We start from the raw sequence: 56,848 nt of genomic DNA, 5'->3' as shown, positions 1-56,848 counted from the left end.
CCTAACCGAGTGCGACAGCATTTGGTTCCCGCAAACCGTTTGGCCCCTCCTGGCGAACATCTTTATCGTGCCAAGCAGAAATACTCGGATTCTGGCCCGACCTGGAGAGACGGGGGCGATCGATGCGAGCACCGGCGAATGAGCGATTTCGACGCTGCTCCCGTACCAAACGCCGCGAATTGTCCGGCTCTCCAGGAACCAAAACCGCAGACAGGCATTTTCCTTCGCGTCACCAAAAAAGTACTCAGGTCCAGAAGGGCGATATTTGATATGCCTGCCACCGCCGGTCACGCGTCGCAGCCCTCACCGCACATTGAAGAGCAGGTCGTGGACCTGATCCCGGCGTTGCGGGCCTTTGCGCGGACTTTTACGTCGGCGTCCTTCGAGGCCGACGATCTCGTCCAGGAAACGCTGCTTCGCGCCCTGCGCAGCATCGATCAGTTCGCACCGGGCACGAGCCTCAAATCTTGGCTGTTCACGATCATGCGCAATGCGTTCCGCACGCAGTACAAGATTCGCACGCGTGAAGGCCCGGGAAGCACGAACTGCGCGGAGTTGCCGATCCCAATGGCTCCTTCCCAGGAGTGGTCGGTGCTCAATGGCGAGCTGCGGACCGCCTTGGGGTGTCTTTCTCCCGAGCATCGCGAAGTGCTGGTGCTCGTTGCGGGTTTTGGCATGAGCTATAAAGAGGCAGCCGATATCTGCGACTGTGCGATCGGAACGATCAAGAGCCGACTAAGCCGCGCGCGCGATGAGTTGACCGTGCAGATGCACGGAAACCCCCTGAACTAGATAATGCACCCCCGGCCCGTCACTTCTTGCGGGCGTTGAGCGCCTCCTGCAACCGCTGTGCCAGTTCAAGCAGACGTTGCGGCACCGGTTCCTTTTCGATCTTGCCCAACAGAAATGCGATCCGCTCCTCGACGGCCATGTCTGCGTCTGCGTCCGTACGGGCCTTTGGTTCGCTCATTCGTCCGTCCTTCTTACCGGGGTGCCGAACCTAAAATATGGTCCCCGGTTCCTGGTGTAAATCACCAAAACGAAGCCGACACGAAAACCTTATCCCCTTGAATTGGAACAACTTTGCCGCAAGCGGCGCAGTCGGATCGTCACCGGCCGAAGGTTGACGGCGCCAGAAGTGTGGCGGCAGATCGGCCTCCAGGGTGCGCTCTCAGGACTTCGACACGTGTTCCTTCTTGCCCTTGCGCTTGGTCGACGCCATCTCCTCTAGCTCCTTTTCGCTCATGGAGTCGGCCATGCCCTTGGACGCCCCCTTGAGCTCGCTCTTTTTCATGTCGCCGCGCTTGGCGGCGAGCGCGGCACCGGCCGCCTTCTGCTGAGCCTTCGATTTTGCTGGCATTTCTCTTCCTCCGCTCACGCGAACCGAGAGGCCGCAGCCTGGCGATCACGCATCATTCGGCTCCGGGCCATCGGCCATGTCGAGGCCCTCGGAACCGGCGAGATCGGATTATGTTCCGCGAACTGCGCCGGATTGGAGAGGCTTTTATTGCGGCTCGGCGAGGCTCGTCGCCAGGATCTTGTCGATCCGTCTGCCGTCCATGTCGACGATCTCGAAGCGCCAGCCATCGAACTCGAAACATTCCCCGGCCTCGGGGAGATGCCCGAGGATGTGCAGCGCAAAGCCTGCGATCGTATGATAACCGCCGTCCTGCGGCCGGTCGCGCAGCTTCAGCCGGTCGAAGGCGTCATGGGCAGGCATCATTCCGTCGATGAGTAGGGACCCGTCCTCGCGTTCAATCACCGAGCGTTCCTCCGCCTCAAGATCCGGCAGTTCGCCGGCGATCGCCTCCAAGAGATCCGTCTGGGTGACGATGCCTTCGAGGCTTCCATATTCATCGACGATCGTCGCGAGACGGACGGGCGCCGACTTGAAGCGCTCGAGAACGCGGAAAACCGGGGTCGCCTCGTGGAGGATCAACGGTTCGCGCATGACGCCGAACGGGTTGACCGGCTTGCCGTCGAGCAATTGATCGAGCAGATCCTTCTTCAGCACCATGCCGATCGGCTCGTCGATATTGCCCCTGCCAATCAGCAATTGCTCATGCCGGCAGTCGCGGATCGTCCTGAGCACATCGGCCGGCGTATCGTCGGCATCGATCCAGTCGACGTCGACCCGTGGCGTCATGAAATCGGAAATCCGCCGATCGCCGATGCTGAAGATGCGCTGCACCAGCTCCTGCTGGGCGACATCCAGAAGCCCGGCCTCGTGGCTCTCCGCAACGATGAGCTTCAGCTCCGCCGGCGAGTGCAGCGAGGCCTCGCCTGCTCCCGTCCTCAAGCCGGCGAGACGCAGGACCATATTGCCGAGCCCGTTCAGCACCAGGATGGCCGGCCTGAGCAGAAACAGGAAAAGACCAAGCGGCCGGACGACTGCAAGCGCCGTACCCTCGCTGCGCTGCAGCGCCAGGCTCTTCGGCGCCAATTCTCCGAGCACGATATGGAGCGCGGTGATAATCACGAAGGAGATCACGGCGGCGACGGCGTGCGAACCGGCGATGGCCCAGAACTGCGGCAGGATCGACAGCAAGGGTTCGATAAGATGGGCGAGAGCCGGCTCGCCGATCCATCCGAGAGCGAGCGACGAGATGGTGATGCCGAGTTGCGTCGCGGCGAGATTGGCGTCCAGATTGTCGACGGCGCGGCGCAGCGCGCTCGCATTCATCCGGTTTTGCGTCACCAGTTCCGCAACGCGGCTACGCCGAACCGAGACCAGGGAGAATTCGGCCGCAACGAAAAAGCCGTTGGCAGCCACAAGCAGGAACACCGCCATGATTCCGAGAAAATCGAACAGGCTACTGTCAGGGGTGGGCATGTTCTCCTTTCAGGCCCTAGCGGGCCCAGCCGTTTCACCGAACGGGGAGTGTAGCACGCCGTTTCCAGCCGGCACGGCAGCTCTACCAGAATCTCGTAAGCCTGGATCGGACCGGGTGCTATCTGCTATTCGTTGTGGATCTCGAGCGTCTTGCTGAAGACCAGCGCGGCGATGGTGCAAAGGGCGCCCGAAAGCAGGTAGTAGCCAGCGAAAGCCAGACCGAAACGGCTGGTCAGACCCAGCGCCACCAGCGGCGCGAACCCCGCGCCGATCAGCCAGGACAGGTCGGAGGTGAGCGCGGCACCCGTGTAGCGATAGGCCCGGCCGAAGCGCGATGCGACGGCACCGGCAGCCTGGCCGAAAGACAGGCCCAGAAGGCTGAAGCCGATGATCACGAAAGCATTCCTGCCGGCGACGCCCGCCTCGAGCAGCATCGGCGCGACAAAGCTGAAGATCGCGATCAGCACGGCGCAGACGCCGAGGTGATAGCGCCGGCCGATGCGGTCGGCGACGAGACCCGAGGTGACGATGGCAAGAATGCCGCAGATGGCTCCTACGAACTGCACGATCAGGAACGAGCTCGCGCCGTGATCCGTGTAAATTTCCACCCAGCCGAGCGGAAAGACGGTGACGAGATGGAAGAGTGCGAAGCTCGCAAGCGGCACGAAGGCGCCGATAAGCACGTTGCGCCCATGTAATCGCAGCACTTCGGTGACCCGCCTTGCCTGCAGCTCGTGCTCCTCAAGCAGGGTGCCGAATTCCTTCGTCATCACCAGGCGCAGCCGCGTGAAGAGCGCCACGACATTGATCGCGAAGGCGACGAAGAACGGATAGCGCCATCCCCAGCTGAGGAAATCGGCCTCGGACAGGGACATCAGGAAATAGGCAAAGAGCGCACTCGCCAGCATGAAGCCGATCGGCGCGCCGAGCTGCGGGATCATTGCATACCAGCCGCGGTGATGCTGCGGCGCATTGAGCGCCAGCAGCGAGGCGAGCCCGTCCCAGGCGCCGCCGAGCGCAAATCCCTGCCCCAGCCTGCAGATCGCCAGCATGATTATCGCCCAGCCCCCGAGCGTTGCATAACCCGGCAGGAAGGCAATCGAAGCGGTCGAGCCGCCGAGAATGAAGAGAGCGATGGTCAGCTTGACGCCGCGGCCATAGGTCCGGTCGACGGCCATGAAGACAAGGGAGCCGACGGGACGGGCGACAAAGGCCAGCGCGAAAATGGCGAAGGAATAGAGCGTTGCGGTCAGCCGGTCGGGCGCGAACGGAAAGAAAAGCTGCGGGAAGACGACAACGGAGGCAATGCCGTAAACGAAGAAGTCGAAGAATTCGGCGGCCCGGCCGATGACGACGCCGATGGCGATATTGCCTGCCGATACGGGCCGGTCGTCGTGCATGCGCCGCGCGTCTCGCTCCATCGAGGAAGACGACGGGCCGAGGGACTGCTGCGTCACACTTCTCATAAACAAAGCCTCCCGCTGCTCGGCGCCGGTCTGACGCGCGCCTCTCAAGGCGATGTTGATCAAAGACCGGATCATATCAAGTCTTGAATTGCGAAATTGCGGCTTGCCGTAGTAAAAATCCGGGTCCTCCGGGACACGATCACCGGCAGCCGACATGCCTCGACTCTACGCCGCAATGCACAAGAATGCTGCGGTGCGACCAAAAACCTCATACCGTTTGACTCACTCCTACTTTAGTCGCAGGGCGGTCGTCATCAGAAAGGGCTCAGAAAATGTCAGCATTTCTGAAGTTTCCCCGCCGCTTCGCCCTCGTGCCGCCGCTGCTGCTGCTTGCGGGCTGTGATCTCGTGGTCATGGCGCCCTCCGGCGACATAGCGACGCAACAGCGCGATTTGATCGTGATTTCCACGGTCCTGATGCTGCTGATCATCGTGCCGGTCATCTTCCTGACGCTTCTCTTCGCCTGGCGATACCGCCGGTCGAACACCAATGCCACCTATGATCCGGAATGGCATCATTCGACCGCGCTCGAAGTGGTGATCTGGTCGGCACCGCTCGCCATCATCATCGCGCTCGGCGCCGTCACCTGGATCAGCACCCACAAGCTCGATCCATACCGGCCGCTCGACCGGCTCGACGCCGCGCGGCCGATCCCGGCAGACGCGAAGCCGCTCACAGTGGAGGTCGTCGCGCTCGATTGGAAATGGCTGTTCTTCTACCCGGACCAGGGCATAGCGACCCTCAACGAGCTCGCCGCACCGGTGGACGTGCCGATCAATTTCAAGATCACCGCATCCTCGGTGATGAACTCATTCTACATCCCCGCCCTGGCCGGCCAGATCTACGCCATGCCGGGCATGCAGACGAAGCTGCATGCAGTCATCAACAAGCCTGGCGAATACGACGGCTTCTCGGCCAATTTCAGCGGCGACGGCTTCTCGCACATGCGCTTCAAGTTCCACGGCGTTGACCGGCAGGGCTTCGACGCCTGGGTCGCCCGCGTAAAATCGCAAGGCACGGCGCTCAACCGCGATGCCTATCTGAAGCTTGAAAAGCCCAGCGAGCGGGAGCCGGTCCGTTATTTCGCCACGGTCGAGGCGGGCCTCTACGACGCGATCCTCAACATGTGCGTGACGGCCGGCAAGATGTGCATGCACGAGATGATGCACATCGACGCCATGGGCGGCGCGGGCAAGGAAAGTGTCGAGAACCGGGGGCGTCTTGAATACGACAACAGGCACGCCCTCGAAGAGGGCGCCGCGGCTGCGACCTTTCCGGCCACCGGAACACCAGCGCGCAGCCAGGCGGAACCGCAGGGTACCGGCGGCGCCAACGAACCGATGCAGCACGACATGCCGGGAATGGGAGGGCACGAGGGGCATTCGATGCCCGACGGGGGCGGCGATCCCGCACCGCCGCAACTCAACCACTAACTCTGGCCGCTTGCGCTAACATTGAACGGGTTTCCCATGTTCTCCGATCCAGATCTCCTGAAGTTCGTCTTTGGCCGGCTGACCCTCGAGGCGATCCCCTATCACGAGCCGATCCTCGTCGCGACATTCGCCGCCGTCGTCATCGGCGGCATCGCGCTCCTCGGCCTGATCACCTATTACCGGTTCTGGGGAACGCTCTGGCGCGATTGGCTGACCAGCGTCGACCACAAGAAGATCGGCATCATGTATGTCATCCTGGCGCTGGTGATGCTGCTGCGGGGCTTCGCCGACGCAATCATGATGCGCCTGCAGCAGGCGATCGCCTTCGGCGGCTCGGAGGGTTACCTGCCGCCGCATCACTACGACCAGATCTTCACCGCCCATGGCGTCATCATGATCTTCTTCATGGCGATGCCTTTCGTCACCGGACTCATGAACTTCGTCGTGCCGCTGCAGATCGGCGCACGCGACGTTTCCTTCCCGTTCCTCAACAATTTCAGCTTCTGGATGACGACCGCCGGCGCGATCATCATCATGCTGTCGCTCTTCGTCGGCGAGTTCGCGCGCACCGGCTGGCTCGCCTATCCACCGCTCTCGGGCGCCGACTACAGTCCCGGTGTCGGCGTCGACTATTACATATGGGGCCTGCAGGTGGCCGGCATCGGTACGACGCTCTCCGGCATCAACCTGATCGCCACCATCGTCAAGATGCGCGCCCCCGGCATGACGATGATGAAGATGCCGGTCTTCACCTGGACGTCGCTCTGCACCAACGTGCTGATCGTCGCGACCTTCCCGGTGCTGACCGCGACGCTCGCGCTGCTTACGCTCGACCGCTACGCCGGCACGAACTTCTTCACCAACGACCTCGGCGGCGATCCGATGATGTATGTGAACCTCATCTGGATCTGGGGCCACCCGGAGGTCTACATCCTCGTGCTGCCAGCCTTCGGCATCTTCTCGGAGGTCGTCGCCACCTTCTGCGGCAAGCGGCTCTTCGGCTACGCCTCGATGGTCTATGCGACGGTGGTCATTACCATCCTCTCCTATATCGTCTGGCTGCATCACTTCTTCACCATGGGCTCGGGCGCCAGCGTCAACGCCTTCTTCGGCATCACGACGATGATCATCTCGATCCCAACCGGCGCGAAGATGTTCAATTGGCTCTTCACCATGTATCGCGGTCGCATCCGCTACGAGGTGCCGATGCTGTGGACCGTCGGCTTCATGGTGACTTTCGTCATCGGCGGCATGACCGGCGTCCTGCTCGCCGTCCCGCCGGCCGATTTCGTGCTGCACAACTCGCTGTTCCTCATCGCCCACTTCCATAACGTCATCATCGGCGGCGTCGTCTTCGGGCTGATGGCCGGCGTCTACTACTGGTTCCCGAAGGCCTTCGGCTTCAGGCTCGATCCGTTCTGGGGCAAGATGTCCTTCTGGTTCTGGCTGAGTGGCTTCTACTTCGCCTTCATGCCGCTCTACGTGCTCGGCCTGATGGGGGTCACCCGCCGCGTCAGCCAGTTCGAGGACCCGTCGCTGCAGATCTGGTTCGTGATCGCTGCCTTCGGCGCCTTCCTGATCGCGCTCGGCATCCTGTCGCTCCTCGTCCAGTTCGTCGTCAGCTTCATCCGGCGCGAAGAACTGCGCGACACGACCGGCGACCCCTGGGATGCCCGCACCCTCGAATGGTCTACCGCCTCGCCGCCGCCGGACTACAACTTCGCCTTCACCCCCATCGTCCACGACCAGGATTCCTGGTGGGATATGAAGAAGCGCGGCCACAGCCGGCCGCTTGCCGGCTTCAAGCCGATCCATATGCCGAAGAACACCGGCACTGGCGTCATTCTTGGCGCGCTCAGCGTCGCCTTCGCCTTCGGCATGATCTGGTACATCTGGTGGCTCGCCGGCCTCTCCTTCGTCGCCATGGTCGCGATCGCGATCGGCCACACCTTCAACTACGACCGCGATTTCTACATCCCGGCCGATGTCGTCACCGAAACCGAGGGCAAGCGCACCGAAATGCTTGCCAGCGAGGTGTAAGACAATGACCGAGTTTACCGACCACTCCGTGCGCGAGGGCCAGGCGCCCACCTTCTATCTGAAGGAGGAGCATCATCCCGAAGGGAGCACGATGCTCGGCTTCTGGCTCTACCTGATGAGCGACTGCCTGATCTTCGCGGTGCTTTTCGCCACCCATGGCGTGCTCGGCCGCAATTATGCGGCCGGCCCCTCGCCTGCCGATCTCTTCGACCTGCCGCTCGTCGCCGTGAACACGTCAATGCTGCTCTTCTCCTCGATCACCTATGGCTTCGCCATGCTGGAGATGGAGAAGGCCAACAGGAATTCGACGCTCGCCTGGATGGCGGTCACCGCCCTCTTCGGCATCGCCTTCGTCGGGCTCGAACTCTACGAGTTCGCGCACATGATTCACGAGGGAGCCGGACCGCAGCGCAGTGCGTTCCTGTCTTCTTTCTTTACGCTCGTCGGCACGCACGGCCTGCACGTGACCTCCGGCATCGTCTGGATGTTCGTGCTGATGGCCCAGGTGGCGAAACACGGCCTGATCGCCGAAAACAAACGTCGCCTAATGTGCCTGTCGATGTTCTGGCACTTCCTCGACGTCGTGTGGATCGGCGTCTTCTCCTTCGTCTATCTGATGGGAGTTCTCGGATGAGCATGCACGCACCGCCGCACGAGGATGCATTTGAAGCCCATCATGGCCACAGCCACGGCCACGACGCCGGCCACGGCACCCTGAAAAGCTACATCACCGGCTTTGTCCTCTCCGTCATCCTGACCGCCATTCCCTTCTGGCTGGTGATGGCCGATGTCCTCGTCAGCCCGGTGTTGACGGCAGTCATCATCATGGCACTCGGCGCCGTCCAGATCGTCGTGCACATGATCTTCTTCCTGCACATGAACACGCGCTCGGAAGGCGGCTGGACTATGATGGCGCTGATCTTCACCATCGTGCTGGTCGCCATCACGCTCTCCGGTTCGCTTTGGGTCATGCATCATCTCGACGTGAACATGATGCCGATGAGCCCTGAGATGATGAGGAACATGCCGTAAGGCAGCGGACGTCCATCTTCTGCCCTTGGTTGTCCTTTTTTCTCCTCGGGTTTAGCCCGAGGACTAGCCCTCTCCCCGCGCGCGGGGAGAGGGCCGAGACGGCGCTGCGAGTCTCCTTCGCCCGCTTGCGGGGAGAAGGAGGTCGGCAGGCCGGATGAGCGATGAACCCCTTAGGTTCGTATCCCGAGCCGACACGGCGGCACTCCATGATCAATCCCAAGGACGACACCGCACCCAGCCGTCGCTCCCGGACATCGCTCATTGCGGTGAGTTTCCTCGGCCTCCTGCTGATCGCCGGCCTGCTGGCGCTCGGCACATGGCAGGTCGGACGGCTCTCCTGGAAGAGCGATCTCATTGCCCGTGTCGAACAACGTATCCACGCGGCGCCCGTACCCCCGCCTTCCCGAAGCGATTGGCCGAACGTCAGCCGGGCCCGCGACGAGTACCGGCGCGTACGGGTCCGTGGGCAGTTCCTCTACGACAAGGAGACGCTGGTCTATGCAGCAACCGAGCTCGGGGCCGGCTATTGGGTGATGACCCCGCTCGCGCTCGACGACGGCACGACGGTGCTCGTCAATCGCGGCTTCGTGCCTACCGACAAGCGCGAGGCTTCGTCACGGATGCAGAGCCAAGTCGAGGTCGATGCGGAGGTGACGGGCCTGATGCGCATGGATGAACCGAAGGGCTCGCTGCTGCGCTCGAACAGGCCTGAGGAGGAGCGCTGGTACTCCCGGGACGTCGGCGCGATCGCCGCGGCCCGCCGCCTTTCCGGTGTTGCGCCCTATTTTATCGACGCCGATGTCTCACCCAACCCCGGCGGCCTCCCCGTCGGCGGTCTGACACGTGTCGCCTTCCCCAACAATCACCTCGTCTACGCCATCACCTGGTTCTGCCTGGCTCTAATGAGCGCCGCGATGCTGATCCTCTTCTGGCGCTCGGCTGCAAGAGCCAACCGTGACGCGTCGTGAGCAAAGGCGCGCTCCTCACAATCGCTGAAGCAGGTAAAGAACATAGCCGTAGCTGTCGCCGGCCGCTTTGAAGACCTCGATCTCCTTCAATGTCTCCTGCGCGAAGGCCCTCACCGCGGCATCTTCATGACCGGCGAGCGCCGTTGCACGCGGCTCGAGCACTTCGTAGTAGTCGTCGATCCAGGCCGCTTGCGACAGGGTGCGGGTCCTCAACACGCGGTAGCCCGCCTCTTCGGCGAGGCCGACGTTCTCGGTGGCCAGTTTCATGTCGGGATAGCCGGTACGGAAGAAGTCGCGCGCCGCGGCCGGCGGCACCTCGCTCAACCAGGCGAGTTCGCTGATGACGACGAAGCCGCCAGGACGCAGCGCCGCAGCCCCACCGCGCAAGCGCCTTGGCAAAGCCGATATTGTAGGCGGCGCCCTCCGACCAGAGCAGGTCGATCGAAGAGAAGACGGCCGGTATGTCACCCATGTCCATGCAATGCGGCTGGATCAGCGGTGCAACGCCGGCGTCTTCGGCGCGTCGCTGCAATTCATCGAGGAACGGTCGATGCGAGTCGACCGCATGGATGGTGACCCCGAGCGCCTTGGCCAGCACCAGGGTCTGCCGACCTGCGCCGCAGCCTGCGTCGACGACGAGGCCGAAATGGCCTTTCGGCAGGCTATGCAGGGCCCGCAGCGTGTCGGCGTCGCTGCCGGGCCCGAGCTTTGCCATCCCGCCGAAAAGGAGTTCAAGCGGATCGAGAGCAGCCATGCTTCACCCCGCGCCATGTTCGATCACCATGGTTTCAGTCGATAAGACCGTAAACCATGATGATCGAATGGTCGCCGCAAGGCGACCGGGACGAAAGCTTGAGGCCGCTCAATTGACGGAGTTGAGGGTCATCGACGTTCCGGCGGCGGCGACGTTCAGCCCGAGCTGCCCGGTGACGCTGACGGTCTGGAGGTGAATCGAGCCGGACGTGCCGCCGACGAGCACATTGGCACCCACGCCGGCACCGACGGTTGCCTCGGCGGTCGCGCCCTTGTAGAGGCCGCTCAGCGAGCCGTGGTGATAGCCGGCCGTCGGCGCGAAGACGGCCCAGAGAAGCCGGCTGCGCATGGTAAAGCCGATATCGACGCCGAGCTTGCGGATTTCGCCGGTATAGCGATCCTCGATCTCATCGCCGCCAAGGGAGCGGAAGACGCACTCTATCTCTTTCGACGATCCGAGAACATAGCCGGCGCCACCGCCGATATCGCATTCCAGATAACCGATCTTGACGCCGTCCTGCTCGTCCAGCGCCGGGGGTGGCGCGGGCTCTCGATAGGGAGCGAGGTCGGCTGCATGGGCGGCGAAGCCGACGAAAGACAGAGAAGCTGCGGAAAGGGCGGCGACAAGATTCCTGTGCATGCATGACTCCCTTCTCGGACCGGCGGAGAGGCTCGCCCTTCCGACACAAATTCAGCATTGGACAGCCCGCATCGCCACGAAAGGTGGACGACGCACGCGTGTAACGCCGCGGCACAGTTCAACTCCATTGAGACAATTCGGGGGCGTGTTTGTGGCCGTCACCAGCTTTTTGCGTGCATCTATTGCGGCTTACGGCGCGCTGCCCCCGTGGCGGACGAGCCTCTATCCGCCGTTCACCAGATTGAGGATCAGCTGGTGAACCTTGCCGCCGTCGCTGAGTTCCGCGCGGTCGAAATCTCGGCTCTGCTGGCGCTGGGCGTTGGAGAGCGCCCCGAGCCGCTTGGTCATTTCCGACTTGATCTTGCGGCATTGCGGGTCGGCGGGAACGGTGAGCCCGACAGTTGCGGCCTCGATCTTCTTCACCATGTCCTTGATGAAATCGCCATGCACCAATTCGTGCTCATGGACGCCGTCGATGAAGGTTTCCCAGTGCTCCCGCGTGCCTGCCGGCAGGGGCTTGGAGGGTTTCGGCAGGGTATAGGTGATCGCAAGCTTCGGCAGCGCCGACACGAGAACGCAGGCATCGCCGTGAGCCTCGTATTTTCGCGACCAGGTCAGCTTGAAGCTCGTATGCGCGATGGCGCGCGTTGGCCCGAGCTTCGGACCGTGCTCGCCGATCGATGCATAGAGCTCCGGGCCGGATTGCCCGGTTATCGCGTAGTTCTTCACCGTCTCGACCGCCTGCCAGTCCGCGTTGGCTGGCGAGGACAATGATCCCAGACAGGCCAGCAGGAGAAAGGGCCGATTGCCTGTATTCACGCGATTATTCCCCACCCCGGACTTCCGTTGATTGCGGCCGGAACCTAATTGGCGGGCGCTCGGCTTTCAACTGCCGATATCGTAGGACCCGCTCAAACACTGCTCAGGAGAAGACTGGTTTCGCTGTTGGCGACGCCGTCGATCATCCGCACCTCGCGCAAGATGCGGTCGAATTCGGAAAGGTTCGCAGCGCGAATATTGGCGACCAGGTCCCAATTGCCGTTCGTCGTGTGCAGCTTATGGATTTCGGGAATGCCGCGCAGCTTGCGGATGACCTGGGTCGTCGATTTCCCGACGACCTCGATCATCATCACCGCCTGGACGGTGTTCAGGTCGTAGTCCTCGCGGACACGCACAGTAAACCCCATCAGAGTTCCCGTTTCCAGCAGCCGATCCAGTCGGTTCTGCACCGTTCCGCGCGCGACGCCGAGCGCATCGGAGAGCTTGGAGAGCGAAGCCCGGCCATCGACGCGCAGGTGGGCAATGATCCGCCGGTCGAGATCATCCGGCGCGTATTTTGCGGTTGCTCTGTCTGTCGCTGTCATTGGATAAATTGCGCAATCGGGCCGGCAAAATTGCTCAGTGGGATGACGATAATAGCACAGCTTTGCGCTTTCGACCAGCAGCGCCTGCCATTACTCTCTCGGGATAGCCCGCACATGCAGGAGGAACCGCGATGCTTTCACCGCTCCCGTCAGCCAGGGCGATGGTGCCCTTCGTCAGCGTCGAGAACATGATGCATCTCGTCCACCACCTGGGCATCGAGACCGTTCTGGCGGAGCTCACGGAGGCAATCGAGGCCGATTTCCGCCGGTGGGAGAGCTTTGACAAGACGCCGCGCGTCGCCAGCCATTCGCGCGACGGCGTGATCGAGTTGATGCCGACCTCCGACGGCGCCGTCTACAGCTTCAAATATGTCAACGGCCATCCCAAGAACATCGTCGACGGGCTGCAGACCGTGACCGCCTTCGGGCTCCTTGCCGAAGTTTCGACCGGCTATCCGGTGCTGCTCACGGAAATGACGATGCTGACGGCGCTGAGAACCGCCGCGACCTCGGCGATGGCTGCGCGCCACCTGGCACCAAAGGGCGCGCGCACCATGGCGATGATCGGCAACGGCGCCCAGGCCGAGTTCCAGGCACTGGCGATGAAGGCCGTCTGCGGCATCGACACCGTCCGCCTTTACGACGTCGATCCTCGCGCAACCGAGAAGACGGCACGCAACCTGGCTGGCTCGGGCCTCGAGATCGTCTCCTGCACGACCGCCCAGACTGCGATCGAGGGGGCCGGGATCATAACCACCTGTACGGCCGACAAGCAGTTCGCAACGATCCTCACCGACAACATGGTGGGCGCCGGCGTCCATATCAATGCGATCGGCGGCGACTGCCCGGGCAAGACGGAACTGCACCGCGACATCCTGTTCCGCTCGGACGTCTTCGTTGAATATCCGCCGCAGACCCGCATCGAGGGCGAGATCCAGCAGATGGCAGCGGACTTCCCGGTGACCGAGCTCTGGAAGGTCGTGACGGGCGCCGCACCCGGCCGCCGCGATGCAAGGCAGATCACGCTGTTCGACAGCGTCGGCTTCGCCATCGAGGATTTTTCGGCGCTCCGCTACGTGCGCGACCGGCTGTCCGGCACGGGCTTCTATCAAAATCTCGACATGATCGCCGATCCGGACGATCCCCGCGACCTGTTCGGCATGCTGCTACGCGCGAAATGAGCGGACAAACGCAACGACAGCTGGCCTCGCCGCCTACTGCGCTACTGCTTCTTGAGCCGCGCCAGCGCTTCTGCCGCGTCCTTGACCAATGAATGATCCGGATGGCGCCGGATGAAGCGCTCATAGGCTTCCACGGTATCCTCCGCCCTCACCGTCTCGAACTCCGCCCGGACGGCCGCCTCGTGATCCGGAGGCTTCTGCATGTCCACCCCGCTTGCTTTGGCCGTACCTGACGCTATAGGTGCAACACACAGCGCCGCTACAATCACGGCGGCAAGACACGACAGCAACCTGATGATCGGCACGTTTCTCTCCAATCTTATCGAGTTCGTTACAACAATCGTAGGCATTCGGAGCCTAACGTCGCCGGCACGATCTGCATTTTATGAGCGCGAGACAACGGCCCCGCGCTTTTCTGGTGGGAATTCAGCATGAGCGGTACCGGCAAAACCGGCAAGACCTTGAACACGACCGGCAACAGTTTGATCGACGGCGTGCTGTCGGGCTACGCCTGGACCGGGCCGATCACCTATGCCTTCCCGGCATCGAAGAGCAGCTACAGCTATAGCGGCGAGAAGGACAATGGCTTTGCCGCGGTCTCGCAGGCGCAGATAGACGCCGCGCTGTTCGCGATGGAGCAAACCTTCGGCTCAACCGCCAATGACGGCTTCTCCGTCGAGGGCTTCACCAATGCCGACTTCACCTCCGGAAGCGCATCCAGCGCGACAATCCGGTTTGCGCAGTCGACCCTGCCCTCGACCGCCTGGGCGTATCTGCCGGGCGCCTATGCCGAAGCCGGCGACATCTGGTTTGGGAAGACCTATGCCGGCACCATCTACGACTACAGCAAGCCGGTTGCCGGAAATTATGCCTGGCACACGCTCATCCACGAACTCGGCCATGCGCTTGGCCTGAAGCACGGGCATGAACAAGAGGGAGCCTTCCAGCCTCTGCCTGCCCAGTACGATTCGATCGAATATTCGATCATGACCTATAGCGGCTATGTTGGAGCAGGCGAGGCTTACTACTACGAACAATACGGCGCGCCGCAAACGTTCATGATGGCTGACATTGCGGCGCTGCAGGAAATGTACGGCGCGGATTTCAGCACCAACAGCGGCAATACGGTCTACAAGTGGACGCCCAATAGCGGCGCGACGCTCGTGAATGGCGCAGTCGGCATTGCTCCCGGTGCCAATCGGATTTTCGCGACCATATGGGATGGCGGCGGCAACGACACCTACGATCTCTCGGCATATGCAACGGGCCTCAAGATCGACCTGCGTCCAGGCAAGGCCTCGACCTTCAGCATCGACCAGCTCGCCTGGCTCGGTGGCGGTTCCAACAGCGGCTTTGCCGCCGGCAACATCTTCAACGCGCTGCTCTATCACGGCGATACGCGCTCGCTGATCGAGAACGTCAAAGGAGGTTCGGCCGGCGACACCATCACCGGCAATCAGGCGGCCAACCGGCTGTGGGGCAACAGTGGCAATGACACACTGAGTGGCGATTCCGGCAACGATACACTTTACGGCGGCTCGGGCGCCGACAAGCTCTATGGTGGCAACGGCAATGATACTTTGTACGGCGAATCGAACAATGATGTGCTCTATGGCGGTGGCGGCGCCGACAAGCTAACCGGCGTGAGCGGCGCCGACACATTCCAGTTCAAGTCAGTGGCGGACAGCACCGTCGCCACGTCGGGCCGCGATACGATATACGACTTCCTGGCCTCGGCATCCGATCGGATCGATCTTTCCGCAATCGACGCCAACACAACCACCACTGGAAACCAGGCCTTCAGCTTCGTTGGAACCGCCGCTTTCAGCGGCAAGAAGGGCGAGTTGCGCTACGACCGCGCTGCCTCCGACACCTATATCTACGGCGACGTCAACGGCGACAAGAAGGCCGACTTAGCCATCCATCTCGATGATGCCGTGACGCTGCAGAAGGGCTACTTCGTCCTCTAGGGAGAAGGTAAGCCCCGCTCGCCAGCGAAACCCGCTTGCGCGGCCGAGCCCTTGTCTCGCAACGGCGGCGCACTGCCTCGCAAGCGACCTTGCCGGAGGAGCTGACGCTCCTCGGCGGCAATCGGTATTGCCAGTCCTCCGTTAAGAGCGACCATCCGCAGCGCCTCCCGTTTTATCCATCGTACGATTTTGTCTCCGCGCTCGCTCAGGCCAGATCACCGCAATCGTGCTTCTCCCCAGCCGTCCCTGCACAGCAAATCACGCGGCGCGCACGATTGACAAGTGTCGCCTGTCGGATTATGACTGACGAAATTCGAAAATCGTCACTCATCACGAATGCGAGCCATGAGCGCACCGGCAGAAAGCAGCATCGACACGCCCCGGCAGGAAAACGTCGCGCGGATCCTCGATTCCGCCGAGCGTCTTTTCCGGCATTACGGCTATACCAAAACGAATGTGGCCGACATCGCGCGCGACCTCGGCATGTCGCCGGCCAACATCTACCGCTTCTTCAGCTCCAAGACCGAGATCCATCAGGCGCTTTGCGCGCGGATGCTGGAGGCGAGCTATCAGCAGGCCTACGAAATTTCCCGCCTCCCCGTGAGTGCTACCGAGCGCCTGCGACATTACGTGCTGGCACAGCACAAGACGACCGTGGAGACCATGCTCGACGAGCAAAAGGTCCACGAGATGGTGGTCGTGGCGATCGAACAGGAATGGCACGTCATCGAGAAACATCTCGACCGCATTGATAAGCTTCTCGCCGGCATCATCCGCGGTGGCATCGAGGCCGGCGAATTCGCCGAGCAGGACGCTGAGGTCGCCGCCCGATGCTTCGGCGCGAGCATCGTCACCCTCTGTCATCCGCAGATCGTCGCGCAATGTCTTGCGAAGGAGAACCGCCCGACACCCGACGAACTGATCGAGTTCGCCATCAAGGCGCTGAAGAAATAAGGCAGCCGCGCTGCCAGATACCGGATCAGGAGTCCGAACGATGTTTTCACCGAGAGCTTACAATCGGCCGCTCTTCGCCCATGTCCTGGCCCTAGCCGCGCTTGCCGCCATGCTCTCCGGTTGCTCGGAGGAGAAGGCGGAAACGAAGGAGACCATACGGCCGGTCAAGGTGGTCGAGATTGCCGCCACGGGCGAGGCTCGTCGGCTCGATTATTCCGGTACCGTGAAGGCGCGCACCGAGATGAATCTCGGCTTCCGGGTCGGCGGCAAGATCACCGAACGGCGCGTCAATGTCGGCGACCGGGTGAAGCCGGGCGACCTTCTCGCGCGCATCGATTCGACCGACTATGAACTTGCCGTGAGAAGCGCCGAGGCGACGCTCTTCGCCGCCGAAAAGCAGGTGCAGACGACGTCCCTGACGAAGGAGCGGGCCGAGCAGCTCTTCACCAGGTCTTTTTCCTCGAAAGCCGAGCTGGACCAGGCGGCTTTGCTCTATGATCAGGCGGTCTCCACGCGCGACGCGGCCGCCTCGAGCCTGAGCCAGGCGAAAAACCAGGTCACGTATGCGGATCTCAAGTCGGACCAGAACGGCATCGTGACGGCGATCAATGCTGATGTCGGCCAGGTCGTCGGCACCGGCACCCCGGTCGTGACCGTCGCCGTCGACGGCGAGAAGGAGATCGAGGTGGCGGTTCCGGAAATGGACATTGCCGAGTTCAAGCCGGGCAAAACGGTCGAAGCGCGCTTCTGGTCGAACGACAGGCTGACCCTTGACGGCCATGTGCGCGAAGTCTCGGGCAGCGCGGATCGGCAGTCCCGGACATTCTCGGTACGCGTGAGCCTGCCTAGCGATTCCCGTATTCTGCTCGGCATGACCGCGACCGTCGAGGCCGCGGCCGCCGGTTCAGAGAGCCTCGTCGCCATTCCCCTGAGCGCGCTTGCGCAGAAAGACGGAAAGGACATCGTCTGGGTGGTCGATCGCGGCGCCTCGACCGTGCATGCCCGCCCCGTCCGGCTCGTCGACTATGCCGGCGAACAGGTGCGCGTCGCCGAAGGGTTGCGGCCGGGCGATCTCGTCGTCGCCGCCGGCACGCAATTCATGGCCGAAGACCTGAAGGTCAAGCTGCCCCTCGCCGAGCAGCAATCGGCCCGCGCAGAAACGGGCGAAATCGTCCGCTAAGACCAATCAAGCAGAACGGAAACATGCCGATGCACGCCTCCACCGGGGACAAGAAACCGTTCAACCTGTCGCGCTGGGCGATCGGTCATCCGAGCATCGCGCGCTTCCTTTTCGGACTGATCATCATTACCGGCGTGCTCGGCCTCGTTCGCATGGGGCAGCGCGAAGATCCGGAATTCACCTTCCGCACCATGGTCGTGCAGGCCGTCTGGCCCGGCGCCTCGATAGAGGAGATGCAGGACCAGGTCGTCAACAAGATCGAACGCAAGCTGCAGGAGACGCCGCATCTCGATTTCGTCCGGTCCTACACCCGCGCCGGCAGCGCCGTCATCACCCTGCAGATCGAGGGCGACACCAACGCCGACGACGTTGCCGATGCCTTCTACCAGGTGCGCAAGAAGGTGGGCGATATCGCCAACGAGCTGCCGGACGGCGTCCTCGGCCCCTATTTCAACGACGAATTCGGCGATACGTTCATCACGCTCCACGCGATCAGCGGCGACGGCTACAGCTATCCCGAACTGAAGCGCTTCGCGACCGAGGGCCGCGACATGCTCTTGACCACACCGGGCGTCGAGAAGGTCGTCATCCTCGGCGACCAGCCGCAGAAGATCTACATCGATGTCTCCTCCAAGCTGCTCGCCGCGCGCGGGCTGACCCTCAATGACTTGCGCAACGCCGTCGCCGGACAGAACAATGTCGACCCCGCCGGCAGCGTCGAGACGGGCATCCGCTCGGTGCGCATTTCCGTCGACGGGGATGTGAAACGCGCCGAGGATATCCGCGAGCTGAGGCTGCGCGCCGGCAACGAGACGATCCGGCTTGGCGACATCGCCACCGTCACCTCCGGGCTCGAAGACCCCTATTCGCGCAAATTCCGCTTCAATGGCCACGACAGCGTCCAGATCGGCGTGGTGATGGCCAAGGGGCACAAGGTCACCGATGTCGGCAAGGCTGTCGAGGCGACCTATGAACGCTTCGGATCCTCCCTTCCCTATGGTGTAGCGGTCGAGCAGATCTCGAACCAGCCGGAGGTCGTGACCGAGGCGATCAGCGAATTCAGCCATGCGCTTGTCGAGGCGCTGATCATCGTGCTCGTCGTCTCGTTCCTGTCGATCGGCTGGCGTTCGGGCCTGGTAATCGCCGTCGCCATCCCGCTGGTGCTCGCCGCCACCTTCGCGATCATGTACGAGCTCGGCATCGACCTGCAGCGCATTTCGCTCGGGGCGTTGATCATCGCGCTCGGCCTGCTCGTCGACGACGCGATGATCGTCGTCGAACTGATGGAGCGGAAGCTCGAGGAGGGGCTCGTGAAGATCGAGGCGGCGAGCTTTGCCTATTCCTCCACCGCCTTCCCGATGCTGACGGGCACGCTGATCACCACGGCCGGCTTCATTCCCGTCGGCTTCGCGGAATCGACCGCGGGCGAATATGTTCGCTCACTCTTCTACGTCGTCGGCATCGCGCTCGTCGTCTCCTGGTTCGTAGCGGTCTATTTCACGCCCTGGCTCGGCTACATGATTCTGAAGCAGCGCCACCATGCGGGAACCCACCACGACGCCTTCGACACCCGTTTCTATCGGCGTCTCCGTGCAACCGTCGGCTGGGCCGTGCGCCATCGCGTCCTCGTGCTCGTCCTGACGCTCGTTACCTTCATGGGAAGCCTCTGGGCGTTCCAGTTCATTCCGAAGAACTTCTTCCCGCAGTCGTCGCGGCCGGAAATCCTGGTCGACCTCTGGCTGCCGGAGGGCACGAGCATCCAGGAAGTCGAAAGACAGGCCAAGGCGCTCGAGGCGCGCATGATGGACGACGAGGACAAGCGCTTCATCGCCACCTATATCGGCGAAGGCATACCGCGCTTCTTCCTGCCGCTCGACCAACAGCTGCGCAATCCCAACTTCGCGCAGCTCCTGGTTATGGCAAAGGACGAGCCTGCCCGCGAACGGCTGATCGTCAAATTGCGCTCGATCCTCGCCGACGACTTCCCCTCGATACGCGCCAAGGTCGACCGTCTTTTCCTCGGTCCGCCGACCGGCTGGCCGGTGCAGATCCGGGTCATGGGGCCGGATCGCCAGGAGGTGCGGCGCATCGCCGATCAGGTGAAGGCGAAGTTTTACGAAAGCCCGCTGCTCGGTGCGATTCATGACGACTGGCTGGAACCCGTGCCGGCGATGAAGCTGGTGATCGACCAGGATCGCGCCCGCGCGCTGGGCGTCACCTCACAGCGCATCCGCCAGATGCTGCAGGCGGCGATGTCCGGCGTGCCGCTCGACGATTTCCGAGACGGCGAAGAGACCGTCTCGATCGTGGCGCGCGAGCCGGACGGAAACCGCCAGCTGCTTTCGGCCGTCAACTCGGTCTATGTGCCGACGGATTTCGGCAGCTTCGTGCCCGTCTCCCAGTTGGCCAAGGTGGTTCCGGTCATGGAGCAGGGCATCGAATGGCGGCGCGACCGACTGCCGACCATCACGGTGCGGGCAACGCTCCCGGACGGCATCCAGCCGAACGACGTGACCCTCAAGCTCTATGACGAACTTCAGGGCCTGCGCGACGGGCTCGCCCCGAACTACAAGGTCGAGATCCAGGGCGGTGCGGAAGACAGTGCCGAGAGCCAGGCATCGATCGTCGCCAAGGCGCCGATCATGCTGCTCGTCATCGTCGTCCTGCTGATGGCCCAACTCCAGCACTTCGGCAAGTCGATGCTGGTGCTCGCAACCGGGCCGCTCGGCATCATCGGTGCGGCTGCGGCGCTGCTCATCAGCGGCGCACCCTTCGGATTCGTCGCCATCCTCGGCGTCATTGCGCTGCTCGGCATCATCATCCGCAATTCGATCATCCTGATCGACCAGATCGACCAGGACATTGCGGCGGGCATGGAGCGCTTGGAGGCGATCATCGGCGCAGCGGTACGGCGTTTCCGGCCGATCGTGCTGACGGCGCTGACCGCAGTGCTCGCGCTGATCCCGATCTCGCGCGGCGTGTTCTGGGGACCGCTTGCCTATGCGATGATGGGCGGCATCCTGGTGGCGACGGTGCTGACGATCCTGGTGCTGCCGGCCGGCTACGCGTTGTTTTTCGGCAGGGAGCCCAAGGCGGCCGAGCCCGAAGGCGAAACCGTCGAGGCGACCACGGCGGCGATCGAGGACAACTCCGCCTATCCTGCGCCGATCGCCGCCGAATGACCTGCGGGCTCATCCACGCCGCCGCGTTCACTGTCGCGGCGACGCCCTCATCAAGGTGAGCCGAAACGCCTGACTGGCGTCACACATCTTCGGTCGCGCGCCGTGCTCGACAATGTCGTGACCGGCCGCGGTGCCGGTAGCGCTATTCCGCTGCTATCGGTGCCTCTTCCACCGTCGGCGCCAAGGCTTTGACGAGTGCCACGATCTTCCGTCGAACCTGCGGATCGCTGAGCCGGGCAAAGGCGCGGTTAAGAGCCACGCCCTCCTCGGTCGCGAGAAACTGCAGCATTTCATCGCTGGAGGTCACCGCGGCGCCATTGTGCTCCAGCCCGTTCGTGCTCTCCGGGCCGCCTTCGAAGAAATAGGACACCGGCACGCTCAGGACCTCGGCAGCCCGCTGAAGGCGGCTCGCCCCGACGCGGTTCAGGCCCTTTTCGTATTTCTGCACCTGCTGGAAACTGACGTCGAGCGCCTCGCCGAGCTTCGTTTGGCTCCAATCCAAAGCCAATCGGCGCAATCGGATGCGGTTGCCCACATGGATGTCGATTGCGCGGGGTTCTTTCTTGTTCGGTCTGGCCTGCATTCGTTCTCGTTCCCACCTTGTTGAGCGTCCTGCGTTCAATGACCCAAGCGCTATAGATTGCCCCGCAGGACACCACGCTCAGTAGAAGCCAGGGCCGGCGGGAGTACTTTTCAACTTAAAATCACCACTTCCTTGAATATGTCGGACGGCTTACAAAAGACATACGGAAACAACTGCTCCAGTATCCGCATAGCGCAGGGCTTATCCCGATGGCGACGCTTTCCGCCTGCAACGATCCTTCGGGGGTGAACGTGACGCTCATCACGCGGAGCTGAATGTTCCTTAATTGCCGATTTGGAGTGAGGATGAACCGCCCCCGCGGCGGTCAACTGCGATGGGCGTCGCGTGCCGCGATTGGATCAATACCCACGGGCTGCCGGTCGCTTCATTCCGTCGCCCGCGCCCGCGATCAGTGGGCGAGCGCCGTCCGCGCTTCGATTGTGCCCGCCACCTGTGAATCGCGATGCTCATCCGGCGCCAGCGGTCAATTTGTGCGAAATCCGGCTGCGTTTTTCGCTTTTTGGATAGACGTATACACATAATCGTTTACGCCATAGCTAATATACGGTCTATTTGTACGATAAATGCGGACACGGCGAGTACCCATCAAAGGGAGGTGGCGTGAAGCTGAGACCAAAAAATGTCATTCGAGGCGCCAAGCGGCACGGCGCCCCCGCTTTCTCGGAGCCTAGATGAGGTACGTTCCTCATCGACCCGCCTTCCGCATCGTCAAAGCAGATGCCGACGAAATGTCGGAGCATTATGCAAGGACATTGTCGCCCGCGAAGGTTGAACCCTTGCAAGTCGGCGGGCGTATCTCGGTCGAGGATCGCCACTATTCTGCCGGGCCGTTCAGCATCTGGGCGGGCATGTGCCATTCGGGCATGAAAGTCACATTCTCGCGACCGTCCGATGCCTTTGTGCTCTACCTGCCGCATTCGAGCGCCATGGAGATCGATGTCGGCCGCAAACGCCTTCTATCGACACCCGGCACGGCCATGGTCGGCAATATGGCGCAGTTCGAAAAGCTGACGATTCACGAGAACCGCGGCCATATCGGCATCGCGTTCGAAAAATCAGCGATGGTCGGCCAGCTGAGCCAGCTCCTCGATGCCCCGGTTCTCGGAGATATCGACCTTTGCGCGACTCTGGAAACCGACTCGGCGGTCGGCTCCAGGCTCGCAGCTCTCGGAGGCCTGCTCTGGGATTGTTTCGACGGCGAAGACCGGGTGTCAACGACGGCGGCCACACATCTTTTCCAGGCAGCAATGGTCATGATCCTCGAATCGGTTCCTCACAACTACAGCGCGCGATTGCACAAACCAATGTCACCCGCCATGCCGCGAAATCTGAAACGGGCAATCGAATACATGTTTGCCAATATCGCCGAGCCCATGAGCGTCGCCGAAATCGCCCGGGAGGCCGGCACGAGCGTGCGTGCCCTGCAAACGGCCTTCCAGCAATTCAAGAGTACGACGCCCTTGAATTTTCTGCGCCAGATGCGGCTTGAAGGTGTTCGCAAGACCCTTTCCGACAGTACCAATGCGCTCTCGATCGCGCAGGTGGCGCGCGCCTGGGGCTTCACCCATATGGGGCGGTTTTCCGCGGTCTACCATGACGCCTTCGGCCAGACACCGTCCGAAACGGCCAAGCTCCATAGCCGGCGCGGCGCCGGCGTGGCGTCGTCACGATCGACCGACAGCAACCGCTGACCGCCGAGCGGCTCCCGGCGAGCCCGCCCATCTCAGTCATCGGCCGGGGCCGTTCTGACCGCCCGCATTGTTTTCCTGCGCAATCCGGATAGGCGCGCGCCAATTGGCCAGCCGCAGACGGCGCTAATTTACTCACGAATAATATTTCGAAAGCACGATCGGCCCGCGTGGTAACGGAGCTGGTCATTTAACATGCGTTTCGATTTCGGCTTATTCCGTCAGCTGATCACCGGCCGAATGGCAAACATTATCCGCGACAAGGGCGGCAATGTCGCGCTGACGGTCGCAATCTGCATGGTTCCCATGCTTCTCGCCGTCGGCGCCGGGCTCGACTATACGCGCGCCTACAACATTCAGAGCAGAATGCAATCCGACCTCGACGCGGCGCTGGTGGCCGCCATCAAGGAGATCGACGACTACGACGAGGACGCGATCGTCGACAAGATCAAGGAATGGTTCGACGCCCAGTCCGAGAAGCAGAACGCCACCTATGACCTGACGGACATCAAGGTCGACAAAACCGGTCACACGATAACCGCTTCGGCGAGTGGGACGGTGCCGACGACGGTGATGACGCTGGCGGACATCAAGACCGTTCCCGTCGGCGTCGTCAGCGCCATCGAGGGGCCGGCCACATCTCACCTCGAAGTCTACATTGTCATCGACAAGTCGCCGTCGATGCTGCTTGCGGCGACGAGCGAAGACCAGGCAATGCTGCGGGCCGACAAGAATATCAGCTGCGAGTTCGCCTGCCACGACACGAAGGATCCGGTAAAGAAGAACGGCTCCGTCATCGCATCGACCTACTACAACTACATTAAGAGCCTCGGTGTAAAGCTCCGAACAGACGTGGCGCTCGACGCCGTCGAAGAGGTGCTCGACATGGTCGACGCGGCGGACGAGGACCATGCGAGGATCAAGGTCGGGCTCTACAGTCTCGGCGAAACAATTGCCGAGGTTCTCGAGCCGACCTATTCGACCAGCACGGCGCGGAAGAAGCTGTCCGACGATAGCAGCGGGCTGACGAGCGCGACCTCTATGAACGCCACCTATTTCCAGACCGCCCTCAAAGCGTTGAAGAAAAAGGTCGGTACAGCCGGAGATGGCACGTCGGCGGCTTCGCCACTAAAGCTCGTTCTTTTGCTTACCGATGGCGTTCAGTCGAATCGCGATTGGGTTATCAAATGGAGCGGGAAATATTGGGGCCGAGTTACGCCGCTGAACCCGGACTGGTGCGACTACCTCAAAGACAACGACGCAACCATGGCCGTTCTCTACACGGAATATCTCGCGATCCCGGCAGACTGGGGCTACAACGCAACTCTCGCCAAATCGATGGGCAATAGTGATTGGACGTCAACATGGGGCGGCACGCTGCATAGCGGCGTGAGCAGCAGCACCACCAGACACGACTATATCCCGATCGCGCTGCAGGACTGCGCCTCCTCGTCCGACCTCTTCATCTCCGCCGCCTCGGAAGACGAGATCACCGCCGGCCTTTCGACCCTTTTCAACCAATATCTGACCTCGGTACGGCTGACCCAATGACAAGCCGTTCGAAGATGACGCTTCTGCGCCGGCTGCTGCGCGACAGGTCGGGTGTCGCCGCCATCGAATTCGCGCTGCTCGCGCTGCCGCTGTTCACCATCATTTTCGGGATTCTCGAATGTGCGGCGATGTTCTTCATCGACACGGCCCTCGATGCGGCGGTTCACAAGGCCGCTCGCTTGATCAAGACCGGTCAGGCGACTGCAGAGAACATGACGCTCACCGGCTTCAAGACGGAGGTCTGCGGCAACCTGCTCTATGTGCTCGACTGCGAAGGCAAGCTGCTGGTCGCCGTCGACACGCTCACCGACACCTCCTCTTCCGGCGCGATGAAGGCGATCAACAGCAGCGGCGCCGTCGCGATCACCGAAGGCTTCGAAATCGGCAAGGGCAGCGACTACGTGATGGTCCAGGCTTTCCTTCCGTGGAAGCCGCTCGTCAGTCTCTATTCGCTTTCGAGCTCCACGCTCGCGGACGGCAGCTATCTGATGGGCGCCGCCGTCCTGCTCCGCAACGAACCGTTCTGAGGATGCCCGCATGACACCGATTGCCAAGAGAACAGTCGCCCTTCTGCGGCATTGCCTGCGGAACCGCGAGGGAGCTTCCGCGATCGAGTTCGCCTTCCTCTTTCCGATCCTGCTGCTGCTGCTCGCCGGGCTGGTCGATCTCGGCCAAGGCCTGACGGTTCGAAGGAAGATCAATCAGATCACTTCGACGAGCAGCGAGATCATTGCCATGCAAAGCAGTTGGACGGAGGCGAGCGTCGAATCGATCCTCGACGGCGTCAGCACCATCGTGCAACCCTACGAAACCGACGAACTTACGGTCCTCCTTTGCGTTCTCGACATCGACAGCAACGGCAAGGCGACCGTGAACTGGTCTGCCGCCTACGGCACGACAGCCCTCTCTTCAGGGCAGGACTCGCCCGTCGAGGTGCCAGAGGATTTGCGAATCGCGGACGTGCAACTGGTGGTGACTCGGGTCCAATATAAGCTAGATACGATCTTCTCCGGCCTTTTCGAGAGTTTCACGGGCGGCGGCTCTTACGAATACGACCAGCATTTCTTCATCCGACCGCGAAACGGCAACACGATCACCTACAGTTAACGGCCATGCGGGCCTCGTCGTAACGCCTCGACTTCCTGGAATAGTGCAACTGTTCCTGGCGCCGGCGGAAAAAATGCTAGTAATCGCTACAGGTCTTGAGGCCACAATACTGACACAGTCTGGACATGTTCTCGCCCAGCATTTGTCTCGGTGCAGTTATTTGCACGAAATAACATATATAACGAAAGATTACATCCTGTTGTTGATTGCCGACTATGCGCCTCGTGCAGTCGGCAGCCGCGCCGCGCTATTTTGCGTGAAGCGTATACCCTCTTCGCAATGCGGATATGGATATCACCTGGAAACGGTAGCCTAGCGCCGGCCGGTCCGCTTACACTCCTTCTCGTGGGTGCAGGGCAGCCTTGGGCATGATGCCCTGGGTATCGTGCCAGCGGCTTGGCTTGCCGCTGGCACGTGCCGCCTCCGGCGGCCAGTTTGCGAAGCCTCTCTTCCTTTTTTAAGCTTCGAACGTTCGCGCCGACTGTTTCAACGGTAACGATCTTCCCGGCGCGCAGCCCCAACGCGATCAGGCAACGCGGCGCAGCGGCCCGGCATTGGCCTTCACCTGAAACCGTCCGGCAATCCGGTCGAGATCAAGCACCTCCTCGCTGAGGGTGCGGCAGGCGGCATTCGTCTCTTCGACCATGGCTGCGTTTTGCTGCGTGACCTGGTCCATCTGCTGCAGAGCGGCATTGATGCCGTCGAGGGCGGAGGACTGCTCGTCGGCCGCGGTGACGATCGCGCCGATCAGGCCGCTTACCTGCTGCATATGTCCTTCGATGCCCGTCAGTGCCGAACCGGTCTGGTTGACGAGTTCGACACCGTCGGCAACCTCGCGGGCCGAAGTTTCGATCAGCTGCTTGATTTCCCTGGCGGCGGCGGCCGAGCGGCTGGCAAGTTCCCGCACCTCCTGCGCGACGACCGCAAATCCCTTGCCGGCTTCGCCGGCGCGGGCCGCCTCGACGCCAGCATTCAAGGCCAGCAGGTTTGTCTGGAAGGCGATCTCGTCGATGACATTGAGGATCTGCCGGATGCGCGACGAGGAGCCGGCGATCCGTTCCATGGCGGCGACCGCATCGCGGACGACGGCCGCAGAGCGTTCCGCGCCGTCCTTTGCCGTTCGCATCACCTGGCTTGCTTCCCTTGCGCGTTCCAGCGAGGTCCGCACCGTGGCGGTGATCTCGTCACAGGCGGCGGCGGTCTGCTCCAGCGACGCAGCCTGATGCTCGGTGCGCTTTGCCAGATCGTCGGTGGCACTGGCGATCTCCGACGAACCGGAGCGCAGCCGCCCGGTCGCCTGGAGCACGCCGGAAATCGCTTCGGCAAGCTGCGCGACGCTGCCGTTGAATTCGCTGCGGAGCCGGTCGAACTCCGGGGCGAAGCCGGCGTCGATCTGCGCCGTGAGATCGCCGGACGACAGGCGACCCAGTCCCCCGCTGAGCTGATCGATGACGGTGAGCCTGTCCTTTTCCTCCGCCGCCCGTTGCTCGCGGAGCGCCGTCTCTTGCTCGTCCCGGCGGCGGCGTTCCTCTTCGGCACGCTCTCTTATGCTGCGGCGCTCGATCGCCGCCTCGCGGAACACGGCGACCGATTTCGCTACCGCGCCGATCTCGTCCGCGCGATCCGAAAACGGCACCGCCCGGCTGTAATCGCCGCCGGCGAGCGTCTCCATATAGGACGACATCGCCGCCAGCGGCTGGACCGCACGGCGACGGAAATACCAGAGGCCGGCGGCAAGCAGCAGGACCGAGATCGCCGAACTTGCCGTTGCCGCCAAGGACAGGCGGTGCGTATCCACGGCTGCAACTGCTTCCTCGCCCGCCTGGAAGGCGACAGCTATCTGCACCAGTTCGTTCACGGCAACTTCGTGGTGGTGGAAGCTGTCCTTCAAGGCGCTCAGTGCCTGACCCGCGCCGGCAAGGTCGTTTGCCTGCAGCGCCGGCAGGAACCGCTTGCCCATCACCTGCCAGAAGAGGTCGGCCCTGGCGAGTACCTCGTCTTCCAGCTTCTTCATCAGCGCCTTCGGCGCTGATGAAGACTTCCAATAGACCCGCCGCTCGTCATAGGCGCGCTTCAGCGCGGCAAGCTTTTCCTGGTTTTTGGCGGCAAGCTCCGGGCTGGAGATCGCCTCCATTGCGAGCATGTAGGATTCCACCGTGTAGAGCGGCGGCGGAAGGATGTCGGCAACCAGATCCTTGCCGTAGACGATCTGGTCATAGACCGGCCCGTTCACCCTGAGCTTGTCGAAGGCGTATGTCTTGATGCCGATCGAGACCAACAGTCCGGCCGCAATGATTCCGCCGAACACAATCATTCCGCGTGCAATGTTGAGTTTCATATGTCTGCCCCTATATGCCTGCCCCTCAGGGGAACCCCTCGCAAAAAATGCAGAAATCAACGATCCTGTTGCCGTAAATTTTTGCGGCACGCGTGAAAAGTGTCTCGCAGCGCGAGAGTGCTCTCGGTGCCTTACCCACAATAATTAGTTGCATTCCATGATTGCGGAATGGTTAAGAACGCAGCAGCGGCGGATTAAATCGAAACAAGCTTGCTCAAAACGGATACTGCCCGACGGTTCACGCCTGTCGGAGGCACCGGAGGTTGAGTGCACCGATTAGGCCTTAGAGCGACCTTTGCACGTCTAATGACACGCGGCGCTGTAGGAGGTCCATTGCGGCAAAAACATCCATGGGCCGCCAATCTGCCGGGTTGCGATAGCTTGGATAGAGCCCGAGGGCGGCAGCGGTGATTTGGTCGACCGTTGGCCTCGCCAGTGCACGGCGGGCCAAGGCGAATTCGGCCGCGGGGCTCACCCGATCCTGCGTCAACCCCCATCCGCCGTAAAAGGGCACTGCGTAGCAGCGCACCGGCAACCCCCTCAACAGCGCATCAAAGCCGACCTGGCTGGAAACGGTCCAGACCTCGTCGACGACATCGAGGATCGAGGCGACCGACACCTTGTCGCCGAGCAGGATGACGCCGGGAGTCCTGGATGCGCGTTCCGTGATGTAGCCCTTGCGATAGCCCGCCATCACGTCCGGATGGGTCCTGACGACGCATTGCGCGCCGCCCGTCAGCGCGTCGTCTAGCATGCGGTCGAACGAACGCCGGCTGCCGAGCGCGCGTGCCACCGAGACATCGCCGAAGACCTGGTCGACTAGGAGAATGCGCCGCCGGCTGCACGGCTCGATCGACGGTGGGCGATGCGGCAGGTTGTTGTATTTGGAGAGCCTGTATTCAACCATCCGCTCGCGGATGCGCCGGCCGAACCCGTCATGCCGGCCGCCCGCCGCCTCGGCAATCAGCAGCTCGAGCCGCGAAGCCCGGCCGCCGTCGACGGGCAGCGCCAGGTCGTCGGCAATGATCGAGACCGGTGCGTCTCCGTCCTTGCCCAAACCGACCGAACGCAGGAAGCCGTCCTCGAGGTGCCAGTGCGGCAGCCGCCGCGCGCGGGCGACCGCCATCGCTGTCCTTGCGGGGATACGCCCGCCCCAGGAGACGACGCCCTCGATCCCAGGCGACAGCGTCGAGGCGAGCGGCTGGCCACTGAAATAACGTCCGAGCCAGGGAAAGGCCTGACGTACGAAGAACGTCGCACCCAAACGGCTGCGTGGCTCCGGCCACCAGGTCTTGCCGCCGATCTCGGGCAAGCTGTCCATCGCTTCGAAACACTCCATGCATCCACGGCCGATGGTTCGACCGCCTTCCGATCACGGACCAAAATCAGGTTGAGCCGGGAAATGCAATCGCTAACTCGGTGCGCGACGAACTCAGCCGTCCTCGAGCTCCAGAAGAAAATAAGTCGTCGGCCCATAGGGCGTATCGTTCGACAGGCGGAAGGCGACCGGACCCGCACCGCTGCGCACCGGCGGATAAACGGTGCCGTCCAGGCCGACCGGAGATATCCTCCATTTGGCCTTTCTCTCCAGCGCCAGATCGACATTGCCCTTGCGGATCAGCACAGGCAGGCTGCCGAAATCCTCGATGACTTTCTCCTCGCTGTCTCTGAAGATCATGCCGCTGTTCTGGGCGTCCGTCGCAAAGATCAGCAGCATGCGGCGGCTTTGCGCGAGCGAAGGCTGGCGATCGATCGCCGCAAGGGCGACGAGCCCGTCTCCATCCGCCTGCTCGATGCGGAGAATGCCGAGATCGATCGGCTCGCGCAGCGAGGAGAATGCCGCCGCCTCGGTTGCCGCCGTTGAGACCCGCAACTGCCCAATGCGGCGATCAAACCGGATCTGGCCGGTGTCGCTCTCATAGAGGCCCGCTTCCGTATCGGTCTGATTGTCGCGAGCCAGCGAGCCGTTGTCGCGAAGCGCCGTCAGTATTTCCTCTGCTCCCTCCGTCCGCGGCTGCGCGACACCGACACGGTCGTCGATGCTGTCGGCAGGAACGAGGCCGATGCCGCCGGTCAAGGCGAGCTCGGTGAGGCGCTCCGGCTCGCGCGCCTGCATATCCTCGCCAAGATCCTCCTCGCCGCGCACCGCAAACGGAATCGTGAGGCCGGAGGTCGCCACATCGCCGCGCCGGTAAAGAAGGGCCGCCAGCGTTTCGCCGGCCCGCGCCACCGGATCGAGCGCGATCGCATAGGGGAGCATCGCCCGCTTGTGCGGGTAGGGCTCGCCATAGGCAAGCACGATCGGCCCATGGCCGTGCCGGCAAAGCACGTCCCAGCCCTGCAGCGACGCATAGGCCGGCATGACGAGGCCCGCCTCGTAGCGATAGCGGTTCCAGAACAGGTGGTCGTACTCGCTGACGATGAAGGGCTTTCCGATCCAGCGCGCCGCTGCGATCATCCTGAAGTAGTTGGCGCCGTCGGCAATGGAACTCACCTGCAGGAGGGCGCTGCCCGGTGCATAGCCTCCGACCCAGTCGTGATAGGTGTTCATGGTCACCGCTTCGAGATCGCGCCGGCTCAGCGCAGTCTGGACTGTGGGCCAATTGTTGTAGGTGCTGATCAGGCCCCTATAGCCGAGATCGCGCAGCATCTGGCTCATCCGGGTGGCCGATGCCCGCTCCAGTTCGGTGAAGAATACCTGCAGATCACGGATGCGGGGGCTGTCGGCGTAGCGATCGGGCGGCAGCCTTACGGTGCCCGTCTCCAGCCGTTCGTCGTCGCCAAGCTCTCCCCAGGCCTGCGTGAGTTCGTCGGTCGAGGCGTAGCGCTTCACGAGCCACCGGTTGAAGGGTGCGACAAGGGCCTCGTCATAAGCGGGTGCGCCCGGGCGCTCATGCACGACGCTGTCGAACTCGATGCCGTTCTCGTTGGCGAGGATCACCAGCGCCAGGGCATCGTCGCGAATGGGCGCGACGCCGGTATAGGGATTGACCCGCGCCAGGAACGTCTCCTGCAGCGTCCTCCAATGGGCGAAGGCCTCCTCATCCAAGTGCAGACGCAGCTTGAGATCGCCATTTGCCTCCCAACGGTCGTCATGACCGCCATAGGCTCCGCGCGGCGAAGAAAGCCCGTCGATGATCCAGTGGATGCCGTTTCGCTTCAGCGCCGCGAGCAGGTAGTGGATGCGGTCGAGGGTCTCCGGATCGAAGGCGAAATCCTTCTGCCGGCCGAACATCAGGCTCGCGTCGGTAAAATGCAGCCGGGCGATGTTGTAGCCGTGAAGCGCCAGCTGCCGCGCGTAGCGTTCCGCACCCTCGTGATCGGGAAAGCCGCCGGAGGCTGGGCTCCAGGCGAGCGAGGCGCAGAGCATCCGCAGCGGCTTTTCCGGAGATGCCGCATGCGCCAGCCGCCCGCCCTCCCCGGCGACGAGCCGGTGATCCGCGTCGATCACGCCGTTGGGCAGAAAGGTGGAAAAGTCGAGCGGACTGCCCTGTTGGACTTCCAGCGAAACGTCACGCACCGGCACCCATTGGTCGGAGGCCTTCGCCGGCGGCGTGAAGCAGCCGAGGAAGATCGCCGCAGCAGTGAGCAGTAAACGCATCGTCAAGCCGGTTTCCCGAGGATTCTGCTCTCGATCGGGTCGCCCGGCTGTCGGCGGCTTCTGAGCATTCCGACGGGCAGCGCCGCCGCGTGGAAGAACCAGGCGACGACCGTGTAGAGTCCCATGCTTAGGCTGCGTTTCTTGACGCTTGCCATGGCAACGACACTGGCAACCGTGGCGAGCACCGCAGCGATTGCGACGAGCTTGTCCGGCAAGAAGACGATCAGTGCAAGGCAGAACAGCCACCAAAGATGCACGAGCCCCCAAAGCCTGAGTTCCGGCAGTTCGCGCAGAAGCTGGAGGAAATAGGGTTTGCCGAGCGAAGCGCGCAGGAGCTCGCCGATACCGTAGAGATATTTGCTTTTCCAGCGGCGCACGAGCAGCCGGTAGGAGTTGACCGTGTGACCGAAGTGCTGGACGAAGCGCCGATCAAGCCGGTAAAGGCCCCAGCCGGCGCTTCTCAGCCGGATGCCGAGATCGAACTCCTCATAGCCGTGCAGGTTTCGGTCCGACAAGTAGCCGACATCCTCGATGGCGCTACGCCGGTAGAGCCCGCCGCCATTCATCCGGTCGATCGGCCCCGTCCGGTTTTCCGGAGCGTTGCGTTTGACGCGCCGCGCAAATTCCAGGTTCGAGACGTGCATCTCCTCGACGTGTCCGGTCACGCCCGCGATCGCCGGGTGGTCTTCGAGGAAGCCGACGGCCTCGTCGAGAAAGTCCGCGTCCAGCAGCATGTCGCCGTCGATGAGGCAGATATAGTCGTGACGCGAATGCTGAAAGCCGAGCTGTGGGCCTATGCCGCAACTTGGACGCGCCGGCGGTGTGATCTGCGCAATGACTGTCGGATATCGGGCGGCGATCTCGATCGTGGAGTCAGACGATCCGCTGTCCGCGACAATGACTTCGCCGCCCCGGCGCTCAAGCGCTGTCAAGGCGCTCTCGATCGTCGCGGCGACGCGCTTTTCTTCATTCAAGGTCTTGATAATGACGGATATTGCCAAGATGGCCCCCAGGCAGGGTGCGCCGTGCTTTTGCTCGCCACACCCATGCGGTCTAAATGCACTAAGCGGAACTTTCTACCTGCGATGGTTTGAGTTTTGGTTTACTTCGCCAATCCCGCAATTGCCGTCCGCAGCGAGCGGCGTACCGGGCCGCACCGGCGCCGCATCCTCCGCCCGCCAGCTTGACCGCAAGATCCGTCACGCGCGCGTGGCGATCGGCCGATAGCATCTGCAGCAATTCAAAGCCGACAGCCGCTCCAAGCACCAGGCCGAGGACAAGGGCAATGCGCTGCGGATAGGCGGCGGCGAAGAGGAAGCCGATCAGCCCATAGGCACCGAACCGCTCGAGGTGGACCCACGTGCCGATATGCGGACGCATGGCGATCGGCGACAGCGTCGAAAAGGCGATCAGCGCCAAAAGGAACCACGCGAGGATCGCGGCCGCGCGCCTGAAATTCATGATCGCTTTCTTGCGATCGTCCCGGCGCATGGCGGAGGTCATCTTGCCAGCGCCCGATAAACCGAAAGGGTTTTCTGCGCGACGCTCGCCCAGCTATGGGTCGCTTCCACATGGGCGATCTGAGTTCGGACCGCATCGTCGGTCGGCGGATTTGCTATTTTTTTGGCGAGGGCGGCGGCAAGGGCGTCGGTATCGCCCAGCGGAAAATAATCGTCGGGAGCGAGGGCAAGTTCGCGGTTGGCGACGATGTCGCTGGCGAGCACCGGCAAGCCATGGGCCAACGCCTCCAGGAGGGCGATCGGCATGCCTTCGTGGCTCGAGGGGAGGACGAAAAGAGCCGCATTGGCGAAGAGTTCGGCCAGCCTGTGGCCAGACTGGAAGCCCGCCAGGACAACGCCGGGCACGCCTTCAGCCATCGCCCTCACCTTAGCCGCATAGGGCGTTTCGAACTCGGCGCTTCCCGCCAGGACGAGTTTGACGCCGGTACCGCCGAGAGTCGCGAAGGCCCGGATGAGGTCGGTCTGGCGTTTTTCCGGAACGAGCCGTGCCGCAAGCAGAATGTAACGTCGGCGCGTCAGGCCGAACTCGTCGAGAATGCCCGTTCCGCCGCGCCACGGCGATATAGCGACGCCGTTCGGGACAAGGGCCACCGGAAGCCCGTAACGCTCCCCCATCGTCTCCACGATTTCCTTGGAAATGGCGATACGCCCATGCGCAAGCCGCATGCCCATGCGTTCCCCGAGCTTAAGCATGCGCTTGGCGAAGCTGCTCCATTTCTGCCGGTCGTAATCATACCCGTGATGGGTGACCACCACCTTCAGGCCCAGGAGCCGCGCGAGGGGAACCAGCAATGCCGGGCCAATCGCATGAATATGCAGTACGTCCGGCCGGCGCAGCGCCGCGAAACAGACGCCGAAAAAGGTGTGGACGATCGCCTCCAGCGCCATCGATCGCGGTGCCCAGAGCGGGAAGACGCGAATTCCGCTCCAGGAATAGGAAGCGGTCTTGGGGAGATATCGCCGCCGCCCGATGACATCGACGCCCCAGCCAAGGGCCACCAGCCTGGTGGAGAGCATCTCGACATGCTTTTCCACGCCGCCCTGCACGTCGGGTATCCCACGCAGGCCAAGCATCATCACGCGCGGACGCGCGGCCGTCGTCTCAATGGACCGGTGAAAACCGTCAAGTTCGTCCCGGGACAGTGCGGTGCCTGAGCCGGAGAATGGCCCCTCGAGCAACGCGGCCGTCGCAAGTGCCGGCGCGTCGACGGCGAGCAGCTTTTCGGGAAGAGGCCCCTCGCCGCCGCGAGCGGTGTTGACCGGGGTCGCCGAACCCCTCGTCTGCTGCGGAGCATGATCCCGCGACACTGCCGTCTGACTGCTCATGGTTGTCTTGCCCCGGACGTTCCCTTTCGGCAGCTTTTACGTGCAGAACACTTTCGCCGGGCGTAAGAAGATCGCTAAAGTTTTACGAGACTGGCCGGAAATCGGTCGCCGGACCTTGCTCAGCCTATGCAGCACCGAGCGACGCGTAGAGGTCGAGGGTCCTCGTCCGATAGGCCGCGGCCGAGTATTCTCTGGAGATCCAGGATCGGCCCTCCGCGCCCATGCGTGCGCGTGCGTGAGGCGAAAGCGCCGCCATTTCGCTGAGCGCCCGTGCAAGGTCCTCTGGCTTTCCGGAGGCGGCAAGCAGCCCCGTCTCGCCTTCCCTGACCATCTCCGGAATCCCACCGATCGCCGCGCCGATGACCGGCCGCTGCAGCGCATAGGTCTCGAGAAGGCTGATCGGCGCATTCTCGTACCATTCGGAAGGAAGCACGAGGGCGCAAGATTGGCCGATGAGCCGGTGCAGCTTCTCGCCTGAAAGATAGCCGGCGAATGTTACGTCTGCGCCGAGGTCGGCCGCCAGCTGGCGAAGGCTCGCCTCTTCCGGCCCGGTTCCGGCAACGATCAGCCGCTCTCCCGAAAGAGCTATCGCCCTGATCAGGGTCGCCAGTCCCTTTTCCGGCGCCAGGCGACCGGCGAAGACAAAATAGTCGGCCTCCTGCCAATCGGTCCGAAAGGTGGACACATCGACGAAATTGGCTATGTGGACCATCTTTTCGCGCGGCCAGCCCCATTCGGCGAGCTTGTCCAGGTAAAAGCGGCTCGGTACGACGAGCCGATCCACCTTGTCGCGATAAAGGCCGAGCAGCCGGTGCAGCATCGTTTCCGCCAGCACCACGGCGCTCAACGGGACTGAGTCCTTGACGCAGCGATGGCGAAGCACGTTATAGATTTTCCCGCCGCGACAATCTTCGCAGACTTTGCCATGCCGCAGCATCTTGTAGGAGGGGCAGGCGAGCTTCAGATCGTGAACCGTCATGACCACCGGGATGCCGGCGGATTTCAATGTAGAGAAGATCGCCGGCGACAGATGGTGATAGACATTGTGGGCATGGGCGATCGCGGGGCGGCTCTGGCCGATCAGCCGGCGGATGTTGCGTTGGGCTTCGAGCGAATAGATGACGCTCGCCGCTTGAACCGCCTTGCGCAGCAGCCCCGTCTTCCGGCCGTATTCAATTTCGGAGACGAAATAGTCCGACCAGGGCGTTTGCTCGTTGAGATCGTGGCGCATGGCGAACGGTACGACGTCCCAGCCGAGCTCGTCGAACATCGCCATATGATCGAAGAACACCGCCTCGGCTCCACCGCGGCGGTAAAAGTAGTTGTTGATCGCCAGCAGGCGCTTCCCGGCTATGCCATGCTCAGGCACCGCAGCCCCCTACCAATTGAACCGGTCGAGCACCTCATCGACCGGCAGCACGCGACAACCCTTTTCGACGGAATAGCGGACGAGACGATCGAAGGTCTCGGGCGTGCAGCCATGGGGCGTCGGCCGCGGCGCGATGTCATGCGTGAAGAAGATGAGCCATCCGGGCTCACTGACGAGCGCGTCGATCCATCGGGTCAGGGTCTCGGCATGCTGCTCCGGCTGGCGGATTTCGACGGCCTTGAGCATCAGTGGATCCACGGATTCCCGGTTGATGGCCTCGCCGCCGGCGCGGCAGGAGCGATAGCGGCGGCGCAGCTCGGAGCGCGCCAGCGGCCAGGCGGCGTTATAGGGAAAGGCGAAGTTCCGCGCCGGCGAGGCGACCCCGACGCTCTTCAGATAGTCCGCATTGCGGTCGAGGTCGGCGGCGAGGCCGCCGGCGCTGCGAACCCTGAGATGCGCAAAGGTGTGGCAGCCGATCTCATGCCCGCGCGCGAGCAGCTCCGCGCATCCCTCCGGGGTGATAAGCGTCCGATGCTTTTCCACCCGCCCCCCCAGCCCGCCGGCGATATAGAAGGTGCCGCGCGCATCGTACCGCTCGAGAATCCGGGCTCCCTCGTAAAGGGCGCTGTCGGGCACGTCGTCGAAGGTGAAGGAGACGAGCGGTATGTCCGTTTTGATATCCCGCCGCGCCCCGGCGAGCCGCCAGATCGCCCGGTTGGCTAGCCGGTCGACGAGGCCGCCAATCTTTTCCTGAACATCACGCATGAGCAACGCGCTTTCCTTTTTCCGGGACGGCACCTTTCGCCAGCACGGCGCTCGATTGCAGGTGCAGTCCGTAGATGGCGAAGACGAAAGTGAACCAGACAAAGCTCCCGCCCTCGAAGAAGAGAGTTTCCAGACCGGCGTGGAAGATCGTGTAGAGCCAGATGCGGATGTAAAGCCGCGTCAGCGGCGCCTTCTCGCGCTCGGGCGCAATGCGAGAAATGTCGCGAAGCGGCAGCAGGATTAGCCAGACGAGCGTCAGCAGCAGCCCTGGGAAGCCGGTCGTCAGGGCAATGTCGAGATAGGAATTGTGGCCGTTTGCAGCGGCCACCGCCCAGGTCTCGACCGAGCCGCCACTGTAAACCAGCTCCTCCGTCTGCCAGAACGCCCTGAAGCCGTAACCCGTCAGCGGCCGCTCGGCGAGTGCCGAGAAAGCGAAGCGCCAGATGTCGGAGCGATTGGTGAATGTCGCGTCGATGCCAAGGCCAGTGATGAACTCTCCGAGCGGCCTGAAAACCGCCGAACCCACGGCGAATAGATTAAACAGGCCTACGCCGCCGATGACGATCAGCGCACGCAGCGGCCGCATCTTTTCGAACAGCCATCCGAGCATGAGGATTGCCGGCAGCATCGCCGTCGAGGTTTTCCCGCCGGTGTTGACGAGAAACAGGAACGACAGCGCGAAGATTGCTAGGCCCGTTATGCGCGACCAGCTGCTCGCGACGAACAGCCCGAAGAAGGCGGCGAGCACCATCCCGGAGGCGGCGCTGTTCTTGTGCGGGAAGTGACCGCGCCAGAGCCCGGCATTCATCGGCTCGCGCAGTTCGGACGCCTGGTGGATGGCGAGCGTCGGCTTGAAGAGAATGCCGTAATAGGCGAATCCCAGCATGATCAGGCTGCCGATCCCCAGCATCTTGGCGAAGTGGCGCTCCGAGGCCGGCAGCAGCAGATAGATGCTGGCATTCACCGTCATGATCGTCGAGAGAACGATGCCCTTGATGCCGAGCATCGGATGCGCGGAGATCAGCGAGACGAGGAGGAACCAAAAGGAGAGGATGGCGAGAAGCAGGCGCGGCTGCAGGATGATGTCGCGCATCGGATGCAGCAGCCCGTAGCCGAGCATACCGGCGGAGAGCAGCAGCGCCAGGATCTGGTTCAGGCGGTTGGAGTTGCCGGCGGAAGGGTCGAGGATCGCCTCGCCCGTCAGGTCGACATAGGGCGTGATCGATACCCAAAGAAACAGAAACATCGCCATGAAGAGGAAGGCGCCGACGCGCGCCCTCGCAATGTCCGGCGCGCTGGTCTCCGCAAAGGCGGCGGTTGTCATTGGCCGGCTTCCTATCCGACCGCCGGGCGCTGACCGCGTAGATAACCCCAGAGGCCGAGCGCCAGCGCGAGTGCAACACCTGCGGCGAGACCGGCCAGGGCGCCGCCGATGAGCAGGATCGAGGTTCGCGGCGGCCAGCTACGCGAATTCGGCGGCATGGCGCGTGAAATGACGCGAATATTGGTCGTGTCGATCTGCTGGCGCTCGGTGATCTGCTGGGCGCGCGCCAGATGGGTTTCATAGATCGCCGCCTTGGTGCGCGCATCGCGCTCGAGGTCGCGGAGGTGGACCTGCGCATCGTTGTCGGTGAAGACATTCGATTGCTCGTCGTCGGCCTTTGTCCTCAGGGCACCGAGCGCCGAGCGTTCCCGGTCGAAATCCGCTTTGGCGCGCTCGGCTATGCGGCGCGCTTCCTGGTTTATGCCAGCCTCGAGCGTTGCGCGCTCGGAACGTGCCGCGGCAAGACGGGGGTGCCTTTCGCCGTAGGTGAGCTGCATCGAACCGATCTGCTGCTGCACGGCACTATATTGCTGGCGCAGGTTCGTCATGTCAGCGGACTCAAAGACCGAGGCTCTGGTCGTCTCTCCCTGCGCGATCGCGGCACTCATCTGCTTGTAGCGCGTCTCCGCCTGGATAAAGCGCTGCTGGGCCTCGAGAACCTGAGTATTGAGTTCGCTCGAGAGCTGGTTGCTGACGAGTTCGCCATTGGCCGACAGCAGGCCGTTCTCGCGCCGGAAATCCTCGACCTTCTTTTCTGCCTCGGTCACGTTGCGGCGCAACTCATCGAGCCGGGCATTGAGGTTCTGCGCCACCCGGCCGGCGCTTTCGGCCGCCGATTGGAAGAGTTCCGCTTCGAAGGCGTCAACTATTGCGTCGGAAAGGGTGACGGCCTTTTCCGGTTCCTCGCTCCAAACCTCGAGAACGACCACGAAGGAGCGTTCCTCGCGTCGTGCCTCGACCCTTTCCGACAGGGCGCGAATGGCCGTCAGCTCCTTGTCGGCCTTGCTGTCTCCCCGTGAGAACAAAGCCGTCAGCACCGCAAGTGGCGACGATTTGACGAACTCCGGATCGTTCGTCAGTTGCAGCTTGTCGATGACCCGCTTCAGAACATTTCGCGACGTGAGAATCCTGAGCTTGCTCTCGACCTCCAGCAGCTGCGCGTCGCGCTGCGGGTTGCTGGTAAAGACGTCATCGCTGACGACGTTGAGGTTGGAGGGGTCCACCACAAGGTCGGTATAGACGGTGTAGCGCGGTGTGGCGGTAACCGCATAGATGAAGGCAGCGGCGACGCAAAGAACAAGCGCAAGGACGATCCATCTCATCCCGTCGCGCAGCCAGAGGATGATGTCGTCTATGCCGACGCTGCCGAGCGTGGGAAGCTGCGGGAAGTAAGCGCCGACAGTCGGCGGACTGGGCCTTGCCGCCGGTATCGGCGGGGAAACATCCTGCGTTGCCGCCGGGGCGGAAATCTCGTGCTCCTCGGGCTCGACCGGCGCTTCCCCGTCAACGGCCGGAACAAGGTCCAGCAGCGAGCCGCCCGTCCCGCGCCAGGGACTGCGCGCCTCCAGGTGCAATCCTTGCTCTAAGGACTCGCTCCGCCGATACATCCGTTTTTCCCCACGCATGCCCTTGAAGCCACCGAAGAGCACTGCCCTGCGTTGTAAGATCTGCTGCTAAGAATTAGGAGTGCAGAGTGAATATTCGGTTAAGACTTGCATGCGGCCGGTAACTTTCGCGGCCTCAGAAATCGGTCAGCAAACGGCTCCAGCTTTCCGACGCGAGGCCGCCGATATAGATGTCACCGCTGAGCGCCGCGTCCTTGATGTCGGCGTGCCGGGTGACCATGCAGAAATAGCCCCGGTGGCGGAAGCACAACCACCGCTGGCGCGAAATCGCATTCATTAGGAACGGCTGCGCCATGCCGGTCGCAACCGCATAGCCTTCCGCGTCGAGGCTGCCGAACATTGCCGCGGTGACATCGGCTTCGCAGCCTTCGTCGCAGATCACGTTCAGCACACTGGCCATGCTTTTAGACCTTCCGAAGAACAGGAAAGCCCCGATCGTGCGGCCATCTTCGCGCAGCACTTTCCGGCACTGAAACGCGCCGAGATTCCTGTTCATCGAGGCGACGTCGACGAGCCAATCGAACTCGGATTTCGACCAGGCGGGGCGAACCGAAAACCGCTCGAGCATCGGTGCGGCGCAACAGAGAAATTCATCGGGATTTGCCGTCTGCACCCGGCATCCCGGCGCCGCCGGAGGTACCGACGACGGGCCCCAACGGCGAATCGCGCCATCGATCAACCGCAGTGCGCCAACGACCAGAGGCGTCCTGAGAATCGGAATGCGCCGGCCGGCCAGAACGGCAGCCGCAGCGAGCGGCCGGAAGAAGCGCTGCCATTCGAGGCTCTGGATCGGCAGGATGACACCCCCGCCGGCAACGCAGTGATCGGCGCTGACGGGAGAAGAACTGTCGGAAAAGCACAGATCCTGGCGAGCCGCGCGCACGCTGCGGGCAAGCCGCGCCGCGCCGGCCGCGCCGGCTTTGCCATCGACCATGAAGGCGCAGAGAAGGCGTGCCACCAGCCGGCGACCATTGGCATCGAATTCCATAGGCAGGGAAAGAATGGCGCTGTCGACGTCACCGCTGCCATTGTCGTGCACGATGCTGCCCTGTTCGGAGGCATAGAACGGGCTTCCAAAGAAAACCGTCTCGATGTAGCGGCACAGGTCCTCGCCCGCCGTGCCCTCACGGTTGCGGAAGACCCTGTTGAACAATCGCGCGATCGTGGGGATATCGGTGCGCGTCATCGCCCGCGTGCCGGGGCACGGCGGCTCGGCGATGCTCGCCGGATGCGGCACAATCTTCCGCAACTCAACTCCCATGCGCTGGTCCCGCCTGAAATTCGCGAGTTGCCCGCTCCCGGTCGCGGCGTACGAGGCGCAGGAAAACGCTCCATGCAGCAACGACCATGGCGATCTCGATGACATAGAAGGAGACGAAGGTGCCGGTAGGCGGGGAGTACCAGCTCGCCGCCGCGGCGATCCCGGCCCCAACGATGCTTCCAAGTCCCATGACAGCGGCGCGGGCGGCGTGGTAGCCGGAGGCCCCGAGCGCCTCCACGGCCACCGACCAGACGGCGAGCGGTATGACGACCCATGCGAGGCCGCGCACGAAGCCGACGAGCGACACATAGTCGTGTCCGAAAAGGTAAGGCAGGACCGGAGCCAGCACGAAGACCGTCAGCGCCGCTGCCAGGCCGATGACCGATGCGGCGGCAAGGACGCGCAGCACCCGCTGCAAGGCGTGATGCAGTCCCGATGTCGTCATCCGCGCCGACCCCGGATAGATGAGACGGTTCAGCGCCTCAACTGACAGGAAGCTGCTCTCGAGCATCCGCCGTGCGACGCTATAACTCGAGACGATCTCGGCGGTGGTGACGAGGCTCAGGACGAGGAGGTCGGCATTCTGCCGCAGGGCACGCAGGATGAATGGAATGCTGAAATAAAGACCCTGCGGCAGTTCCTCCCGCACGATACGGTAGCGCGGTTTACCGAGCCCCTTGATCGCCCGGAGACAGGTGACGGCGACCAGAACATGGCAGACAAATTGCCAGACGGCCCAGGATGCCACCGTCGAAACGCCGAAGGCCAGGCAGGCGAGCGCCGCCGCCACGGTGCGCGCCGCGGCAAAGCCGACCACCACCTTGTTGGCGGAGGCGAAATCGGAATGGGCGATGAAGATCTGTTCTGCGAGAACGATGATCCGGACGAGCACGATGTTGGTAACGAGCATCAGCGCAATCACCAGGAAATTGGTGACCGCATCGGCCGACAGCGCAAAGAAGAACGGCAGCGTTACGGCGCCGGCAAGAACGAGGACTAGCCCGCTTGCGGCCGTGAGCAGAATGTTGTGGCCGAGCATCTCGGGATAGATCGCGCGATCCCGCGCGACGCGCCGCACGAGGGATTCCATCGCGCCCAGTCCGCAGAGATGGACAGCGATGCTGGCGACGGCGGTGATGGCGACGAAGACGCTGAACTCGTCGACGCCGAGAAAGCGGGCGAGGATCGCGAAGGTGACAAGTTGCGCCGCGGATCCGAGGACGAGGCTGCCGCCGGACGCCACATAGGACAGGATCATCGGCAGGAAGGGCTTGTAGCCACGCGATTCCGTTAAGCCTTCCGAAGACATCCGACCTGCCCTGTCGATCTTGCGCACTGGATTCAGCGTCGCAAAGGCCGTCCCTTGCCGCAATCCATCCGCCGGTTCCCAGCCGCAGACTAGAGAACAGAGATGATTGGGGGGTTAACATACGCCCATCAATTGTATTTTCAGCTTCCGTTTACCCGAATGCGCTAGTCTCCGCGGACCCGAAAAACATCCCGAAGGAGCGTTCGTGCTGAAGCGCGACTATCTTCCCGGCGCCGAGCTGGCGGATCGCCATTCGCCTCAACTCGTCCGCTTCATGGACATCGAACTCGAACTCGCCCCCGACGTGCTCGTGCCTCGGGAGGAGACGGAGTTGCTCGGGCGGAACGCCGTTGCGCGGCTTGCCGGCCCGACGGAACCGGTGACGGTCATCGACATGTGCTGCGGCTCCGGCAATCTCGCCCTCGGGATCGCCGCTGCCGTTCCGCTTGCGCGGGTCTGGGGGGCGGACCTGACCGACAGCACCGTCGCACTCGCGCGCCGCAATGCCGAGCGCCTGTCGCTTCAAGAGCGCGTGCTGATCCGCCAGGGTGACCTTTTTGCCGCGCTCGACGGCGCCGGCCTAGAAGGCCGGGTCGACATGATCGTCTGCAATCCGCCCTATATATCGACGTCGCGTCTCACCGGCGATAGCGCCCACCTCCTCGAGAGCGAGCCGCGCGAGGCCTTCGACGGCGGGCCCTACGGCATTTCCATCCACCAGCGGCTGATCCGCGAGGCCGCCGCCTTCCTGAAACCGGGCGGCTGGCTCCTCTTCGAGTTCGGCGAGGGGCAGGACCGGCAGGCCGCAGCCCTCATCGCCCGGGCCAAGGCCTATGAAGCCGTGAGCTTCGCCCACGATGCGCACGGCAAGGCGCGGGTCGCCATCGTGCGCAGGTTGAAGGAGGGACCGGCGCGATGAGCGACATTCGTCCGCTCACGACCGCCGACATTCCGGCCGTTGCCGGGCTCTTCCAAAGGATCTTCCGCCACAGCGACCAGGCTGCGCCGCCGGCGCTCGTCGACTATCTTCGCCACCTTTACCTGGAAGCGCCCGGGTATGATCCAGAGGTCGCGCCGCTCGTCCACGTCAATGACGGCGGCCGGATTTCCGGCTTCGTCGGCGTTAACGCGCTGCCGATGAGCTACAAGGACCGGCAGCTGCGCGCCGCCATCTGCGGCGCGCTGATGGTCGAGGGCCGCGAGAGCGACCCGATGGCCGGCGCCCGGCTCTTGAAGGCCTTTCTGGCCGGGCCGCAGGACCTCTCCTTCAGCGAGACGGCAAGCGAAACCTCGACGCAGATGTGGACGCGGCTGCGCGGCATCGTGCTGCCGCAATACAGCCTCGACTGGGTCCGCGTCCTTCGCCCGGCGAGCTTTGCGGTCGAGCTTCTCTCCGGCCGGCTCGGGCCGGTTCGCGCGCTTCGCCCCCTGGCACGGGCCTTCGACGAGCGCTTTCGCGGAAAAATGGCTCGCGGCGATCTGCGTTGGTCGGCGGTTCCGAAGGAGGCCAGTGTTCCGGCGATGTTTCAGGTCGCCGACATCGATGCCGGGTCCTTTGCCGAACTTTTCGCACCGTTGACTGGGCACTTTGCCGTGCAGCCCGCCTGGACCGAAGGCCAGTTCAACCACATCCTGCGGAACGCAACGGAGAAGCCCGACTTCGGCGCGCCGCACTTCGCTGCCGTCAAGACGCGCACCGGCGCTCCGGTCGGGGCGTTCTTCTACCATATGAAGCCAGGCGGGACCGCCCGTGTCCTGCAGCTGCTCGCCATGCCCGGCCAGGCAGGTCCCGTCCTCGACTGCCTGATCGATCATGCCGCCGCCCGGGGCGCCGCGGCGCTGCGCGGTCGCACCCAACCGGCGCTTCTCGAAGCGATGATGGGTCGCCGCATCGGCTTCGTCCACGCGGCCTCGACCGTCTTCCATTCCCGCGACGAGGAACTCGTCGACGCCTTCCGCCACGCGCAGGGCTTCGTCAATGGCCTTGCCGGAGAGCATTGGAGCCGCCTGATCGGCGGCTCCTTCGACGGTTCGTAAAGATCGCGCCTCCGCTTCAGGCCGCGCGCACCGCGTTCAGCGGGATTTCGATGTCGACTTCCAGCGTCGAGACGTTTTCGCCGCGGTCCATCTTGACGGTGACCTTGTCGCCGTCCAGCTGCACATGCTTGGCGATGACGGCGAGGATCTCTTCGCGAAGTTTCGCCACGAGATCCGAGTGCCCGACCGAGGCGCGTTCATGCGCGAGCAGGACCTGCAGACGCTCGCGCGCCGTCGGCGCCGAGGTCTGTTTGCTGAAGAAACGGAATATGCTCATGCTGCCCTCCGTCCGAACAATTTACCAAGAAACCCGCGCTTCTCGCCCGGAATGATCATCGGCACCGTTTCGCCGGCAATCCGGCGAGCGGCGTCGAGATAGGCGAGCGCCGGAGCGCTTCGGCTGTCAGCCAGCGTAACCGGCGCGCCGAGGTTGGATGCCTTAAGGACGTCGGTGCTTTCGGGCACGATGCCGACCAGCGGGATCGACAGGATCTCGAGGACATCGTCGACCTTCAGCATGTCGCCGCGCTCGGCGCGGGCCTGGTCATAGCGCGTCAGCAGCAGGTGCTTTTCCACCCGCTCACCGCGCTCGGCCCGTTCGGTCTTGGCATCGAGAAGGCCGATGATGCGATCGGAGTCGCGCACCGACGAGACTTCCGGATTGGTGACGATGACGGCGATGTCGGCGTGCCGCATGGCAAGCGTCGCGCCGCGCTCGATCCCGGCCGGGCTGTCGCAGATGATCCAGTCGAAATGCTTCTTGAGCTCGGCCATCACCTTTTCGACGCCCTCCGGCGTCAGGCTGTCCTTGTCGCGGGTCTGCGAGGCCGGCAGCAGGAAGAGCGTATCGAGGCGCTTGTCGCGGATCAGCGCCTGCGGCAGCTTGGCGTCGCCCTGAATGACGTTGACGAGGTCGTAGACGACCCGTCGCTCGGCGCCCATGACCAGGTCGAGATTGCGCAGGCCGACGTCGAAATCGACCACGACCGTCTTCTCGTTTCTCTGCGCCAGCGCCGCGCCAAGCGCGGCGGTCGATGTCGTCTTGCCGACGCCACCCTTACCCGATGTAACAACGATTACTTTCGCCATCTTCCCGCTCCTGTATGCTGGCCGGTCATCGGCTCAGTTAAGTCTCTCTGCCATGATCGAATCGCCTTCCAGCCAGAGCTGAACCGCCTGTCCGCGAAGATTGGGGGCCATGTCTTCCGCCGTCTTGTAGACGCCATCGATTGCCAAGAGCTCCGCTTCGAGCCGGCGGCAGAAGATTCGCGCCGAAGCGTTGCCCACCGAACCGGCGAGCGCCCGACCCCTCAGCGTCCCGTAGACATGGACCGAGCCCCCGGCGATGATTTCCGCACCCGAGGCGACCGATCCGACCACGGTCACGTCGCCTTCCGGGAAGATCACCGACTGGCCGGATCGCACCGGCTCGCGGATGACGATCGACGAGATCGCCCGCGCCGCCTGCGGCTCCACCTGGACGCTCGGCGCCACGGCCGTGGCCGTGGCCGGCGCCGCACCAGCCGATTCGGTACTCGCCTCGGCCGGAATCTCGATGTCAGGGGCCGGGCGACCGCCCTTCATCGCCGGCGGCATGCCGGGCTCGAAGAGCGACGGGCGTCCGCCTTCGATGCCCATGATCCGGACATTGCGCTTGCCGAGCTCTTCTATCAGCTTCTTGAGCTCGGCCCGGTCGATTTCGAGATCGGCGACGTCGAGAACGACCGGCCGCCCCAGGAAGAACCCGGCGGAGCGCGAGGCCAAATCGTCGAGGCGGGTGAGCCAGGCGTCGAGCGGCGGCTCCGGTGAAAGCACCAGTGCCAGGAACGAGCGGCCCTTGATGCGGATCGAGCGGGTGTCTGTTAGCACTTTGGTCATCTACGTTAATTTTTCGTTGCCTAAGATGTAGGCGAGTCACGGTTAACAAATGGTTAATTCCGCTAGCCTGCCCGGGGCTGGAGCGACGGCTCGGCGGCTCGAAATTAAGGATCAGACCATCGACCAGCGACGGGTAGCTGGCCCGGAAGTTAACGGGATGACGAGCGTCAGCGGTCCATGGCGAAAGTGTCGCAATCGATAGTTGCGGGCAGTTATCCCCTCTGGCCTGCCGGCCATCTCCCCCACAGGGGGAGACGACTCGCGGCACCGACTTGATCCTAATCGAAGCGTTCCGCTTGCTGAAACCTTTGGTTGAGGCGACTCGGCAGCCGTACATATTCTCCCCCTTGTGGGGGAGATGGCCGGCAGGCCAAAGGGGGGGTGTTACTTCGGCATCACGCGGGCCGGCGAAAGCCGCCTTTTTTCACCCGCCGATTTCGGCGACCGGCTGCACAAGCTGCGGCCCGAGATGCAAATAACGGGTCGCCTTGCGCTTGGCGGCAATATCCGCCCAGACGCGCTCGACCTGCGCCGCCGAAAGATTCGCGGCACGCCCGACCGCTTCGGCGGTGAGGCCATTGTTGAGGCCGTAGAGGCAAAGATCCATCCGGTCGTAGGGGAGCGAGAAATAGAACTCTTCCTGCGTCTGCTCGAGCGAATAGGTGTCGGTGGTCGGCGGCCGGCGGCGGATTTCCTCCGGAACGCCGAGATGCGCGGCGAGCGCATAGACCTGCGACTTGTAGAGATGGGCGATCGGCTTGACGTCGGCCGCGCCGTCGCCGTTCTTCACAAAGAAGCCCTGGTCGTATTCGAGCCGGTTCGGGGTGCCGAGCACGCCGAAGTTCAGCCGGTCGGCGTGGTAATATTCTAGCTGCTTGCGGGTGCGCTGCTTCATGTTGGTGGCGGCGACGATGCCGAGATAGACGGAGGGCGGCATGCGCAGCTTTGTCCGCTTGCCCTCGGGGTCCTGAACCACCAGCGAGGAAATGTTGTAGCCTTCGCCGTCGAGCGCATTGGCGATGACTATTTTCGACGCCCAGCCCGGCCCGTAATCCGGCACGAGTTCCCGGATGAAGGCGTCGCGGCGCGCGTAGCAACCCATGGCAGCAAGCGTCGGCCCGATATCTTCGACGACCGCTTCGACGCCGAAGGTCTCGGCCACCAGCCGGCCGAGCCGGAGGCTTTCAGGATCGGAATCGTTTTCCGGCATGAACAGGCAGAAGACATTCTTGGCGCCGACGGCGCGTACGGCCAGCGCGACCGAAACACTCGAATCGATGCCTCCCGAAAGCCCGAGCACCAGCCCGCGCTTGCGCATGCCGCGCAATTGCGCGCGCAAGCCCGAGACGATGCGTTCGGTCTCCGTGGCGTCGTCGATCTTCAAGCTGTCGGCGGAGAAGACGAACGTCTCCTGATCGGGGCGGATGTTCATTCTGCTGCCTCCAATGTCTCGGCCGCCAGCCTGCGGCTCACCTTGCCCGTGTCCGTCTTCGGCAGCTCGGTGCGGAATTCGACGATCTTCGGCACCATGAAATCCTCGAGGTGACGGGCGCAGTGGCGGATGATGTCCTTCTCGGTGAGCGCCGCGTCGGAGCGGACGACGAGAGCGCCGATCGCAGCCCCGAGCACCGGGTCGGGCACGGCGATGACGACCGCCTCGGCGACCCCCGGATGGGCGTGCAAAACGGTCTCGACCTCCTTCGGCGCCACCTTCTCGCCGCGCGTCTTGATGATGTCGTCCTTGCGGCCGACGAAATAAAGGAAGCCCTCATCGTCGGTGCGGAAGAGGTCGCCCGTATAGAGCACCCTTTCCCACGGGTTCGGACCCGGGCGCAGCATGCGTTCGGTGGCTGCCTCGTTACGCCAGTAGCCTTGCATGACGTGGGGCCCGCGGATCACCAGTTCACCCGGAACGCCCGGCGGCACGCGCTTGCCGTCGTCGTCGACCACGAAGGCTTCGGTGTTCGGAATCGCGATTCCGACCGAACCCGGCCGGCGATCGAGTTCGTCCGGCGGCAGATAGGTGCAGCGCTTGCACTCCGTCAGGCCGTACATTGAATAGAGCCGCGCCGACGGGAAAAGCTCGCGCAGGCGGGCGATGTGCGCCGGCGGCAAAGCTGCGGCGGTATTGGAGATATAGCGTAAGCTCGGCAGGAAGCCGGGCTCGAGGTCGCGCATCTGCAGGATCATCGCGGCCATCGTCGGAACCAGCGGGAAACCAGTGACGCCTTCGGCGCGAATTCGCTCGAAGATCGCCTGCGGGAAGGCGAAGGACTTTTCGAGGACGAGCGTGGCGCCGAGCCGGATCGTCATCAGCAGCTGATAGAGGCCATAGTCGAAGGCAAGCGGCAGGACGTTCAGGATGATGTCGTCCGGCGTGTTGCGCAAATAGGTGGTGATCGATTCCGACGCCGCATCGATATTGCGATGCGTCATCATCACGCCCTTGGGACGGCCGGTCGAACCGGACGTGTAGATCAGCATGGCAAGATCGACGTCGATGCCACCGTGAAGCACGCGCAAGGGCTCGGCCGTCAGGGACTCTTCGAAGGAGGCCGCGCCCTCGGGCGTGCTGCCGCCGGGCGCGGCGGTCGAGGCGACGAAAAGCGGCCTGGCGGCAGAAAACGCGCGCGCCTCAGTGACGACCGGCATCAGCTTCGCCTGCGTCAGGATCGCCGCCGCCTCGCAATCGGCGATGATATAGGCGAGCTTGTCGGCCTTGGTGGAGGCGTTGATCGGGCTGAATGTCGCGCCGGCCTTGAGGATCGCGAAGATCGCCACGGCCGCTTCCCAGCAATTGTCCATGAAGACCAGAACACGGTCGTTGGCGTTGACGCCGCTCGCTGCGAGCGCGGCGGCAAGCCGCGACGAAAGATCGTCCAGTTCCCTGTAGCTCAACCGCTTACGGTCGGTGACCAGCGCCGTCTTTGCCCCGTGCGCCGCGGCGTTCCTGGTGAGGAATTGCTCGAACCTCATCTTCGTAGGGCCCCCGCCCCGCCGCCGCTTACGCCGTGACCGGCACTGCTTTCACCTCGATGAAGGCCGCAATTCGCGCCAGCGAATCGAGGTTCGCCGGGACGATATCGGCGTCCGTCATCGCGATCCCGAACTGGTCCTCGATGAAGGCGACGAGCTCCAGGACGGCGGTCGAATCGACGACGTCGTTCTCGATCAGCGACGCGGTATCGCCGAGTTCGTAGGAGGTGTCGCCGAAGAGAAAATTATCGATGATGAAGGTCCTGACCTTCTCCTTGATCGTCTGCGTCATGTGGTTTCCTTTCACTGCTTTCGTTTCAGGCCGCTTCCGCCTTGCGGAAGCCGGTCCCCGTGAATGTCCGCAGCCACAGCTGCGTCGACAGGATGCCGACGAAGCCGGCGTTGTCGCGGAAGCCCGAGGCCGGGCGCGAGCGGCACTTTTCGTAGAGCTTCGCCACCGCCGCGGCATTGAACAGGCCGCCTTCGCTAATCGCTTCCGCGCTGAGGGCGCCGCGAACATAGTCGCGTGCGCCGGCGCCGGTGAAGGAGTGGCTGTCGGGCGCGCGGTAGGGCTGCTTCACCCGCCTGCCGATCGCAGGCGGCAGCAGATCCTTCGTCGCCTCGCGCAGGATGTGCTTTTCCGTCAGGCCTTTAAGTTTCATCTCCGGCGGCAGCGTCGCGGCGAATTCGACGAGCCGATGGTCCAGGAAGGGGAAGCGGCCCTCCACCCCGCGGGCCATTGCCATGCGGTCGCCCTGGCTGGAGAGGATGTAGCCGGGCAGCAGGAAGCGGCTTTCGAGATATTGCGCCTGGTGCAGCGGGTGCCATCGACCGAAATCCTGCGGCAGCCGGCCGACAAGCTCGGCAGCGGCGTCGTAGTCCCCCAATTGGCTGCGCAGGTCGGCGGAGAAGAACAGTTTCGTCGCGGCAGTTCCCTTAAAGCGCGGTCGATGCGAAAAGAGCGGATCGTCGAGCCGCTCGTCGCTGGCGCCGAAAAAGGCGGCGAGATATTCCGGCGACTGCTGCTTGAGGCCCGGCAGATAGGGATAGAGTTTGCGGAAGAGATGTGGCCGGATGCGCGAGCCTGGCTGGCGGCCGCAGAAACGACGCACCCGGGCTTCCTTGAAGATATCGTAGCCGGCAAATACCTCGTCGGCTCCTTCGCCGGTGAGCACGACCTTGAGGCCCGCCTCCCGCACCAGTCCGGACAATTGATAGAGCGGCGCCGGTGCCGTGCGGATGATCGGTCTTTCGGTGAAGCGGATGACCTCCGGAAAGACCCTGGCGATGTCGCCCTCGCGGCAGGCGATCGCATGGTGCTCGGTCCCGAGCGCCGCAGCCATTTCAAGCTGGAAGGCGCTTTCGTCATGCTCGGCGCTGTCGAAGGTGACGGAGAAGGTGCGAAGCCCCTGCGGCGTCATGCCGGCCGCTAGAGCCGCGACGATCGAGGAATCGAGCCCGCCGGAGAGATAGGCGCCGACCGGTACGTCGGCCCGCATGCGGATGCGGGTGGCGTCGGTCAAGAGCGCACGCAGGTCCTCGGCTGCGGTCCTTTGGTCCACCGGACCGGCTGGTTGATCCCGGTCCGGGTATTGAAGCTGCCAATAGGGCCTCGTCGTGACGCCACGCTCGTCGACGACCATCAGGTGGGCCGGTTCGAGCTCTAGGATATTGCGAAAAGGCGTGCGGGGCGCGATCGGCGCCCAGAGGGTGAATATCTGGTCGAGCGCGATCGGATCGATCTCCGCCGAGATGCCCGGCACCTTCAGGAGCGCCTTGACCTCGGAGGCGAAATAAAATGTGCCGGCATGCGCGGTGTAGAAGAGCGGGCGCACCCCCATGCGGTCGCGCGCCAGCATCATCCGGCGGCGGCGGGCATCCCAGATCGCGAAGGCGAAATCGCCATTGAGCAGCGAGACGCAGGCCTCGCCCATCTCCTCATAGAGGTGCAGGATGACCTCGGTGTCGCTCGAGGTGCGGAAACGGCGCCCCTTGGCGCGAAGCTCGTCCCTCAATTCCACATAGTTGAAGATTTCACCGTTGAAGGCGATCGTCAGTTCGCCGCTCGCATCCGACATCGGCTGCTGGCCGTCGCCGAGCCCGACGATGGAGAGCCGCACATGGCCGAGACCGACTTCGGGAGCGGTGAAAATGCCCTGCTCGTCCGGTCCCCGATGCGCGATCGCGGCCGTCATCGTTTCGAGAAGCGCCCTTCCATCCCGTATCGAGCCAAAATAGCCGCTAAAACCACACATCTGAGATTCACTCTGAAGCCCGCAATCTGAGCTGAGTGTATAGACGGAATGCCGAGAGCAAGCGTTAACCTGCGTAAGGTTTTTCCAATGATGGTAAATTATTCAAAAGGAGCTGTTCCGAAGGTAGAGGTAGCGAGAAGCTGCCGTAAGCAGACTATTGATCTGTTCAATCAGCAGTTTTCAGAATTTTTTATTAAACTTATACTTATCTGCGCTCAGACGGACTGTAAGCATTTGACGTTTGGCTTTCATCCTAAGGGCAGACGACTGAGGAAAACCCTCGGTTTCCGTTTTATTAACAAATTCGGTTCAATTTTCCGGGTCGAAGCGCAATATCGCTCGGAGCGCATGATGAGCTACGACTGGACCGGCGAACGCACGCGCCGCATGAAGATGATGAAATACGGCATCGGCATTGTGCTGACAATCGGCCTCATTCTCGCGGCCACGTCCTGGACCTTGCAGTCCATCTAACGACGGCACGTCCCGCCTCATCGGCGAGATTTCAGGGCCCCTACGGACATCTTTACCTCCCTGGCCGATGTAACCTGTAGCTCGAATTAACTAATCGCTAAACCTTGACGGGTGCCTGCTGCAGGAGTGGAATTGGTTCTGTGGCGTACTGCCTGAGGCCGCCGTTTCGCAGCCAGCTGCGCGGCGGCCTCTCCAGTTCGAGGGGCGATAGGTGGACCCCGCAGTATAACCGATCAGCAGCTGCGCGGTTCACCTATTTGATCGGGACCTGCGGCTAAGGTGCGCCTCCGGCGTCGTCAGCAATGATCGGCCGCATCCGAAGATGGCTGGGGAACCAAAATCGCGGCCTGCGTGTTTCAAGTCGCAGCGTGAGGAGATCATATGCAGCCGAGGTTTATGTCGACCGAAGTGTTCCTGCGTTTTGAAAAGGAATGGCAGCACCTGCGTCGCGCCGCTCAAAAGCTGGAGATCGAGGCCAATCGGCCCGATGAGCAAAATATCCAAGCCATGGCTGGCTCCGAACTCGCCGACCCCTGCGCAGGCCGGATTAAATCTTCGTAACCTATTGAAATAACACTGGACGCGCCCCCCGCTTCTTCTAGATGCTGGTGGCAAGATCGGCGGCCCCGGGCGGCCCCGATGCTCTTGCGAGGAGCGCGTCCTATGTCCAGCCGGGTCGTCATTGCTGCGATTGCTTTGGGCTCAATGCTTGCCGGCATTGCCATTGCGCCCCTTGTTACGAAGGTCCCCGGTTTGGCGTTGTTCGACGCGGCCGATGCCCACGCGGACGGTGTGGCCGGAAGAACCGGCAAGGCTGCCCACGGCGCCTCTTCTCAGGCCACCGCAGTCCAGGTTACGCAAGTCGAGCAGCAAGACTTTCCCGTCGTCATCAGCACCTTCGCCAATGTGCAGGCGCCGGAGACCGTCGAAGTCAAGGCGCGCATATCGAGCCAGATCGTCGGCATTCACGTCAAGGACGGGCAGACGGTCAGGGCGGGCGACCTCCTGTTTTCGCTCGACGACCGCGCCCTGCAGGCCGACCTCAGCCGTGATGAAGCGATCTTGGCGAAGGACACGGCGCTGCTTGCCGACGCCGCGATCGAGCTCGACCGGGCGAGGACCTTGCGCGACGACAACACCGGCACGCAGCAGGCCTATGACAGCGCGCTCTCGGCACAGCAATCGGCCAAGGCCACGGTCGCGGCCGACCAGGCGGCGGTGGAAGCGGACAAGGTGTCGATCGACCTGACGCGCATTCGCGCCCCGATCGGCGGCCGCCTCGGTGCGGTTGAGGTCACGATCGGCGATCTCGTCGGCAACAGCACCTCGGGAACGAGCCTCGTCACCATTACCGCCATCGATCCGATCGAAGTCGCCTTTCATTTGCCCGAGAACCATCTGCAGGCCTTCAAGAACCGGCTTCTGTCAGGCGCCCCGCCTCGGGTCACGGCGCGGCTCAGCGGCACCCGCGGGGTCATCGGCACGGGCGTCCTGGATTTCATCGATTCCGCCGTCGATACGGCGACGGGGACGGTGCTGATGCGCGCCAAGTTCGACAATGCCGAAGAGAAGCTCTGGCCGGGCCAGTATGTCGACGTCGATATCGATGAGACGACGCTTTCGAAGACGCCCGTCATTCCCGCCGTCGCCGTCCAGGCCGGCCAGAAAGGGGATTTCGTCTACCGGCTGAACGCCGACGACACTGTCGAACTCCGCCCGGTCGTCGTCGCCGCCAACAACGGACAGGACGCCGCGATCCGCTCGGGGCTCTCCGCCGGCGACCGGGTCGTGACCGAAGGTCAGTTGCATCTCAAGGCAGGCGACAAGGCACGCGTCGTCCAGTAGAGCGGGACGCCCAACGTTCGCGCCGCTCTATTCGTTTGTTTTGCCGCATCTGTGCGGCTTCAGGTGATCCCAGCTGTCTGCAAATGCTCCAGCCGGCAAGTCATGGAAAAGGGTCATGTCGATTTGCGAATTCTGCATCCGCCGTCCCGTCGCAACGCTGCTGATGTCGCTGGCGCTCGTCTTTGCCGGTCTCTTCGCCTATGCGGCGCTGCCCGTTGCGGCCCTGCCGCGGACCGACTTTCCGGTCATCAACGTCTCCGCGTCGCTGCCGGGCGCCTCGCCCGAGACGATGGCGACCTCGGTCGCAACCCCGCTCATCAAGCAATTCAACACCATCGCGGGGATCGACAGCGTATCGACGAACAATTCCCTCGGTGCGACCTCGATCTCCATCCAGTTCGCGCTCGACCGCGATATCGATGCAGCGGCGGCCGACGTCCAGGCGGCGATTACCCGTACGCTGCGGACGCTGCCGCAGGACATGCCCTCGCCGCCGAGCTTCCGCAAGGTCAATCCGGCCGACGCGCCGGTGCTGCTCCTTGCCCTGAAGAGCGATACGGTGCCGCTCACAAAGCTCGATGCCTTTGCCCAGCAGGTGATCTCGCCGTCGCTTTCGACTCTCGGGGGCGTGGCGGAAGTCTCGATCTTCGGCAGCCAGCAGTTCGCGGTACGCATCGAAATCGACCCAAACGCGCTTGCCGCGCGCGGCATTTCGCTCGCCGAGCTGCAGGCCGCCATCGCCGCGGCGAACGACAATTCGCCGCTCGGGACGGTGCAATCGACCGGGCGGCAGATGACGATCGTTGCCGACACGCAATTGCAGAATGCAGCCGGATTTTCCAAGCTGATCGTCAAGACGGCCGACGGCAAGGCGGTTCGGCTCGGCGACGTTACCAAGGTCATCGACTCCGTCGCTAACACCCAGACCGCAAGCTGGCATGACGGCTCGCGAGCGATCATCCTCGCCGTTCAGCGCCAGCCCGATGCCAATACGGTGGCCGTCGTCGACAAGGTCAAGGCGATGCTGCCGACGTTCCGCCAGTCCCTGCCGGCGGGAGCGTCTCTGGAGACGCTCAACGACCGCTCCGTCTCTGTCCGGGGTGCCGTCGACGACGTCGAATTCACACTGGGCCTGACGATCGGGCTGGTGATCCTGGTGATCTTCATCTTCGTGCGCCGCCTGTGGGCGACGCTCATTCCGGCGCTGGCCGTGCCGATCTCGATCATCGCCACATTCGCGGTAATGTATGCGCTGGGATTCTCGATCGACAACATTTCCCTGATGGCGCTGACGCTCTCGGTCGGCCTCGTCGTCGACGATGCCATCGTCATGCTGGAGAACATCGTCCGGCATATGGAAGAGACGGGACAGAACGCCTTTGAGGCGGCGATCGCCGCCTCAACGGAGATCGGTTTCACCATTATCGCGATCTCGCTCTCTCTGGTAGCGGTCTTCATTCCGGTCCTCTTGATGGGCGGCGTGATCGGCAAGATCTTCAACGAGTTCGCCATCGTCGTCACCATTTCGATCCTCGCCTCCGCATTCGTCTCCTTGACGCTGACGCCGATGCTGGCGGCGCGCCTCCCCGAAAAGTCCGCCGATCCGGACGACAGGGACGGGGTCGGCGCGCTGCTCGAGCGCGGATTCGATGCGCTGCTTCGCGGCTATGAGCGGCTGCTCACCCTGTGCCTCCGTGCGAAGTTCGCCGTCCTCCTCCTGTTCTTGGCGAGCATCGGCGTGACGGTCTATCAGGTCAGTGCCACACCGAAGGGCTTCTTCCCGCAGGAGGACATCGGCGAGCTTCAGGTGACGACGCAGGCACGGACGGATATTTCCTTCGCCGCCATGTCGGCGCTGCAGGCCAAGGTCGAAGACATCTTCGCGCGCTCGCCCTATGTCGCGCATGTGGCAAGCTCGATCGGCTCGGGCGGGGCAGGCTCCTTGGCCTTGAACTCCGGCAGGCTCTTCGTCGAATTGAAGCCGAAGACCGAACGACCGGCGCTGCCCGAGGTGCTTGCAAAATTGCGTCCGGCACTCGCCAACCTCGCTGGCATCAGGGCCTACATCTCGCCGGTGCAGAACCTCTCCGTCGGTGCGCGCAGCTCCGCCAGCCAGTACCAGCTCGTCGTCCAGGGTCTCGACCAGGCGGCTATGAACCAGTGGGCGGACAAGCTGACGGAGGCGATGCGGGACGACCGGGCCTTCTTCACTGATGTCAGCACCGACCTCGAGAACAATGCCCCGGAGGCACGCCTCGTCGTCGACCGCGACAAGGCCGCGGCACTCGGCATTTCGACGGACGTGCTGCGCTCGACGCTCTATGGCGGCTTCGGCTCGGAACAGATCTCGACCATCTACACCTCCGGCGACAGCTACGAGGTGATCATGGAAGTCGATCCGGCAAAAAGCTGGTCCGCCGCCTCGCTTGCCGAACTGCAGGTGCCGGCCGCAAACAACAGGCTGGTGCCGCTCGGTGCCTTTGCCCGGGTCGACACGGTTCCTGGGCCGCTGACGGTCAACCAGCTCGGGCAGTTGCCGGCCGTGACGATCTCCTACAACCTGCCGACCGGCGTGGCTCTCGGCAACAGCGTCGAAGAGATCGGCCGCCTGAAGGCCGAGATCGGCATGCCGGCCGACGTCACGACCCGTTTCTACGGCACCGCCCAACTATTCCAGGATGCCGTGTCCAACCAAGCCTGGCTGATCCTCGGCGCGATCCTGACGATCTATATCGTGCTCGGAATTCTCTATGAGAGCGTCATCCACCCGCTGACGATCCTCTCCGGCCTGCCATCGGCGGCCTCCGGCGCGCTTGTCGCGATCAGCCTCGGCGGCTTCGACCTGTCGATCATCGCGGTCATCGGGCTGCTGATGCTGATTGGCATCGTCAAGAAGAATGCGATCATGATGATCGACGTGGCGCTCTCGCTGCAGCGCGACGGACTGCCGGCCGAAGAGGCGATCCACCGGGCGTGCCTGATGCGGTTCCGCCCGATCC

Annotated in this window: 51 protein-coding genes (1 of these 51 cut by a window edge); 22 read left to right on the top strand and 29 right to left on the bottom strand. The window is 63.1% G+C overall.

Features of this window, described 5'->3' with window-relative positions:
* Window positions 1-270: 270 nt before the first annotated feature.
* Window positions 271-792, top strand: a complete 522-nt coding sequence (locus tag CO656_RS11640) for a sigma-70 family RNA polymerase sigma factor (protein WP_097525867.1) — start codon at window positions 271-273, stop codon at window positions 790-792.
* Window positions 793-811: 19 nt separating this feature from the next.
* On the opposite strand, the gene CO656_RS11635 is transcribed toward CO656_RS11640, so the two are convergent.
* From CO656_RS11635 to CO656_RS11620, 4 genes are all read right to left on the bottom strand, one after another.
* Window positions 812-970, bottom strand: a complete 159-nt coding sequence (locus CO656_RS11635) for a hypothetical protein (RefSeq protein WP_097525866.1) — start codon at window positions 968-970, stop codon at window positions 812-814.
* Between the two features lie 201 nt (window positions 971-1,171).
* Window positions 1,172-1,360 carry a DUF3008 family protein gene (locus tag CO656_RS11630; protein WP_037419299.1) on the bottom strand — a complete coding sequence of 63 codons (189 nt, stop codon included), beginning with the start codon at window positions 1,358-1,360 and terminating at the stop codon, window positions 1,172-1,174.
* A gap of 144 nt (window positions 1,361-1,504) precedes the next feature.
* On the bottom strand, window positions 1,505-2,833 hold the full coding sequence (locus CO656_RS11625; RefSeq protein WP_037419297.1) for a hemolysin family protein: 1,329 nt from the start codon (window positions 2,831-2,833) through the stop codon (window positions 1,505-1,507).
* A 125-nt stretch (window positions 2,834-2,958) separates the two neighbouring features.
* Window positions 2,959-4,299, bottom strand: coding sequence for an MFS transporter (locus CO656_RS11620; protein WP_097525978.1), 1,341 nt, complete (start codon window positions 4,297-4,299; stop codon window positions 2,959-2,961).
* 272 nt (window positions 4,300-4,571) lie between these two features.
* On the opposite strand from CO656_RS11620, the gene cyoA reads away from it, so the two are divergent.
* The 5 genes from cyoA to CO656_RS11595 all read left to right on the top strand — a co-directional run bounded on the left by cyoA (window position 4,572) and on the right by CO656_RS11595 (window position 9,772).
* Window positions 4,572-5,732, top strand: coding sequence for a ubiquinol oxidase subunit II (gene cyoA, locus CO656_RS11615; RefSeq protein WP_097525865.1), 1,161 nt, complete (start codon window positions 4,572-4,574; stop codon window positions 5,730-5,732).
* Window positions 5,733-5,768: 36 nt separating this feature from the next.
* On the top strand, window positions 5,769-7,772 hold the full coding sequence (cyoB, locus tag CO656_RS11610; protein ID WP_097525864.1) for a cytochrome o ubiquinol oxidase subunit I: 2,004 nt from the start codon (window positions 5,769-5,771) through the stop codon (window positions 7,770-7,772).
* A gap of 4 nt (window positions 7,773-7,776) precedes the next feature.
* Window positions 7,777-8,406, top strand: coding sequence for a cytochrome o ubiquinol oxidase subunit III (gene cyoC / locus CO656_RS11605; protein ID WP_037419289.1), 630 nt, complete (start codon window positions 7,777-7,779; stop codon window positions 8,404-8,406).
* Window positions 8,403-8,804 (top strand): cytochrome o ubiquinol oxidase subunit IV, encoded by a 402-nt coding sequence (cyoD, locus tag CO656_RS11600; RefSeq protein WP_097525863.1) that lies wholly within the window; start codon window positions 8,403-8,405, stop codon window positions 8,802-8,804. Before cyoC ends, cyoD begins: the two co-directional genes overlap by 4 nt.
* Before the next feature lie 206 nt (window positions 8,805-9,010).
* A complete protein-coding gene (locus tag CO656_RS11595; protein WP_097525862.1) occupies window positions 9,011-9,772 on the top strand; it encodes an SURF1 family protein in 762 nt (253 codons plus the stop codon).
* 15 nt (window positions 9,773-9,787) lie between these two features.
* Here CO656_RS11595 and CO656_RS30805 read toward each other — a convergent pair whose 3' ends face one another.
* Window positions 9,788-10,159, bottom strand: coding sequence for a hypothetical protein (locus CO656_RS30805; protein WP_245428523.1), 372 nt, complete (start codon window positions 10,157-10,159; stop codon window positions 9,788-9,790).
* 163 nt (window positions 10,160-10,322) lie between these two features.
* On the opposite strand from CO656_RS30805, the gene CO656_RS30800 reads away from it, so the two are divergent.
* Window positions 10,323-10,571 carry a hypothetical protein gene (locus tag CO656_RS30800; protein ID WP_245428521.1) on the top strand — a complete coding sequence of 83 codons (249 nt, stop codon included), beginning with the start codon at window positions 10,323-10,325 and terminating at the stop codon, window positions 10,569-10,571.
* A 63-nt stretch (window positions 10,572-10,634) separates the two neighbouring features.
* Here CO656_RS30800 and CO656_RS11585 read toward each other — a convergent pair whose 3' ends face one another.
* From CO656_RS11585 to CO656_RS11575, 3 genes are all read right to left on the bottom strand, one after another.
* Entirely contained in the window at window positions 10,635-11,165 is a 531-nt protein-coding gene (locus CO656_RS11585) for a DUF992 domain-containing protein (protein WP_097525861.1), read from the bottom strand.
* 222 nt (window positions 11,166-11,387) lie between these two features.
* Window positions 11,388-11,984, bottom strand: a complete 597-nt coding sequence (locus CO656_RS11580) for a DUF922 domain-containing Zn-dependent protease (protein WP_097525860.1) — start codon at window positions 11,982-11,984, stop codon at window positions 11,388-11,390.
* Between the two features lie 92 nt (window positions 11,985-12,076).
* Window positions 12,077-12,529: an Lrp/AsnC family transcriptional regulator gene (locus tag CO656_RS11575; protein WP_097525859.1), complete on the bottom strand. Its 453-nt coding sequence runs from the start codon at window positions 12,527-12,529 to the stop codon at window positions 12,077-12,079.
* Window positions 12,530-12,660: 131 nt separating this feature from the next.
* Here CO656_RS11575 and CO656_RS11570 point away from each other — a divergent pair, with 131 nt between their 5' ends.
* Entirely contained in the window at window positions 12,661-13,710 is a 1,050-nt protein-coding gene (locus CO656_RS11570) for an ornithine cyclodeaminase (RefSeq protein WP_097525858.1), read from the top strand.
* Between the two features lie 41 nt (window positions 13,711-13,751).
* Here CO656_RS11570 and CO656_RS11565 read toward each other — a convergent pair whose 3' ends face one another.
* Entirely contained in the window at window positions 13,752-13,913 is a 162-nt protein-coding gene (locus tag CO656_RS11565) for a hypothetical protein (protein ID WP_097525857.1), read from the bottom strand.
* A 228-nt stretch (window positions 13,914-14,141) separates the two neighbouring features.
* Between CO656_RS11565 and CO656_RS11560 the strand changes: the two genes are divergently transcribed.
* The 4 genes from CO656_RS11560 to CO656_RS11545 all read left to right on the top strand — a co-directional run bounded on the left by CO656_RS11560 (window position 14,142) and on the right by CO656_RS11545 (window position 20,996).
* Complete coding sequence (locus CO656_RS11560; RefSeq protein WP_097525856.1) at window positions 14,142-15,680, top strand: M10 family metallopeptidase C-terminal domain-containing protein; 1,539 nt, start codon at window positions 14,142-14,144, stop codon at window positions 15,678-15,680.
* 345 nt (window positions 15,681-16,025) lie between these two features.
* On the top strand, window positions 16,026-16,634 hold the full coding sequence (locus CO656_RS11555; protein ID WP_097525855.1) for a TetR family transcriptional regulator: 609 nt from the start codon (window positions 16,026-16,028) through the stop codon (window positions 16,632-16,634).
* Between the two features lie 40 nt (window positions 16,635-16,674).
* A complete protein-coding gene (locus tag CO656_RS11550; protein ID WP_097525854.1) occupies window positions 16,675-17,814 on the top strand; it encodes an efflux RND transporter periplasmic adaptor subunit in 1,140 nt (379 codons plus the stop codon).
* A 29-nt stretch (window positions 17,815-17,843) separates the two neighbouring features.
* The gene (locus tag CO656_RS11545; RefSeq protein ID WP_097525977.1) at window positions 17,844-20,996 is read left to right on the top strand and encodes an efflux RND transporter permease subunit; all 3,153 of its coding nucleotides are present in this window, start codon (window positions 17,844-17,846) and stop codon (window positions 20,994-20,996) included.
* 142 nt (window positions 20,997-21,138) lie between these two features.
* Here CO656_RS11545 and CO656_RS11540 read toward each other — a convergent pair whose 3' ends face one another.
* Window positions 21,139-21,579: a helix-turn-helix transcriptional regulator gene (locus CO656_RS11540; protein WP_097525853.1), complete on the bottom strand. Its 441-nt coding sequence runs from the start codon at window positions 21,577-21,579 to the stop codon at window positions 21,139-21,141.
* Window positions 21,580-22,271: 692 nt separating this feature from the next.
* Here CO656_RS11540 and CO656_RS11535 point away from each other — a divergent pair.
* From CO656_RS11535 to CO656_RS11520, 4 genes are all read left to right on the top strand, one after another.
* Window positions 22,272-23,291 carry a helix-turn-helix domain-containing protein gene (locus CO656_RS11535; RefSeq protein ID WP_097525852.1) on the top strand — a complete coding sequence of 340 codons (1,020 nt, stop codon included), beginning with the start codon at window positions 22,272-22,274 and terminating at the stop codon, window positions 23,289-23,291.
* Between the two features lie 192 nt (window positions 23,292-23,483).
* Complete coding sequence (locus CO656_RS11530) at window positions 23,484-24,839, top strand: TadE/TadG family type IV pilus assembly protein (protein WP_097525851.1); 1,356 nt, start codon at window positions 23,484-23,486, stop codon at window positions 24,837-24,839.
* A complete protein-coding gene (locus CO656_RS11525; RefSeq protein WP_097525850.1) occupies window positions 24,836-25,366 on the top strand; it encodes a TadE family protein in 531 nt (176 codons plus the stop codon). The genes CO656_RS11530 and CO656_RS11525 overlap by 4 nt, the downstream gene beginning before the upstream one ends.
* Window positions 25,367-25,376: 10 nt before the next feature.
* Window positions 25,377-25,946, top strand: coding sequence for a TadE/TadG family type IV pilus assembly protein (locus CO656_RS11520; protein ID WP_097525849.1), 570 nt, complete (start codon window positions 25,377-25,379; stop codon window positions 25,944-25,946).
* A 526-nt stretch (window positions 25,947-26,472) separates the two neighbouring features.
* Here the strand turns inward: CO656_RS11520 and CO656_RS11515 are convergent.
* From CO656_RS11515 to CO656_RS11460, 12 genes are all read right to left on the bottom strand, one after another.
* Window positions 26,473-28,284 carry a HAMP domain-containing methyl-accepting chemotaxis protein gene (locus tag CO656_RS11515; protein ID WP_097525848.1) on the bottom strand — a complete coding sequence of 604 codons (1,812 nt, stop codon included), beginning with the start codon at window positions 28,282-28,284 and terminating at the stop codon, window positions 26,473-26,475.
* 283 nt (window positions 28,285-28,567) lie between these two features.
* Window positions 28,568-29,605 carry a capsular biosynthesis protein gene (locus tag CO656_RS11510; RefSeq protein WP_097525976.1) on the bottom strand — a complete coding sequence of 346 codons (1,038 nt, stop codon included), beginning with the start codon at window positions 29,603-29,605 and terminating at the stop codon, window positions 28,568-28,570.
* A gap of 111 nt (window positions 29,606-29,716) precedes the next feature.
* Complete coding sequence (locus tag CO656_RS11505) at window positions 29,717-31,885, bottom strand: glycoside hydrolase (protein WP_097525847.1); 2,169 nt, start codon at window positions 31,883-31,885, stop codon at window positions 29,717-29,719.
* A 2-nt stretch (window positions 31,886-31,887) separates the two neighbouring features.
* Complete coding sequence (locus tag CO656_RS11500) at window positions 31,888-32,886, bottom strand: glycosyltransferase (RefSeq protein WP_037419241.1); 999 nt, start codon at window positions 32,884-32,886, stop codon at window positions 31,888-31,890.
* Window positions 32,887-32,947: 61 nt separating this feature from the next.
* Entirely contained in the window at window positions 32,948-33,346 is a 399-nt protein-coding gene (locus tag CO656_RS11495; RefSeq protein WP_037419491.1) for a membrane protein, read from the bottom strand.
* A gap of 38 nt (window positions 33,347-33,384) precedes the next feature.
* On the bottom strand, window positions 33,385-34,731 hold the full coding sequence (locus tag CO656_RS11490; protein WP_097525846.1) for a glycosyltransferase family 4 protein: 1,347 nt from the start codon (window positions 34,729-34,731) through the stop codon (window positions 33,385-33,387).
* Window positions 34,732-34,855: 124 nt separating this feature from the next.
* The gene (locus CO656_RS11485) at window positions 34,856-36,085 is read right to left on the bottom strand and encodes a glycosyltransferase family 4 protein (protein WP_037419485.1); all 1,230 of its coding nucleotides are present in this window, start codon (window positions 36,083-36,085) and stop codon (window positions 34,856-34,858) included.
* Between the two features lie 24 nt (window positions 36,086-36,109).
* The gene (locus CO656_RS11480) at window positions 36,110-36,865 is read right to left on the bottom strand and encodes a polysaccharide deacetylase family protein (protein WP_037419239.1); all 756 of its coding nucleotides are present in this window, start codon (window positions 36,863-36,865) and stop codon (window positions 36,110-36,112) included.
* A complete protein-coding gene (locus CO656_RS11475) occupies window positions 36,858-38,189 on the bottom strand; it encodes an O-antigen ligase (protein ID WP_097525845.1) in 1,332 nt (443 codons plus the stop codon). The genes CO656_RS11480 and CO656_RS11475 overlap by 8 nt, the downstream gene beginning before the upstream one ends.
* An 11-nt stretch (window positions 38,190-38,200) precedes the next feature.
* Window positions 38,201-39,796 (bottom strand): GumC family protein, encoded by a 1,596-nt coding sequence (locus CO656_RS11470; RefSeq protein WP_097525844.1) that lies wholly within the window; start codon window positions 39,794-39,796, stop codon window positions 38,201-38,203.
* Window positions 39,797-39,929: 133 nt separating this feature from the next.
* Window positions 39,930-41,000 carry a GNAT family N-acetyltransferase gene (locus CO656_RS11465; RefSeq protein ID WP_234819758.1) on the bottom strand — a complete coding sequence of 357 codons (1,071 nt, stop codon included), beginning with the start codon at window positions 40,998-41,000 and terminating at the stop codon, window positions 39,930-39,932.
* 64 nt (window positions 41,001-41,064) lie between these two features.
* The gene (locus CO656_RS11460) at window positions 41,065-42,384 is read right to left on the bottom strand and encodes a lipopolysaccharide biosynthesis protein (RefSeq protein WP_037419222.1); all 1,320 of its coding nucleotides are present in this window, start codon (window positions 42,382-42,384) and stop codon (window positions 41,065-41,067) included.
* Window positions 42,385-42,658: 274 nt separating this feature from the next.
* On the opposite strand from CO656_RS11460, the gene CO656_RS11455 reads away from it, so the two are divergent.
* Both CO656_RS11455 and CO656_RS11450 read left to right on the top strand, forming a co-directional pair.
* Window positions 42,659-43,303, top strand: a complete 645-nt coding sequence (locus CO656_RS11455; RefSeq protein WP_234819757.1) for a class I SAM-dependent methyltransferase — start codon at window positions 42,659-42,661, stop codon at window positions 43,301-43,303.
* Window positions 43,300-44,421: a hypothetical protein gene (locus CO656_RS11450; RefSeq protein ID WP_097525841.1), complete on the top strand. Its 1,122-nt coding sequence runs from the start codon at window positions 43,300-43,302 to the stop codon at window positions 44,419-44,421. Before CO656_RS11455 ends, CO656_RS11450 begins: the two co-directional genes overlap by 4 nt.
* A 16-nt stretch (window positions 44,422-44,437) precedes the next feature.
* On the opposite strand, the gene minE is transcribed toward CO656_RS11450, so the two are convergent.
* The 7 genes from minE to asnB form a co-directional block, all read right to left on the bottom strand.
* Window positions 44,438-44,698: a cell division topological specificity factor MinE gene (gene minE / locus CO656_RS11445; protein WP_037419207.1), complete on the bottom strand. Its 261-nt coding sequence runs from the start codon at window positions 44,696-44,698 to the stop codon at window positions 44,438-44,440.
* Window positions 44,695-45,510 carry a septum site-determining protein MinD gene (minD, locus tag CO656_RS11440; protein ID WP_037419204.1) on the bottom strand — a complete coding sequence of 272 codons (816 nt, stop codon included), beginning with the start codon at window positions 45,508-45,510 and terminating at the stop codon, window positions 44,695-44,697. Before minD ends, minE begins: the two co-directional genes overlap by 4 nt.
* A gap of 33 nt (window positions 45,511-45,543) precedes the next feature.
* Window positions 45,544-46,299, bottom strand: coding sequence for a septum site-determining protein MinC (gene minC / locus CO656_RS11435; RefSeq protein ID WP_097525840.1), 756 nt, complete (start codon window positions 46,297-46,299; stop codon window positions 45,544-45,546).
* 424 nt (window positions 46,300-46,723) lie between these two features.
* Window positions 46,724-47,731 (bottom strand): NAD(+) synthase, encoded by a 1,008-nt coding sequence (gene nadE, locus CO656_RS11430; protein ID WP_097525839.1) that lies wholly within the window; start codon window positions 47,729-47,731, stop codon window positions 46,724-46,726.
* Complete coding sequence (locus CO656_RS11425; protein WP_097525838.1) at window positions 47,728-49,275, bottom strand: AMP-binding protein; 1,548 nt, start codon at window positions 49,273-49,275, stop codon at window positions 47,728-47,730. The genes nadE and CO656_RS11425 overlap by 4 nt, the downstream gene beginning before the upstream one ends.
* A gap of 28 nt (window positions 49,276-49,303) precedes the next feature.
* On the bottom strand, window positions 49,304-49,567 hold the full coding sequence (locus tag CO656_RS11420; protein ID WP_097525837.1) for an acyl carrier protein: 264 nt from the start codon (window positions 49,565-49,567) through the stop codon (window positions 49,304-49,306).
* Window positions 49,568-49,592: 25 nt separating this feature from the next.
* Complete coding sequence (gene asnB / locus CO656_RS11415) at window positions 49,593-51,530, bottom strand: asparagine synthase (glutamine-hydrolyzing) (RefSeq protein WP_097525836.1); 1,938 nt, start codon at window positions 51,528-51,530, stop codon at window positions 49,593-49,595.
* Between the two features lie 87 nt (window positions 51,531-51,617).
* Between asnB and CO656_RS30485 the strand changes: the two genes are divergently transcribed.
* From CO656_RS30485 to CO656_RS11395, 4 genes are all read left to right on the top strand, one after another.
* Window positions 51,618-52,004 (top strand): hypothetical protein, encoded by a 387-nt coding sequence (locus CO656_RS30485; protein WP_210421635.1) that lies wholly within the window; start codon window positions 51,618-51,620, stop codon window positions 52,002-52,004.
* Window positions 52,005-52,385: 381 nt separating this feature from the next.
* Window positions 52,386-52,565 carry a hypothetical protein gene (locus tag CO656_RS11405; RefSeq protein WP_037419186.1) on the top strand — a complete coding sequence of 60 codons (180 nt, stop codon included), beginning with the start codon at window positions 52,386-52,388 and terminating at the stop codon, window positions 52,563-52,565.
* Window positions 52,566-52,667: 102 nt separating this feature from the next.
* Window positions 52,668-53,849 (top strand): efflux RND transporter periplasmic adaptor subunit, encoded by a 1,182-nt coding sequence (locus CO656_RS11400; RefSeq protein WP_097525835.1) that lies wholly within the window; start codon window positions 52,668-52,670, stop codon window positions 53,847-53,849.
* A 115-nt stretch (window positions 53,850-53,964) separates the two neighbouring features.
* Window positions 53,965-56,848 carry the 5' portion of an efflux RND transporter permease subunit gene (locus tag CO656_RS11395; protein WP_097525834.1) on the top strand. Its footprint extends 230 nt past the window's final position, so 2,884 of the gene's 3,114 nt are visible here — the first part of the coding sequence; it begins with the start codon at window positions 53,965-53,967; its stop codon lies beyond the right edge, outside the window.

It is taken from the genome of Sinorhizobium sp. FG01, from assembly GCF_002531875.1.
GTDB lineage: Bacteria > Pseudomonadota > Alphaproteobacteria > Rhizobiales > Rhizobiaceae > Sinorhizobium > Sinorhizobium fredii_C.
Note: the sequence above shows the minus strand (reverse complement) of the source record. Positions and strands in the feature narration are given on the sequence as shown.

What these genes read in the sequence shown, in the direction of transcription:
- CO656_RS30485 (WP_210421635.1), top strand. Translation starts at nt 51,618, where the DNA reads ATGATGGTAAATTATTCAAAAGGAGCTGTTCCGAAGGTAGAGGTAGCG.
- CO656_RS11585 (WP_097525861.1), bottom strand. Translation starts at nt 11,165, where the DNA reads ATGCACAGGAATCTTGTCGCCGCCCTTTCCGCAGCTTCTCTGTCTTTC.
- CO656_RS11635 (WP_097525866.1), bottom strand. Translation starts at nt 970, where the DNA reads ATGAGCGAACCAAAGGCCCGTACGGACGCAGACGCAGACATGGCCGTC.
- CO656_RS11475 (WP_097525845.1), bottom strand. Translation starts at nt 38,189, where the DNA reads ATGACAACCGCCGCCTTTGCGGAGACCAGCGCGCCGGACATTGCGAGG.
- CO656_RS11460 (WP_037419222.1), bottom strand. Translation starts at nt 42,384, where the DNA reads ATGTCTTCGGAAGGCTTAACGGAATCGCGTGGCTACAAGCCCTTCCTG.
- cyoD (WP_097525863.1), top strand. Translation starts at nt 8,403, where the DNA reads ATGAGCATGCACGCACCGCCGCACGAGGATGCATTTGAAGCCCATCAT.
- CO656_RS11510 (WP_097525976.1), bottom strand. Translation starts at nt 29,605, where the DNA reads ATGGACAGCTTGCCCGAGATCGGCGGCAAGACCTGGTGGCCGGAGCCA.
- CO656_RS11405 (WP_037419186.1), top strand. Translation starts at nt 52,386, where the DNA reads ATGCAGCCGAGGTTTATGTCGACCGAAGTGTTCCTGCGTTTTGAAAAG.
- CO656_RS11465 (WP_234819758.1), bottom strand. Translation starts at nt 41,000, where the DNA reads ATGACGCGCACCGATATCCCCACGATCGCGCGATTGTTCAACAGGGTC.
- CO656_RS11400 (WP_097525835.1), top strand. Translation starts at nt 52,668, where the DNA reads ATGTCCAGCCGGGTCGTCATTGCTGCGATTGCTTTGGGCTCAATGCTT.
- CO656_RS11555 (WP_097525855.1), top strand. Translation starts at nt 16,026, where the DNA reads ATGAGCGCACCGGCAGAAAGCAGCATCGACACGCCCCGGCAGGAAAAC.
- CO656_RS11450 (WP_097525841.1), top strand. Translation starts at nt 43,300, where the DNA reads ATGAGCGACATTCGTCCGCTCACGACCGCCGACATTCCGGCCGTTGCC.
- CO656_RS11560 (WP_097525856.1), top strand. Translation starts at nt 14,142, where the DNA reads ATGAGCGGTACCGGCAAAACCGGCAAGACCTTGAACACGACCGGCAAC.
- CO656_RS11595 (WP_097525862.1), top strand. Translation starts at nt 9,011, where the DNA reads ATGATCAATCCCAAGGACGACACCGCACCCAGCCGTCGCTCCCGGACA.
- CO656_RS11525 (WP_097525850.1), top strand. Translation starts at nt 24,836, where the DNA reads ATGACAAGCCGTTCGAAGATGACGCTTCTGCGCCGGCTGCTGCGCGAC.
- CO656_RS11495 (WP_037419491.1), bottom strand. Translation starts at nt 33,346, where the DNA reads ATGAATTTCAGGCGCGCGGCCGCGATCCTCGCGTGGTTCCTTTTGGCG.
- CO656_RS11545 (WP_097525977.1), top strand. Translation starts at nt 17,844, where the DNA reads ATGCACGCCTCCACCGGGGACAAGAAACCGTTCAACCTGTCGCGCTGG.
- CO656_RS11575 (WP_097525859.1), bottom strand. Translation starts at nt 12,529, where the DNA reads ATGACAGCGACAGACAGAGCAACCGCAAAATACGCGCCGGATGATCTC.
- CO656_RS11570 (WP_097525858.1), top strand. Translation starts at nt 12,661, where the DNA reads ATGCTTTCACCGCTCCCGTCAGCCAGGGCGATGGTGCCCTTCGTCAGC.
- CO656_RS30800 (WP_245428521.1), top strand. Translation starts at nt 10,323, where the DNA reads ATGCGAGTCGACCGCATGGATGGTGACCCCGAGCGCCTTGGCCAGCAC.
- minC (WP_097525840.1), bottom strand. Translation starts at nt 46,299, where the DNA reads ATGACCAAAGTGCTAACAGACACCCGCTCGATCCGCATCAAGGGCCGC.
- CO656_RS11520 (WP_097525849.1), top strand. Translation starts at nt 25,377, where the DNA reads ATGACACCGATTGCCAAGAGAACAGTCGCCCTTCTGCGGCATTGCCTG.
- CO656_RS11480 (WP_037419239.1), bottom strand. Translation starts at nt 36,865, where the DNA reads ATGCGTGATGTTCAGGAAAAGATTGGCGGCCTCGTCGACCGGCTAGCC.
- cyoB (WP_097525864.1), top strand. Translation starts at nt 5,769, where the DNA reads ATGTTCTCCGATCCAGATCTCCTGAAGTTCGTCTTTGGCCGGCTGACC.
- CO656_RS11420 (WP_097525837.1), bottom strand. Translation starts at nt 49,567, where the DNA reads ATGACGCAGACGATCAAGGAGAAGGTCAGGACCTTCATCATCGATAAT.
- minD (WP_037419204.1), bottom strand. Translation starts at nt 45,510, where the DNA reads ATGGCGAAAGTAATCGTTGTTACATCGGGTAAGGGTGGCGTCGGCAAG.
- CO656_RS11425 (WP_097525838.1), bottom strand. Translation starts at nt 49,275, where the DNA reads ATGAGGTTCGAGCAATTCCTCACCAGGAACGCCGCGGCGCACGGGGCA.
- nadE (WP_097525839.1), bottom strand. Translation starts at nt 47,731, where the DNA reads ATGAACATCCGCCCCGATCAGGAGACGTTCGTCTTCTCCGCCGACAGC.
- CO656_RS11640 (WP_097525867.1), top strand. Translation starts at nt 271, where the DNA reads ATGCCTGCCACCGCCGGTCACGCGTCGCAGCCCTCACCGCACATTGAA.
- CO656_RS11630 (WP_037419299.1), bottom strand. Translation starts at nt 1,360, where the DNA reads ATGCCAGCAAAATCGAAGGCTCAGCAGAAGGCGGCCGGTGCCGCGCTC.
- CO656_RS11550 (WP_097525854.1), top strand. Translation starts at nt 16,675, where the DNA reads ATGTTTTCACCGAGAGCTTACAATCGGCCGCTCTTCGCCCATGTCCTG.
- CO656_RS11535 (WP_097525852.1), top strand. Translation starts at nt 22,272, where the DNA reads ATGAGGTACGTTCCTCATCGACCCGCCTTCCGCATCGTCAAAGCAGAT.
- cyoC (WP_037419289.1), top strand. Translation starts at nt 7,777, where the DNA reads ATGACCGAGTTTACCGACCACTCCGTGCGCGAGGGCCAGGCGCCCACC.
- CO656_RS11620 (WP_097525978.1), bottom strand. Translation starts at nt 4,299, where the DNA reads ATGAGAAGTGTGACGCAGCAGTCCCTCGGCCCGTCGTCTTCCTCGATG.
- CO656_RS11455 (WP_234819757.1), top strand. Translation starts at nt 42,659, where the DNA reads ATGGACATCGAACTCGAACTCGCCCCCGACGTGCTCGTGCCTCGGGAG.
- CO656_RS11530 (WP_097525851.1), top strand. Translation starts at nt 23,484, where the DNA reads ATGCGTTTCGATTTCGGCTTATTCCGTCAGCTGATCACCGGCCGAATG.
- asnB (WP_097525836.1), bottom strand. Translation starts at nt 51,530, where the DNA reads ATGTGTGGTTTTAGCGGCTATTTTGGCTCGATACGGGATGGAAGGGCG.
- CO656_RS11625 (WP_037419297.1), bottom strand. Translation starts at nt 2,833, where the DNA reads ATGCCCACCCCTGACAGTAGCCTGTTCGATTTTCTCGGAATCATGGCG.
- CO656_RS11540 (WP_097525853.1), bottom strand. Translation starts at nt 21,579, where the DNA reads ATGCAGGCCAGACCGAACAAGAAAGAACCCCGCGCAATCGACATCCAT.
- CO656_RS11505 (WP_097525847.1), bottom strand. Translation starts at nt 31,885, where the DNA reads ATGCGTTTACTGCTCACTGCTGCGGCGATCTTCCTCGGCTGCTTCACG.
- CO656_RS11515 (WP_097525848.1), bottom strand. Translation starts at nt 28,284, where the DNA reads ATGAAACTCAACATTGCACGCGGAATGATTGTGTTCGGCGGAATCATT.
- minE (WP_037419207.1), bottom strand. Translation starts at nt 44,698, where the DNA reads ATGAGCATATTCCGTTTCTTCAGCAAACAGACCTCGGCGCCGACGGCG.
- cyoA (WP_097525865.1), top strand. Translation starts at nt 4,572, where the DNA reads ATGTCAGCATTTCTGAAGTTTCCCCGCCGCTTCGCCCTCGTGCCGCCG.
- CO656_RS11565 (WP_097525857.1), bottom strand. Translation starts at nt 13,913, where the DNA reads ATGCAGAAGCCTCCGGATCACGAGGCGGCCGTCCGGGCGGAGTTCGAG.
- CO656_RS11490 (WP_097525846.1), bottom strand. Translation starts at nt 34,731, where the DNA reads ATGAGCAGTCAGACGGCAGTGTCGCGGGATCATGCTCCGCAGCAGACG.
- CO656_RS11470 (WP_097525844.1), bottom strand. Translation starts at nt 39,796, where the DNA reads ATGTATCGGCGGAGCGAGTCCTTAGAGCAAGGATTGCACCTGGAGGCG.